The 57,671-nt window shown below is 71.1% G+C and carries 42 protein-coding genes, 1 tRNA gene and 1 pseudogene (2 of these 44 only partly in view); 26 read left to right on the plus strand and 18 right to left on the minus strand.

Features of this window, described 5'->3' with window-relative positions; translation table 11 throughout:
* The 9 genes from DVK44_RS09360 to DVK44_RS09400 form a co-directional block, all read left to right on the plus strand.
* A protein-coding gene (locus DVK44_RS09360) for a 6-phospho-beta-glucosidase (protein ID WP_114659239.1) crosses the window boundary here: on the plus strand, nt 1–1,111 show its 3' portion. It extends 155 nt beyond the left edge of the window; only the last 1,111 of its 1,266 coding nucleotides appear in the window; its start codon lies off the left edge, out of view; the stop codon is at nt 1,109–1,111.
* A complete protein-coding gene (locus DVK44_RS09365; RefSeq protein ID WP_228447059.1) occupies nt 1,102–2,172 on the plus strand; it encodes an N-acetylglucosamine kinase in 1,071 nt (356 codons plus the stop codon). The genes DVK44_RS09360 and DVK44_RS09365 overlap by 10 nt, the downstream gene beginning before the upstream one ends.
* A 238-nt stretch (nt 2,173–2,410) precedes the next feature.
* Nucleotides 2,411–3,823 carry a hypothetical protein gene (locus DVK44_RS09370; protein ID WP_408055302.1) on the plus strand — a complete coding sequence of 471 codons (1,413 nt, stop codon included), beginning with the start codon at nt 2,411–2,413 and terminating at the stop codon, nt 3,821–3,823.
* An 80-nt stretch (nt 3,824–3,903) separates the two neighbouring features.
* Nucleotides 3,904–4,905, plus strand: a complete 1,002-nt coding sequence (locus DVK44_RS09375) for a glutamate ABC transporter substrate-binding protein (RefSeq protein ID WP_114665018.1) — start codon at nt 3,904–3,906, stop codon at nt 4,903–4,905.
* Nucleotides 4,906–4,983: 78 nt separating this feature from the next.
* Complete coding sequence (locus DVK44_RS09380) at nt 4,984–6,309, plus strand: coiled-coil domain-containing protein (RefSeq protein ID WP_181957437.1); 1,326 nt, start codon at nt 4,984–4,986, stop codon at nt 6,307–6,309.
* A gap of 61 nt (nt 6,310–6,370) precedes the next feature.
* Nucleotides 6,371–9,034 carry a serine/threonine-protein kinase gene (locus DVK44_RS09385; protein ID WP_114659240.1) on the plus strand — a complete coding sequence of 888 codons (2,664 nt, stop codon included), beginning with the start codon at nt 6,371–6,373 and terminating at the stop codon, nt 9,032–9,034.
* A 2-nt stretch (nt 9,035–9,036) separates the two neighbouring features.
* Nucleotides 9,037–10,455 (plus strand): PP2C family protein-serine/threonine phosphatase, encoded by a 1,419-nt coding sequence (locus DVK44_RS09390; RefSeq protein ID WP_114665020.1) that lies wholly within the window; start codon nt 9,037–9,039, stop codon nt 10,453–10,455.
* Between the two features lie 148 nt (nt 10,456–10,603).
* Nucleotides 10,604–11,965, plus strand: a complete 1,362-nt coding sequence (locus tag DVK44_RS09395) for a vWA domain-containing protein (protein WP_114659241.1) — start codon at nt 10,604–10,606, stop codon at nt 11,963–11,965.
* A gap of 82 nt (nt 11,966–12,047) precedes the next feature.
* Nucleotides 12,048–13,250 carry an FHA domain-containing protein gene (locus DVK44_RS09400; RefSeq protein ID WP_114659242.1) on the plus strand — a complete coding sequence of 401 codons (1,203 nt, stop codon included), beginning with the start codon at nt 12,048–12,050 and terminating at the stop codon, nt 13,248–13,250.
* A 15-nt stretch (nt 13,251–13,265) separates the two neighbouring features.
* Here DVK44_RS09400 and DVK44_RS09405 read toward each other — a convergent pair whose 3' ends face one another.
* Nucleotides 13,266–14,297, minus strand: coding sequence for a methyltransferase domain-containing protein (locus tag DVK44_RS09405; protein ID WP_114659243.1), 1,032 nt, complete (start codon nt 14,295–14,297; stop codon nt 13,266–13,268).
* 270 nt (nt 14,298–14,567) lie between these two features.
* Here DVK44_RS09405 and DVK44_RS09410 point away from each other — a divergent pair, with 270 nt between their 5' ends.
* Nucleotides 14,568–14,972: a globin gene (locus DVK44_RS09410; protein WP_114659244.1), complete on the plus strand. Its 405-nt coding sequence runs from the start codon at nt 14,568–14,570 to the stop codon at nt 14,970–14,972.
* 35 nt (nt 14,973–15,007) lie between these two features.
* Here the strand turns inward: DVK44_RS09410 and DVK44_RS09415 are convergent, their stop codons facing one another.
* The 3 genes from DVK44_RS09415 to ettA are packed head-to-tail and all read right to left on the minus strand — an operon-like array spanning nt 15,008 to nt 17,869.
* Nucleotides 15,008–15,724, minus strand: a complete 717-nt coding sequence (locus tag DVK44_RS09415) for a serine/threonine-protein kinase (protein ID WP_114659245.1) — start codon at nt 15,722–15,724, stop codon at nt 15,008–15,010.
* A complete protein-coding gene (locus DVK44_RS09420) occupies nt 15,721–16,194 on the minus strand; it encodes an acyl-CoA thioesterase (RefSeq protein ID WP_114659246.1) in 474 nt (157 codons plus the stop codon). Before DVK44_RS09420 ends, DVK44_RS09415 begins: the two co-directional genes overlap by 4 nt.
* Before the next feature lie 10 nt (nt 16,195–16,204).
* On the minus strand, nt 16,205–17,869 hold the full coding sequence (gene ettA / locus DVK44_RS09425; protein WP_114659247.1) for an energy-dependent translational throttle protein EttA: 1,665 nt from the start codon (nt 17,867–17,869) through the stop codon (nt 16,205–16,207).
* A 636-nt stretch (nt 17,870–18,505) separates the two neighbouring features.
* Here ettA and DVK44_RS09430 point away from each other — a divergent pair.
* The 3 genes from DVK44_RS09430 (at nt 18,506) to DVK44_RS09435 (ending at nt 20,881) form a co-directional block, all read left to right on the plus strand.
* Nucleotides 18,506–19,318, plus strand: a complete 813-nt coding sequence (locus DVK44_RS09430; RefSeq protein WP_114659248.1) for a ParB/RepB/Spo0J family partition protein — start codon at nt 18,506–18,508, stop codon at nt 19,316–19,318.
* A gap of 234 nt (nt 19,319–19,552) precedes the next feature.
* Entirely contained in the window at nt 19,553–19,879 is a 327-nt protein-coding gene (locus tag DVK44_RS36300) for a hypothetical protein (RefSeq protein WP_162793729.1), read from the plus strand.
* A 213-nt stretch (nt 19,880–20,092) separates the two neighbouring features.
* Nucleotides 20,093–20,881, plus strand: coding sequence for a GntR family transcriptional regulator (locus tag DVK44_RS09435; RefSeq protein WP_114659249.1), 789 nt, complete (start codon nt 20,093–20,095; stop codon nt 20,879–20,881).
* On the opposite strand, the pseudogene DVK44_RS09440 reads toward DVK44_RS09435, so the two are convergent.
* The 5 genes and pseudogenes from DVK44_RS09440 to DVK44_RS09460 form a co-directional block, all read right to left on the minus strand.
* Nucleotides 20,865–21,626: pseudogene (locus DVK44_RS09440) on the minus strand (XRE family transcriptional regulator); the annotation flags it as partial. The gene DVK44_RS09435 and the pseudogene DVK44_RS09440 sit on opposite strands and share 17 nt — an antisense overlap.
* Before the next feature lie 142 nt (nt 21,627–21,768).
* Nucleotides 21,769–23,271: an LAETG motif-containing sortase-dependent surface protein gene (locus DVK44_RS09445; protein WP_408055303.1), complete on the minus strand. Its 1,503-nt coding sequence runs from the start codon at nt 23,269–23,271 to the stop codon at nt 21,769–21,771.
* Nucleotides 23,272–23,516: 245 nt separating this feature from the next.
* On the minus strand, nt 23,517–24,017 hold the full coding sequence (locus DVK44_RS09450) for a single-stranded DNA-binding protein (RefSeq protein ID WP_114659251.1): 501 nt from the start codon (nt 24,015–24,017) through the stop codon (nt 23,517–23,519).
* A gap of 179 nt (nt 24,018–24,196) precedes the next feature.
* On the minus strand, nt 24,197–26,116 hold the full coding sequence (locus DVK44_RS09455) for a YfjP family GTPase (protein WP_114665021.1): 1,920 nt from the start codon (nt 26,114–26,116) through the stop codon (nt 24,197–24,199).
* Nucleotides 26,117–26,121: 5 nt separating this feature from the next.
* Nucleotides 26,122–27,792, minus strand: coding sequence for a dynamin family protein (locus tag DVK44_RS09460; RefSeq protein ID WP_114659252.1), 1,671 nt, complete (start codon nt 27,790–27,792; stop codon nt 26,122–26,124).
* 319 nt (nt 27,793–28,111) lie between these two features.
* Here DVK44_RS09460 and DVK44_RS09465 point away from each other — a divergent pair.
* A tRNA-Arg gene (locus DVK44_RS09465) sits at nt 28,112–28,184 on the plus strand.
* A gap of 889 nt (nt 28,185–29,073) precedes the next feature.
* Nucleotides 29,074–30,915 carry a helix-turn-helix domain-containing protein gene (locus DVK44_RS09470; protein WP_114659253.1) on the plus strand — a complete coding sequence of 614 codons (1,842 nt, stop codon included), beginning with the start codon at nt 29,074–29,076 and terminating at the stop codon, nt 30,913–30,915.
* Between the two features lie 12 nt (nt 30,916–30,927).
* On the opposite strand, the gene DVK44_RS09475 is transcribed toward DVK44_RS09470, so the two are convergent.
* The 6 genes from DVK44_RS09475 to DVK44_RS09500 all read right to left on the minus strand — a co-directional run bounded on the left by DVK44_RS09475 (nt 30,928) and on the right by DVK44_RS09500 (nt 37,800).
* Nucleotides 30,928–33,105, minus strand: a complete 2,178-nt coding sequence (locus DVK44_RS09475) for a tetratricopeptide repeat protein (RefSeq protein WP_114659254.1) — start codon at nt 33,103–33,105, stop codon at nt 30,928–30,930.
* Between the two features lie 107 nt (nt 33,106–33,212).
* On the minus strand, nt 33,213–33,743 hold the full coding sequence (locus DVK44_RS09480; RefSeq protein ID WP_114659255.1) for a hypothetical protein: 531 nt from the start codon (nt 33,741–33,743) through the stop codon (nt 33,213–33,215).
* A 559-nt stretch (nt 33,744–34,302) separates the two neighbouring features.
* Nucleotides 34,303–35,175, minus strand: coding sequence for a histidine kinase (locus DVK44_RS09485; RefSeq protein ID WP_114659256.1), 873 nt, complete (start codon nt 35,173–35,175; stop codon nt 34,303–34,305).
* A gap of 21 nt (nt 35,176–35,196) precedes the next feature.
* Nucleotides 35,197–35,808 (minus strand): hypothetical protein, encoded by a 612-nt coding sequence (locus tag DVK44_RS09490; protein ID WP_114659257.1) that lies wholly within the window; start codon nt 35,806–35,808, stop codon nt 35,197–35,199.
* A gap of 68 nt (nt 35,809–35,876) precedes the next feature.
* On the minus strand, nt 35,877–37,325 hold the full coding sequence (locus DVK44_RS09495; RefSeq protein ID WP_114659258.1) for a hypothetical protein: 1,449 nt from the start codon (nt 37,323–37,325) through the stop codon (nt 35,877–35,879).
* 64 nt (nt 37,326–37,389) lie between these two features.
* The gene (locus tag DVK44_RS09500) at nt 37,390–37,800 is read right to left on the minus strand and encodes a hypothetical protein (RefSeq protein ID WP_114659259.1); all 411 of its coding nucleotides are present in this window, start codon (nt 37,798–37,800) and stop codon (nt 37,390–37,392) included.
* 514 nt (nt 37,801–38,314) lie between these two features.
* Between DVK44_RS09500 and DVK44_RS09505 the strand changes: the two genes are divergently transcribed.
* From DVK44_RS09505 to DVK44_RS09535, 7 genes are all read left to right on the plus strand, one after another.
* The gene (locus tag DVK44_RS09505) at nt 38,315–38,860 is read left to right on the plus strand and encodes a hypothetical protein (RefSeq protein ID WP_114659260.1); all 546 of its coding nucleotides are present in this window, start codon (nt 38,315–38,317) and stop codon (nt 38,858–38,860) included.
* 440 nt (nt 38,861–39,300) lie between these two features.
* The gene (locus DVK44_RS09510) at nt 39,301–40,278 is read left to right on the plus strand and encodes a hypothetical protein (protein ID WP_114659261.1); all 978 of its coding nucleotides are present in this window, start codon (nt 39,301–39,303) and stop codon (nt 40,276–40,278) included.
* A gap of 279 nt (nt 40,279–40,557) precedes the next feature.
* Nucleotides 40,558–41,526: a sugar phosphate isomerase/epimerase family protein gene (locus DVK44_RS09515; protein WP_114659262.1), complete on the plus strand. Its 969-nt coding sequence runs from the start codon at nt 40,558–40,560 to the stop codon at nt 41,524–41,526.
* Between the two features lie 49 nt (nt 41,527–41,575).
* Nucleotides 41,576–44,872 (plus strand): PQQ-dependent sugar dehydrogenase, encoded by a 3,297-nt coding sequence (locus DVK44_RS09520; RefSeq protein ID WP_228447060.1) that lies wholly within the window; start codon nt 41,576–41,578, stop codon nt 44,870–44,872.
* 162 nt (nt 44,873–45,034) lie between these two features.
* Nucleotides 45,035–46,228, plus strand: coding sequence for an ROK family transcriptional regulator (locus tag DVK44_RS09525; RefSeq protein WP_228447061.1), 1,194 nt, complete (start codon nt 45,035–45,037; stop codon nt 46,226–46,228).
* Between the two features lie 133 nt (nt 46,229–46,361).
* On the plus strand, nt 46,362–47,120 hold the full coding sequence (locus DVK44_RS09530; RefSeq protein WP_228447062.1) for a fasciclin domain-containing protein: 759 nt from the start codon (nt 46,362–46,364) through the stop codon (nt 47,118–47,120).
* Between the two features lie 101 nt (nt 47,121–47,221).
* On the plus strand, nt 47,222–48,058 hold the full coding sequence (locus tag DVK44_RS09535; RefSeq protein ID WP_114659263.1) for a helix-turn-helix transcriptional regulator: 837 nt from the start codon (nt 47,222–47,224) through the stop codon (nt 48,056–48,058).
* A gap of 18 nt (nt 48,059–48,076) precedes the next feature.
* Here the strand turns inward: DVK44_RS09535 and DVK44_RS09540 are convergent, their stop codons facing one another.
* The 3 genes from DVK44_RS09540 to DVK44_RS09550 form a co-directional block, all read right to left on the minus strand.
* A complete protein-coding gene (locus DVK44_RS09540) occupies nt 48,077–48,934 on the minus strand; it encodes an ABC transporter permease (protein ID WP_114659264.1) in 858 nt (285 codons plus the stop codon).
* Complete coding sequence (locus DVK44_RS09545) at nt 48,931–51,576, minus strand: alpha/beta fold hydrolase (protein ID WP_114659265.1); 2,646 nt, start codon at nt 51,574–51,576, stop codon at nt 48,931–48,933. The genes DVK44_RS09540 and DVK44_RS09545 overlap by 4 nt, the downstream gene beginning before the upstream one ends.
* Before the next feature lie 143 nt (nt 51,577–51,719).
* Nucleotides 51,720–52,952: an ROK family transcriptional regulator gene (locus tag DVK44_RS09550; RefSeq protein WP_114659266.1), complete on the minus strand. Its 1,233-nt coding sequence runs from the start codon at nt 52,950–52,952 to the stop codon at nt 51,720–51,722.
* A gap of 268 nt (nt 52,953–53,220) precedes the next feature.
* Here DVK44_RS09550 and DVK44_RS09555 point away from each other — a divergent pair, with 268 nt between their 5' ends.
* The 4 genes from DVK44_RS09555 to DVK44_RS09570 form a co-directional block, all read left to right on the plus strand.
* Complete coding sequence (locus DVK44_RS09555; RefSeq protein WP_114659267.1) at nt 53,221–54,600, plus strand: extracellular solute-binding protein; 1,380 nt, start codon at nt 53,221–53,223, stop codon at nt 54,598–54,600.
* Nucleotides 54,601–54,773: 173 nt separating this feature from the next.
* Nucleotides 54,774–55,610, plus strand: a complete 837-nt coding sequence (locus tag DVK44_RS09560) for a carbohydrate ABC transporter permease (RefSeq protein WP_114665025.1) — start codon at nt 54,774–54,776, stop codon at nt 55,608–55,610.
* Complete coding sequence (locus DVK44_RS09565) at nt 55,610–56,527, plus strand: carbohydrate ABC transporter permease (RefSeq protein WP_114659268.1); 918 nt, start codon at nt 55,610–55,612, stop codon at nt 56,525–56,527. The genes DVK44_RS09560 and DVK44_RS09565 overlap by 1 nt, the downstream gene beginning before the upstream one ends.
* A gap of 128 nt (nt 56,528–56,655) precedes the next feature.
* Nucleotides 56,656–57,671 carry the 5' portion of an alpha-mannosidase gene (locus tag DVK44_RS09570; RefSeq protein WP_114659269.1) on the plus strand. The gene runs 2,053 nt beyond the window's last position, so 1,016 of the gene's 3,069 nt are visible here — the first part of the coding sequence; its start codon is at nt 56,656–56,658; the stop codon falls past the right edge of the window.

Raw genomic sequence — 57,671 nt, forward strand, 5'->3', positions numbered from 1 at the left:
CTTCGCACGGCAGGGCCATCCCGGCCGTATCACCACCACCTCGGACCTCGACGCGGGCGTCGCCGACGCGGACGCGGTCCTGCTCCAGCTGCGCGTCGGCGGCCAGGAGGCCAGGCTCCAGGACGAGACTTGGCCGCTGGAGTGCGGCTGTGTGGGCCAGGAGACGACCGGCGCGGGCGGGCTCGCCAAGGCGCTGCGCACGGTCCCGGTCGTTCTCGACATCGCGGAGCGGGTCCGGCGCGCCAGTCCGGACGCGTGGATCATCGACTTCACCAATCCGGTGGGCATCGTGACCCGGGCGCTGCTGGGCGCGGGGCACCGGGCGGTCGGGCTGTGCAATGTGGCGATCGGCTTCCAGCGCCTGTTCGCGCGGCTACTGGACGTCGCGCCCGGCGAGGTCCATCTGGAGCATGTCGGGCTGAACCATCTGTCCTGGGAGCGCGGCGTACGGATCGGCGGCCCGGACGGCCCCGATGTGCTGCCCGCGCTGCTGGCGGAGCACGGCGGCGCGCTCGCGGAGCGGCTGCGGCTGCCGCGCGCGGTGCTGGACCGGCTCGGGGTGGTGCCCTCCTACTATCTGCGTTACTTCTACGCGCACGACGAAGTCGTGCGCGAGCTGGGGACCAAGCCGTCCCGGGCCGCCGAGGTGGCCGCCATGGAGAAGCGGCTGCTGGAGATGTACCGCGATCCGGCGCTGGACGAGAAGCCGGCGCTGCTGGCGGAGCGCGGCGGGGCGTTCTACTCGGAGGCGGCGGTCGATCTGGCGGCGGCGCTGCTGCGCGGCGGCGGCAGTCCCGTCCAGGTGGTGAACACGTACAACAACGGCACGCTCCCCTTCCTGCCGGACGACGCGGTCGTCGAGGTGCCGGCGCGGGTGGGCCCGGCCGGGGCGGTGCCGCTCGCGGTGTCCCCGGTCGAGCCGCTGTACGCGGGGCTGATCGCGCAGGTCTCGGCGTACGAGGAACTGGCGCTGGACGCGGCGCTGCGCGGTGGCCGGGACCGGGTCTTCAAGGCGCTGCTGGCCCATCCCCTGATCGGCCAGATCGCGTACGCCGAGGCGCTCACGGACAGGCTGATCGCGCACAACCGGGAGCATCTCGCGTGGGCGTGAACGGAGTTACGGGCGGAGACGCGGGCGGAGTTACGGGCGGAGCGGACGGGATCCTGGCCGTGGACGCCGGGAACAGCAAGACGGACGTGGCCGTGATCGGCGCCGACGGTACGGTGCTGGGCACGGCGCGCGGGGGCGGTTTCCGGCCGCCGGCGGTGGGTGTCGAGGCGGCGGTCGACGCGCTGGAGACGGTGGTCGCCGAGGCCGCCTCGGCCGCCGGGCGGCCGGTGCGGGGCGCGGTGGAGCATGTGTCGGCGTGTCTGGCCAACGCCGATCTGCCGGTGGAGGAGCGGGAGTTGGCGGACGCGCTGCGGGCGCGCGGCTGGGGCCGTACCACCGAGGTGCGCAACGATACGTTCGCGGTGCTGCGGGCCGGGCTGCCGGACGGCGCGCCGGTGCGGGGCGTGGCGGTGGTCTGCGGGGCGGGCATCAACTGCGTGGGGATGCTGCCGGACGGCCGGACGGCGCGCTTCCCGGCGCTCGGGCGCGTCTCGGGCGACTGGGGCGGCGGCGCGGGACTGGCCGAGGAGGCGCTCTGGTACGCGGCGCGCGCGGCGGACGGCCGGGGCGCGCCGACGGAGCTGGCGCGGGCGCTGCCGGGGCACTTCGGCCTGGCGTCGATGGACGAGCTGATCGAGGCGCTGCACCGGGGCCGTATCCCGGGCGCGCGCCGGCACGAGCTGCCGCCGGTGCTGTTCGCGACGGCGGCGGCGGGTGACGCGGTGGCCGCGGCGGTGGTCGGCAGGCTGGCCGAGGAGATCGTGCTGCTGGTGACGGTCGCGCTGGACAGGCTCGGGCTGCTCGACAAGGCCGCGCAGGAACCGGAACCGGAACCGGAGCCGGTGCCGGTGCTGCTGGGCGGCGGGGTGCTGGCGGCCCGCCACCCCCTCCTCAACGGCCGGATCGCGGAGTTGCTGGCGGTCGCGGCGCCGGGGGCGGTGCCCGCGGTGGTGACGGCGCCACCGGTGCTGGGCGCGGGTCTGCTCGGGCTGGACCGGCTGGGGGCGGAGGCGCCCGCCCATACCCGGCTGGCGCGGTATTACGCGGAAATCAGGGGGTAATCCGGGTCGTCGGCGGGGAAGTTCATTCGAACGCGTAGGAACGACCGCGTGGGGGAACCGATCATGAGGGCCGGGGCGTATTCATGGTGGGGAGACCAGAAGCCACGCCCGTGTGCTCCGTACAAGATCCAGTCAAGCCTGATGTGGTTGACGGTCCTTGCGGTCATACTGCTGGCCAGGAGTTCTCCCCGGACCCGCGGGAGGCGGGCCGTCGTCGAACGACCGAGGGGGAGGCCACGTGACATACCCGCCGAATGTGCGCACCGCGCCACCGCCGGCTCCGACGCATGCGCCCACCCCTGCCGTCACTCCGCCCGCCGGTCCGCCCGCGGAACCGCCCGCGCGGGCCGCCGCGTGGACGGAGACCAGGGACCGGCTGCGCGCGGCGGCGACGACGGAGCCGGGCCGGCTGAGAATCATCGGCGCGGCCCTGGCCCTGCTGGTCGTGGCGTTCGGCGCGGTCACGGCCTGGGAGGTCTCCGACCGCTTCGCCGCCGCGGACAACGTGGTGAACCGCAGTCAGACGCTGAGCGTGGACGCGGCGGACATCTACAGCTCGCTGGCCGACGCCGACACGGCCGCGGCGAGCGCCTTCCTGTCCGGCGCCCCGGAGCCCGCCGAGTTCCGCGACCGGTACGCGGAGGACATCCAGCGGGCGTCCCGGCTGCTGATCGAGGCGGCCACACACACGGACAGCGCCAGCACCTCGGGCCGGCAGATCACCACGCTCAACGAGGGACTGCCCGTCTACACGGGGCTGATCGAGCAGGCCCGCGCCTACAACCGGCAGGGCCTGCCGCTGGGCGGCGGCTATCTGCGGTACGCGAACGAACGCATGACCAACGAGCTGCTGCCCGCGGCCGAGAAGCTGTACGCGGCGGAGACGGCCCGGCTCGCGGCGGACAGCGACGACGCACGGCGGTGGCCGTTCGTCTCGCTGGCGCTGGGGGTGCTGGTGCTCGCCGCGCTCCTCTGGGCGCAGCGGCGCAACTACCGCCGGACGAACAGGGTGTTCAACCAGGGACTGGTGGCGGCGACGGCCGCGTCCCTGGTGCTGCTGGTGTGGCTGGCGGCCGGGCAGACCTTCGCGCGGGTGGATCTCAAGAGCGCGCAGACACACGGTCAGGCGTCCCTGAAGGTCCTCAACGACGCGCGGATCGAATCGCTCAAGGCGCGCGCCAATGAGAACCTGACCATGGTCGCCCTGGGTTCGGTCCTCACCCCGGACCGCAAGCACGACAAGTACGAGATGGACTACCGGACGGCGATGGCACGACTCAGCACCGCGCTCGACAGCGCCCGGCGGCTCGCCGACAACGGCGCGGAGGGCGAGCGGGTGGACGCGGCGCGCGCCTCGGTCGCGCAGTGGACGGCGCGCCACAAGGAGGCCCGTACGGCGGACGCGGCCGGGGAGTACGGCACGGCGGTGGCGAAGGTCATCGGCGGCGCGGACTCCACGCGCGAGTCGTTCGACGCCGTGGTGAGCGCGCTGGATGTCTCGCTCGGCAAGAAGCAGGCGGAGTTCAGCGCGTTCGCCTCGGACGGCCGGCGGGCGCTGAACGGGCTGGCGATCGGGGCCGGCGCGCTGGCCCTGGTGGCGGCGGCGGGGGCCGTCCTGGGTATCGGCCGCAGGCTTTCGGAGTACCGGTGAGAGGGGGAGGGATGACCTTCAAGGACAGGCTCCGCCGTTTCCGCGGGCGCCGTCCGTCCAGCACGTTCCGCCCGTCCGGCATGTCCGGCCCGTCCGGCACGTTCCGTACGTCCGGCAGGTTCCGCGGCTGGGGCGGGGTCTCGGCGATGGTGGCCGCCTGTGTGCTGACCGGGACGCTGACCCTGCTGCCGCTGTCCTCCGTCGCGGACGGGGAGGACTACGCCCCGGAGCGGATCTCCACGGCGGTGCCGGCCGCGGCGGACGACTGCGAGCCGCAGGCCAGCCGGGTCGGGCCGTCGACCGAGGACGGCGACGCCATAAAGGCGATCAAGGCCCGCAAGGTCCCCAAGCTGATCGTCGGCATCGACCAGAGCAGCTACCGCTGGGGCTACCGCAATCCGCTCAGCAAAGAGCTGGAGGGCTTCGACATCGATCTCGCCCACGCGATCGCCGAGGAGATACTCGGCGACCGGGACGCCATCACGTTCCGGGCGATCACCACGGGCGAGCGGGTCGCCGCGCTGGAGGACGGCACCGTCGACCTCGTCGTCAGGACGATGTCGATCAACTGCGAGCGGATGAAGGAAGTCGCCTTCTCGACGGCCTACTTCGCGACGGGGCTGCAACTGCTCGCCCCGGCCGGCTCGGACATCACGGGCTACGACGACTCGCTCAAGGACAAGCGCGTGTGTTCCGCGCAGGGTTCGACGGCGTACAACAAGCTCCAGGCCGATCCGCAGGGCACGGCGGCCGACGACCTGACGGTGCCCAATCAGCTGGACTGCCTGGTGCGGCTCCAGCTGGGCGACGCCGACGCGATACTGACGGACAACTCCCTGGCCGCCGGGCTGATGGCACAGGACCCGGCGATCGAGCGGGTGGGCGAGCAGTTCCAGATGGAGTACTACGGAGTCGCCGCCAAGCTCACCAACACGGACCTGGTGGCCCGGGTGAACCAGGCCCTGGAGGACTACCGGGCGGGCGGGGCCAACAGCCCCTGGATGGTGTCGTACCGCAAGTGGCTGGCGGCGGGGCTGCCGGGGCTCACGGCACCGCCCAAGGCGCTCTACAAGGCCGGCTGACCGGGGAGGGCGCCGACGGAGGCTCGCGGGGACCGGTGGACGGCCGGATCGGTGGACAGCAGAGCGGAGAGGTGATCGATGGGCGGCACGGGCTCCTTCCCCGACGCGACGGCGAGACCGCCCGGACCGGTGATGGACCGGGACGAGGCGGACCGGGCTCTGGCGCGCCTGGAAGCGGAGCACGAGGCCATCGAGACCTCGCTGCTCGCCCTCCAGGACCACGCGGGCCGCAGGCTCCTCGAAGGCGCCGAGCTGACCGGCACCACCAAGGACCGCTGGACGGTGGCCGAGCGGTCGATCGCCCTGCTGTGGACGTACTTCGACAGCTATACGGCCGCGCTGCACGGTGCCAGGGAGACCCGGGCGCGGCGGCGCTGGCCGAGCCGGGACGATCTCGTGGAGCTGACGGAGACCCTGCGCGGACGCGGGGTGACGGTGGCGGGCGCGGCGGGGCCCGCGGCCCCCGGCAGCCCGGCCCTGCTCTCCGAGCACCTCACCCTCGCCGAGCTGGTCGCCCGGATGAACGAGCTGTACGCGTCCTCGCTGGACATGGTCGTGACGGCGGACGCGGTGTGGTCGGCGCTGCCCGCGCGGATCGACCTGCTCGCGGCGGAGCTGCGGCGCACCCTGTCGCTGGCCCACTCCGTGGGGGTACGGCCCGGGGAGCATCCGGCGGGCGACGATCTGGAGTCGATCACGCACGAGCTGGCCACCCTGCGCGCGCAGGTGGTCTCCGACCCGCTGGCGTTCTGGCGTCCCGCCGCCGGGAGTTCGGCCCCGGGCGGCGGCCGGCCCGACACCGAGCGCTACGACCGGGCGGCGCTCGCCCTGGAGGAGGTGCGGCGCGAGATCGAGGCCGTGCTGTACGTACGCCAGGACTCGGAGCAGCGGCTGCTGCGGCTGCGCGACGTGCTGTCGCGCGCGGACCGTACGCTCACCGAGGCCCGGTCGGCGCGCGGCGAGGTGCTGGCGAAGATCGCGGCGTCCGAGGTGCCCGCCGTCAGCGGTCCGCTGACGGCCCTCCAGGAGCGGCTGTCGACCGCCGCCGAGTACCGCAGACACGCCCAGTGGCACCGGCTGTCGCCGCTGCTGGAGTCGCTGGAGCGGGACGCGGAGGACGAGCTGCTGCGGGCCCGCGAGTCCCTGACGGCGGTCACGGCGCCGCTCGCGGTCCGCGCGGAGCTGCGCGGCCGGCTGGACGCGTACAAGGCGAAGGTCGCGCGGCACGGCATGGCCGAGGATCCGGTGCTGATCGAGCGGTACGACACGGCGCGCCGGATGCTGTGGAGCGCGCCGTGCGATCTGCGCGTCGCGGAGGAGGCGGTGCTGCGCTATCAGCGCGCGGCGGCGGAGATCCTGGTCCCGCGCGGGCCCGGCCCCGCCGACAGGGGGGCCGGCGCGTGAACGCGGCCCGGAGACCGGCCAGGAGACCGGCCGGGAGAACAGAGAGTGAGCGGGGGGACGGATGAGCGGGACGAACACATGTCAGCGCCCCGGCTGCGAGGGCTCGTACGAGGACATGGGCGGCGGTGAGCTGTACTGCGACACCTGCGGGCTGGCTCCCGTGGTCGCGCCCGACGGAAGGCTGTCCTCGCCGCCCACCGGCCTGACGAGCGGCGGGCACGGCGGCGCGAACAGCGGCGGCGACGAAGGCCGTTCGGGCCGGGCGAGCGGCCGGGGCTCGGGGAGCGGGGATTCCTCGCGGTCCTCGTCCCGCGCCTCGTCGCGCGCCTCCTCCCGGGCGTCCTCGCGCTCGTCCACGTCCCGGCGTTCGGTCTCGGGGCGGCTGTCGCGCACGCTGGCCGGGGAGCTGTCGACGCGGTCGGTGTCGGTCCGCAGCTCCGGTTCGTCGCGGGGCTCCTCGGCGCGCAACCGGCTGGGCGCGGGTCTGGTCACCGTGCCGGACGTGCCGCGTCCCGACCCGCGCGGCGCCGTCATGACGAACCCGGAGGTGCCGGAGCGCAAGCGGTACTGCTCGCGCTCGGACTGCGGGGCGCCGGTGGGCCGTTCGCGCGGGGACCGCCCCGGCCGTACGGAAGGGTTCTGCACCAAGTGCGGGCACCCGTACTCGTTCGTGCCGAAGCTGTACGAGGGCGATGTGGTGCACGGCCAGTACGAGGTGCTGGGGTGTCTGGCCCACGGCGGTCTCGGCTGGGTGTATCTGGCGATGGACCGGGCCGTCTCGGACCGCTGGGTGGTCCTCAAGGGCCTGCTCGACACGGGCGACCAGGACGCCATGGAGGCGGCCATCTCCGAGCGCCGCTTCCTCGCCGAGATCGAGCACTCCAACATCGTCCGCATCTACAACTTCGTGGAACACCTCGACCAGCGGACCGGCTCGCTCGACGGCTACATCGTCATGGAGTACGTCGGCGGCAAGTCGCTCAAGGAGATCGCCAACGAGCGGCGCACCCCCTCCGGGCGGCGCGATCCGCTGCCGGTCGAGCAGGCGTGCGCGTACGGTATCGAGGCGCTGGAGGCGCTCGGCCATCTGCACAGCAGGAACCTGCTGTACTGCGACTTCAAGGTCGACAACGCGATCCAGACCGAGGGCCAGCTCAAGCTCATCGACATGGGCGCGGTCTGCCGGATGGGCGACGACGAGGCGGCGATATACGGCACGGTCGGCTATCAGGCGCCCGAGGTCGCCGAGGTCGGCCCGTCGGTGGCCTCCGACCTGTACACGGTCGCGCGCACCCTCGCGGTCATGACGTTCGACTTCCAGGGCTATACGAACGTGTACGTGGACTCGCTGCCCGACCCGGCGAACATCGAGGTCTTCCACCGGTACGAGTCGTTCTACCGGCTGCTGGTGCGGGCGACGGACCCCGACCCGGCGCGGCGGTTCTCCTCGGCGCAGGAGATGGCCGAGCAGCTGACGGGGGTGCTGCGGGAGGTCGTGGCGCTCCAGTCGGGTCTGCCGCGGCCCGCGCTGTCGACGCTGTTCGGTCCGGAGCTGCGGGTGACGGACAGCGAGCTGTTCGCGGAGCTGACGGAGGATGTCTCACGGCTGGGCGGCCGGGCGGCGGCCCCGGCCGGCCGGATCGGCGTCGGCAGGAGCGGTGGACAGCCGAAGGCGCTCACCACGGGCGCTCTTGAGCGTTCAGCCACGGGTACGGGTACGGCGGCGGAGTCGGCGGAGCCCCTCGCGGACGGGCCCCGGCTCGCGGCGCTCGACGCGCGGGCGACCTCGCTGGCCCTGCCCGTACCGCTGGTGGATCCGACCGATCCGAACGCCGGTTTCCTGGCCGGGCTGATGGCCTCCGCGCCCGCCGATCTGCTCGCCGCGCTGGCCTCGGCGCCCGCCGACTCGGTGGAGCGCGGGCTGCGCGAGCTGCGCGCCCGGCTGGAGATGGGCGACCCCGGCTCCGCCGCCGAGGTGCTGCACTCGCTGGAGGAGGAGCGCTCCGACGACTGGCGGATCGTCTGGTACCGGGCGGTGCTCTCGCTGGCGACGGGCGATCACGAGACGGCGGCGCTCTCCTTCGACGCGGTCTACGACGCGTTCCCCGGTGAGCCCGCCCCGAAGCTGGCGCTGGGGGTGTGCGCCGAGGTGCTCGGGCAGCTCGACAACGCCGCCGAGTACTACCGCCTCGTCTGGACGACCGACCCGAGCTATGTCAGCGCCGCGTTCGGGCTCGCCCGGGTGCAGCTCGCCGCCGGTGACCGGGTCGGTGCCGTACGGTCGCTGGAGTCGGTGCCCGAGTCGTCGATCCACTACACGGCGGCGCGGGTCGCCGCCGTACGGGCGCGGCTGCGGCAGCGCGGCCTCCAGCAGGCCGTTCCGGCGCCGCGCGCTCCCGGCGCCGTTCCCGAGCCCGCGCTGATAGACGATCTGACGGCGGCGGCCCAGCAGGTCTCCGCGCTCGGCCAGTTCGGTCTGGACGCGGTGCGGCGCGAGCAGCTGTCGACGGAGGTACTGGGCACGGCGCTGGACTGGGTACTCTCCGGTAGTCCCGGGGTACGGCCCGCGCAGGCGCTGCTGCTCGGCAGTGAACTGGACGAGCGCGGCCTGCGTTTCGGACTGGAACGCTCGTACCGGGTGCTTGCCCGGCTCGCTCAGCGCGGCGAGGAGAGGATCGAACTGGTGGAGCGGGCCAACCGCTTCCGCCCCCGGACGTGGGTGTGATGATGTCCCAGAAGAACCGGTCGGCAGCGAAGCCGACCTGCCCCGGCTGCACGGAGCCGCTGGAATCCGGCGACCGGTTCTGCGGGGTGTGCGGCTACGACCTGTCGGCCGTCGCACCGCGTCCCGGGGAGCAGCCCACCCTGGTCATGAAGAGCCCGGAGCCGACGATTCCGCCGCCGCCCGAGGCTCCGCCCGCTCCCCCGGCGGCTCCCACCGCGCCGGGCGCTCCGGTTGCCGGGGTGCGGTGGCCGACGGCCACGGGCGTGGACGGCTCGGGCGCGCCCGTACCCGTCCATCTGCCCGACGAGGTGCCGGGGCTCGACTCGAACGGCACCCGGATCCCGTCCCACACGGGTGACTTCGAACTGCCCGCACCGGCACCGGCCCCCGCGCCCCCGGCAGCAGCCCCGGCGGCAGCGGCACCCGTACCGGCGGCGGCACCGGCCGATCCGCGGACCACCGTCCTCGACCCGGTGCCCGCGGCCAACACCAAGCTCTGTGTCGCCTGCCGCGCCGGCCGGGTCGACACGGACGGCTACTGCGAGAACTGCGGACACGCGCAGCCCCGCGAGCGCGACCACATCGAGCAGGAGCTGAGCACGGTGGCCGCGGTCAGCGACCGGGGCCTGCGCCACCACCGCAACGAGGACGCGTTCGCCGTGTCGACCGCCGCGCTGCCGGACGGCTCGCCCGCCGTGGTCGCGGTGGTCTGCGACGGGGTCTCGTCCGCGACCCGCCCGGACGAGGCGTCGGCCGCCGCCGCCGCGACGGCGAACGAGTGTCTGCTCGCCGCCCTGGAGCACGGTACGCACCCCCAGCAGGCCATGCACGAGGCGATCGTCGCCGCCGCGGAGTCGGTCAACTCCCTGGCCGAGGCGGTCCCCGGCACGCCGGAGCACGATCCGCACCACCACCGCAACGCCCCGGCGTGCACGATCGTCAGCGCGGTCGTGGCGAACGGGCTGCTGGTGATCGGCTGGATCGGCGACAGCCGGGCGTACTGGGTGCCGGACGACCGTACGTGCCAGTCGGCCCGGCTCACCGAGGACGACTCGTGGGCCGCGCAGATGGTCGCCGCGGGCCTGATGAACGAGGCGGAGGCGTACGCGGACGCGCGCGCCCACGCCATCACGGGCTGGCTCGGCGCCGACGCGTACGAACTGGATCCGCACACGGCGTCGTTCAAGCCGGACCGCCCCGGATGCGTGGTGGTCTGCACGGACGGGCTGTGGAACTACGCGGAGGGCGAGGAGGAGATGGCCAGGGCGCTGCCCTCCGACGCCTCGCTCCGGCCGCTGCACGCGGCCCAGGTTCTGGTGGGGCACGCGCTCGACGGAGGTGGCCACGACAACGTAACGGTGGCCGTACTCCCGTTCGCGCTGCCACCGCGAGGGGCAGGATCCGGCTGCGTCACCCTGTAACGACCCGGCCGTGAGCACCGCACGGCCCGCCGTCGCCCCGGGTCACCGGCGCGCGGCGGCACGGGCCCCGGGGCGCGGCGCCGGGGCCCGTCCCGCTGATTTTCCGCTACGTTTCTCCGCCGCGCGGAGCGTCAAGGAGCCGATACAGATGGCGAACTTCTCCAAGTCGAGCGTGCCGCGGTTCTCCGTGGACGTGTACCAGAACGCGTATCTGCCCGAGGGCGGGCGCGAGGTCAACGCGATCGTCACGGTCACCTCCACCGGTGGCGGCACCACGGGCGGGGTGCCGCTGGCGCGGTCCGCCACCGGTGCCACGCCGTCCGGCCCCGGACAGCGCGCCGACGCCGCCGTGGTGATCATGGTCGACTGTTCGGGCTCGATGGACTATCCGCCGACGAAGATGCGCAACGCGCGCGACGCCACGGCCGCCGCCGTCGACACCCTGCGCGACGGGGTCTCCTTCGCGATCGTGGACGGTACGCATGTGGCGCGTGAGGTCTATCCGGGCGGTGGCCGGCTGGCGGTCGCCGACCCGCAGACCAGGGAGCAGGCGAAGCGGGCCCTGCGCGCGCTGAGCGCGGGCGGCGGGACGGCGATCGGCACCTGGCTGCGGCTGGCCGACCGGCTGCTGGCCTCGGCCGATGTCACCATCCGGCACGGGATCCTGCTGACCGACGGCCGCAACGAGCATGAGTCGGCGGCGGATCTGAAGGCGACGCTGGACGCCTGCGCGGGCCGGTTCACCTGCGACGCCCGGGGCGTCGGCACGGACTGGGAGGTCAAGGAGGTCACCGGGATCGCCTCCGCGCTGCTCGGCACCGCCGACATCGTGGCGGATCCGGCGGGCCTGGCCGAGGACTTCACGCGCATGATGGAGAACGCGATGGGCAAGGAGGTCGCGGATGTGGCGCTGCGGATGTGGACCCCGGTCGGGGTGGAGATCGGCTTCGTCAAGCAGGTCGCGCCCACCGTCGAGGACCTGACGCCCCGGCGTACGGAGGCGGGACCGCGCGCCGGTGACTATCCGACCGGCTCGTGGGGGGACGAGTCCCGCGACTACCACGTCTGCGTACGGGTCCCGGAAGCCGGTATCGGCCAGGAGATGCTGGCCGCGCGGATCTCGCTGATCCTGCCGGCGCCGGGCGGCGGCACCCCGGAGGTGCTGTCCCAGGGACTGGTACGCGCGGTGTGGACGGACGACCTGTCGGCGTCCACCTCCATCAACCCCCAGGTCGCGCACTACACGGGCCAGGCGGAGCTGGCTCTTGTCATCCAAGAGGGGCTGAATGCCCGCAAGTCGGGTGATTTCGACAGTGCGACGGCGAAGCTGGGGCGCGCCGTGCAGCTCGCGGCCTCGTCGGGGAACGCGGATACCGCGAAATTGCTTTCGAAGGTGGTGGACGTGGTCGACGCGGCGACCGGTACTGTGCGACTGAAGGCGAAAGTCGCGGATGCGGACGAGATGACCCTCGAAACGCGCTCCACCAAGACCGTTCGCGTCAAGAAGTAGACACGGTCAGCATTCGTCAAGAAGCAGACATCACGGAGAACATCGGCCTGCGGGCCGGACGAGGAGAGGGGGAAGCGCCGACATGCCGACCTGCCCGAACGGACACCAGTCGGGTTCCGAAGACTGGTGCGAGGTCTGTGGCCATCGCATGGCCGGCCCTGGCGCTCCGGCGGGCGCCGTGCCGCCGCCTCCCCCGCCGCCGCCCGCGTCGGGTTACGGCTACCCGGCCACGCCCGGGTTCGGGCCTCCGCCCGGCGCCGGTCCCGGAGCCGGTCCGGGTGCCACGATGCAGGCCCAGCTCTGCCCGCAGTGCCGTACGCCACGCGAGTCGATGGCGCCGTTCTGCGAGGAGTGCCGCTGGAACTTCCTCACGAACACGGCGACCTCGTACACACCGCTGGCACCCCAGCACCCGATGCCCGGCGGCCCGGGCGGCCCCGGCGGTCCCGGTGCCGGGGGGCCGCCCGTACCGCCTCCCCCGGGGCTGAATCTGCCGCCCGGGTTCCAGTCGCAGCAGCCGCCCCGGCCGCCGGACCCGTTCGATTACCAGAGTTCGAGCCCTTCCCGGCTGAACCGCCCCGCCGAGCCGCTGTCCGCCGATCCGCACGCGGAGCGGCAGGGCCCGCCGCCCCCGCCGCCGTACCAGCAGCAGGGCGGTCCGCCGCCGCCGTCCTTCCCGCAGCAGTCCGCCGCGTCGTCCCCGCCGCTGGCCCCGCCGCAGCGGACGGGCGACGACGACTGGATGCTGCCGCCGCCCGGCTCCGGCCAGGTCCCGCCGCCGTACCAGTCGCAGCAGGGCTCGCCGCAGGGCATGCAGCAGTCCGAGCCGATGCGGCAGTACCAGCCACCGCCGCCCCTGGGGTCCGCGCCGGCCGGGCCCTCGACCTGGACGGCGGTCATCGGTCCCGACCGCGAGTACTTCATGGCGATGATGCAGCGCAGCGGCCCGGAGGCCACCGGGCTGAATCTGCCCGCGTACTCCCCCGAGCAGCGCCTCCAGCTCTCCGGGAACCAGATCGCCATCGGCCGCCGCCGGCACTCCACCGGCGAGTCCCCGGAGATCGACCTCTCCGTACCGCCGGAGGACCCGGGCGTCTCGCACCAGCACGCGGTGCTGGTGCACCAGCCGGACGGCAGCTGGGCCGTCGTCGACCAGAACTCCACCAACGGCACCACGCTCAACGGCGCCGAGGACCCGATACAGCCCTACGTCCCCATCCCGCTCAAGGACGGCGACCGGGTGCATGTCGGCGCCTGGACGACGATCACCATCCGCCGGGACTGAACGAAGCCTCCGGGGCTACCGCCGTCCCAGCGGCCAGGTGTACGGGCCCGCCGGGTCGTCCAGCCATGCCCACTGCCGGTCCCCGGCGACCGTGACGCCGAACCGCTCGCGCTCGGGGTGCCGCTCGCGCTCCCAGAGGGCGAGCGCCTCGCGCGGTTCGAGGCTGCCGGCGGTCAGCGTCAGCAGGAAGCGGAAGAGTTCGTTCCCGCTCGCGCCCCTCGGCATCCGGCCGAGGGGCGGCCGGGCTCCGTAGCCGCCCCCGGGTACACCCCGCAGCGGGACGAAGTAGGCGGCGGTGTGCAGGAAGCGCCCCTCCGCGTACGGCGCCCCGCCCTCCCCGCCCTCGCTCTCGCCCTCGCCGCCGACCCGCAGCGCGATCAGCCCGGTGGCGAGCGGCGCCAGGATCCTGGCGCCGGGCCGGCACTGCGCCGGCCACCCGGCCGGCACCGACGGCAGGGTGCAGGTCGCGATGATCCGGTCGAAGGGGGCGCGCTCGGGGCAGCCGCGCGCGCCGTCCCCGGCGACGACGGCGGGCCGGTAGCCGGCCGTGGCCAGATGGGTCCGGGCGGACTCCGCGATCTCCGGGTCCAGCTCGACGGTGGTGACCAGGTCGTCGCCGAGCCGGCGGGCGAGCAGCGCCGCGTTGTAGCCGCTGCCCGCGCCGATCTCCAGGACCCGGTCCCCGTCCCGTACGTCCAGCGCCGCCAGCATGCCCGCCATCAGCGAGGGCTGGCTGCTGGACGAGATCAGCTCACCGTCGCGCACCCGGATCGCGAGCGGGCCGTCCGAGTACGCCCCGCGCAGCCAGCGCGCCCGCCGCGCGGGGTCCGGATCGCCGCTCCAGAGCCGCTCCCAGCCGCCGGGCCGGCTGACGAAGTAGTACGGCACGAACACATGGCGCGGCACCGCCTCGAACGCCGCCCGCCAGGCCGGATCGTCCAGGGCGCCGGTCGCCTCGATCTCCGCGACCAGCGCGGCGCGCTCCTCGACGGCGATCGAGCCTTCAGAGCCATCGAAGCCGTATGGATCATTCCGGTCTGCGCCCATATGTCCACTGTCCCGGGTCAGCGCCCGGGAGGCGAGCTTTCGGGGGGCCGCCCGGGACAGGGACCTAGGGTCTTTCGTTTGGATCAGGCCGGATCAGGGAGCGGGGTCCGGTGCCGTGGATCGCAAGGCGGAGGAGGGAGGCGACGCGGAGCGTCGCCGACTGACGACAACGCGGCGAGGCGCGGTGCCGGGGCCCGCGAGCCCGGCCTGATCCAAACGAGAGGCCCTAGGACCGGAGACCTCCGCCGGTGCGTCTGAGAGCATGGACGGGTGAACGAGATTCCGCGCGGCACGCTTCAGGAGCAGACCTTCTACGAGCAGGTCGGCGGCGAGGAGACCTTCCGGCGCCTGGTCCACCGCTTCTACCAGGGGGTGGCCGAGGACCCGCTGCTGCGGCCGATGTACCCCGAGGAGGACCTCGGCCCGGCCGAGGAGCGCTTCGCGCTCTTCCTGATGCAGTACTGGGGAGGCCCGCGCACCTACAGCGAGAACCGCGGTCACCCCCGGCTGCGGATGCGGCACGCTCCGTTCGCGGTGGACGGGGCGGCGCACGACGCGTGGCTCGGGCACATGCGGGTGGCGGTGGACGAGCTGGGGCTCTCCGAGGAGCACCGGACCCGGCTGTGGGAGTACCTGACGTACGCCGCGGCCTCCATGGTCAACACGGCGGGCTGACGGCGCGCCCCGCGCGCGCTCGCGCGGCTCCGCGCTCAGGCCGGGGTGACGGAGAGCCCGCCGCCGAGCCCCGCGCGCCGTACCGCGATCGAGCCGTACGGGGTGCGCAGCCGGAGCCAGCCGCCGGACGCGAGGAGCGCCCACGGCTGCTCGGGCGCGCCGCCGGGGGCCGGCACCGTGGCCCGTACCGGCCGCAGGAAGCCGAGCGACTGGGCCGCGTGCACGGCGCGCAGCGGGAGTCCGGTGTCGCCGAGGGTCCGCGACCAGATCTCCCGGCCGATCCGGTCCCGTTCGGCACGCGTTCTGGTGTCGGGCGTCAACTGCTCGTCGCGGGACCGGAATTCGGCGACGGACAGGGCCAGTGCCCGCCGGATCTCCGGCTCGCCGGGCAGCCCCGGCACCTGCCGCCAGCCGCCGCGCGGCGGCAGCACACCGGCCCAGGGCGGCCCGGTGACGGCCGTGGGGACGGTCGCGGTGCCCGCGGTCTCGTCGAGGGATTCGAGGAGTTCCCCGGCGGAGACGGTGACATCGAGGACACCGGGGCCGTACGGCGCGGCGAGCCGGGCCGTACGGATGGCCAGTACCTCGAAGGACGCGGGCCGCCCGAACACGGCGACCGCGCCACCGCCGCCCCCGGCCTGGAGCCGGACGGCCGCGGCGCGGTCGTAGTGGATCAGCCGGGCGAGGAAGGCGCCGAGGTCGGCGGCCTCCCTCGCGTCGGCGAACTCCAGTCGTCGCACAGGCACGGTCATGCCGCGAGAGCACCCTTTTCACCGGCGGCGGTCGCGCCGCCGCCGTCGTCGTCCAGGAACTGCTGGAGGTGCGCCTTCTCGTACGCGGTGATCCGGCGCGGCCGGCCGGCCGCCAGGTCGTACGGGACGACGACGGTCGAGGCCCTGACGTACACCTGGGCCTCCCGCTCCTCGGTCTCCGGGTCCTTGACCTCGTACGCGATCGTCAGCGACGCGGCGTTTATCTTCGTCACCCAGGACTCGATGGTCACCGGCTCGTGCCGGTGGACCAGCGGGCGCTTGTAGTCGATCTCGTGCCGCGCGACCACGGAGCCGCCGGCGAAGGACGGCGAGCCGTCGCCCGGCGCCAGCCGGAACATGAAGTCGATACGGGCCTCCTCCAGATACGTGAGGAAGACCACGTTGTTGACATGCCCGAAGGCGTCCATGTCCGACCAGCGCAGGGGGCAGCTGTAGATATGACGGGCCATCTGCTGCGCCTCAGCCCCGGGTGAGCTTCTTGTAGGTGGCACGGTGCGGGCGGGCGGCGTCGGCGCCGAGCCGCTCGATCTTGTTCTTCTCGTACGACTCGTAGTTGCCCTCGAACCAGAACCACTTGGATTCGCCCTCGTACGCCAGGATGTGCGTGGCGACGCGGTCGAGGAACCACCGGTCGTGGGAGACGACCACGGCCGCGCCCGGGAACTCCAGCAGCGCGTTCTCCAGCGACGACAGGGTCTCGACGTCGAGGTCGTTGGTGGGCTCGTCGAGGAGCAGCAGGTTGCCGCCCTGCTTGAGGGTGAGCGCCAGGTTGAGGCGGTTGCGCTCACCGCCGGAGAGGACGCCGGCCGGCTTCTGCTGGTCCGGGCCCTTGAAGCCGAACGCGGAGACATAGGCGCGCGAGGGCATCTCGACATTGCCGACGTTGATGTAGTCCAGCTCGTCGGAGACGACGGCCCACAGCGACTTCTTCGGGTCGATGTTGCCGCGGCCCTGGTCGACGTAGCTGATCTTGACGGTGTCGCCGACCTTGATGGAGCCGGAGTCCGGCTCCTCGAAGCCCTGGATCATCTTGAACAGGGTGGTCTTGCCGGCGCCGTTCGGGCCGATGACACCGACGATGCCGTTGCGCGGGAGGGAGAACGACAGGTCGTCGATGAGGACCTTGTCCCCGAACGACTTGGAGAGGTGCTCGACCTCGACCACGATGCTGCCGAGCCGGGGGCCCGGCGGGATCTGGATCTCCTCGAAGTCCAGCTTCCGCATCTTGTCCGCCTCGGCGGCCATCTCCTCGTAACGGGCGAGCCTGGCCTTGGACTTGGCCTGGCGCCCCTTCGCGTTGGAGCGGACCCACTCCAGCTCGTCCTTGAGCCGCTTGGCGCGCTTGGCGTCCTTCTGGCCCTCGACCTTGAGGCGGGACTGCTTGGTCTCCAGGTACTTGGAGTAGTTGCCCTCGTAGCCGTGCAGACGGCCGCGGTCGACCTCGCAGATCCACCCGGCGACATTGTCGAGGAAGTACCGGTCGTGGGTGACGGCGACGATGGTGCCGGGGTACTTGGCGAGGTGCTGCTCCAGCCACTGGACGGACTCGGCGTCCAGGTGGTTGGTGGGCTCGTCGAGGAGGAGCAGATCGGGGGCTTCGAGCAGCAGCTTGCAGAGCGCGACGCGGCGGCGCTCACCACCGGAGAGGTTGGTGACGGGCCAGTCGCCGGGCGGGCAGCCGAGCGCGTCCATGGCCTGTTCCAGCTGGGTGTCCAGGTCCCACGCGTTGGCGTGGTCCAGCTCCTCCTGGAGCTTGCCCATCTCGTCCAGCAGCGCGTCGGAGTAGTCCGTCGCCATCAGCTCGGCCACTTCGTTGAAGCGGTGGAGCTTGCCCATGATCTCGGCGGCGCCGTCCTGGACGTTCTGGAGCACGGTCTTGGACTCGTCCAGCTCCGGCTCCTGGAGCAGCATGCCGACTGTGTAGCCCGGGGACAGGAACGCGTCACCGTTGGACGGCTGCTCCAGACCGGCCATGATCTTCAGAATGGTGGACTTTCCCGCGCCGTTGGGTCCCACCACACCGATCTTCGCGCCCGGCAAGAAGCTCTGCGTCACGTCATCGAGGATGACCTTGTCGCCGTGCGCCTTACGCGTCTTGCGCATCGTGTAGATGTACTCAGCCAAGAGAAACCGTCCGGCAATCGAGAAGGGCCAATGTGCGGCTCCGCCGCGTGAGGGCAGATACACCCCATCTTGCCTGAGGTCCACCCCCCAACGGAAACGAGCACCTCACAGGCTCGTGAACTGGGCCGCACCCCGAAACTTCACCCGACCGGATGGTCGTCATTGGTCGTCTTTGGTCGACGTCGGCCCCCCTCGGACGGCCCACAGGCGGCCCGAGGGGCGGCCCCGCCGCTAGGCGCCGCCGACCTTAAGCAGCTGGTCAGGCAGGGGGAAGAACGTCCTGTTGCGCGCCGGGGGGCCACTCGAACGACGATGTGGTGGGGCTCGCAGTACACGCACGCTTGAGCCCAGCCACTCGTAGCGGCAGTCTACCGCGACCGAGACCGAGACCACGAAGAGTCGGGTTTGCCCGCCTGACGACCCAGCACTCGACGGTACAAACCTCAGGCCGCAGACGCTGTAGCCCGAACTCGAAACCTACGCGTTACAAGGTGTTGAACCACCAGAGGCCCCTGGCCCACGAGGAAACACTCTTGCCTACAAGCGTGTCCGCATGGTTGGGTTGTCGCCGCGCCGTATCCCAAGATCCCGGCTTTGCCGAACACTCCCCCTAACGCGGCGCTGAAGGGCACAGCTATGCCTAAGGCGAAGTACACCTTCGATCTACCCGAGCATCAAGTGGACTACGGGATTGAAGTCTCGATCAAAGACCTCAATATCGACCCACAGGCTCAGCGAACTCTTAACGAGCGACGCGCGCAGAACATCGCGAACAACATAGTTAGCGAGGCTCTCGGCTCGGTAATTATATCGAAGCGGCCCGATGGTGACCTATACATCGTTGACGGGCAACACCGGTGGCGAGCATGCGCACTGGCTGGTATCCCCACCATCAGGGCAGAGATTCACTACGGCCTAACACAGGCCCAGGAAGCGATCCTCTTCCTGATCAAGAACCGTGAATCCCACAAGCCTCGCCCTATCGACGAGTACCACGTGGGCCTCACGGGGGGCGTACCTCTCTTTGTCGACACAGACAGGATTCTGGACAAACACGGGCTGACCCTTGGATCCACGTCCACCAATGGCGTGGGCGCCGTCTCTGGAGTACTCCAGATCGTTGATCGCTACGGAGCCTCAATTTTCGACCGCACCCTTACGGTCGCGGAAGAAGCTTGGGACCGCTCGACCGAAACCTGGGACGGAATGCTCCTCGGTGGCATTGGAGCGTTCCTCGGCCGTTGGGGCGATCTCGTTGACGACAAGGAACTTGCCAAGAAGATCCTGGCCATGGGAACGGCTGCCAAGTGGCGCTCCGAAATCCTCAGCCAGTCATCCCGTGGCGGTTTCAACAACAGCGGCACTGGCTCTCGCGTGGCCACCGCCTATCGCCTCGTTGTCGTCGCCTGGAACAAGGGACGCAAGGCGGAGAATCGGATTGAACCGTAACTCGACAATAAGCCGGCGCCTTCCTCCCATATCGGGAAGGCGATAGCCACCGGCTGGACCCGGGCGGCGTTGCTCTACGGTAAACGCATTCCGTTACAGCGCCGTGCGGAGCACGGGCATCCCCGCGCCATTAACATGGCCGCCAATGCATCCGTTTCTTGCAGGCGTCGCACCGTCGCGTGCTATAGACGCTGCCCGCGTCTTGCCGACCGCAGCGAAAAGGGTCAGCAAACCGTGTTCTTCCAACTTCTCGACGGCGTGCCCGTGGGGGCCATCGCCCCCGCCGCCGCTATCGCGATACTCGCCTTGGCCCGGGTAGTCAAGAACCTACCCGGGGACACGCTCAACAAGTTCATTGAGCACCGAACCACCAGATACCAAATAATCGCCAGCGATTCAAAAGGTCGCGTGGCAGAAATACAAAAACAACGCTTTATGTTTTTGGGCTTCATCTTCCTGTGTATCGTAGTGATCGCACTTGCCTTCATCTACTCCGCAAATAGAGAAGTCCAAGTGCCGACATATAGCCAACCCTCGGGAGTTACAGGCTCCAGCGGGTAGCGTCACCGCGATGGCGCGGCAGGCTGCTGCCGCGCCATCGCGCTTGTCGCCCTACTAGGTAGGCCAGAGAAGTTGGCCGTTGTGGCGAGAGGGTCAGCTGAGGTGGGCGCCACTACTACTGCTCATGGTTTGGCGGGATCGGGAATGTATGGCAGCGGCAATACATTGAATAGGCTGGTGCACACCACCTACCGATCGGAGCGTGTTCCTCAGATGGGGCCGAAGACGACGAAGGTCTACGAGACGATCCGGGATTGGCTCGCCTCAGGGGAGCTTGCCCCGGGCGACAAGCTTCCGTCTGAACGGACCCTGGTGGAACGGCTGGGCATCGGGCGTACCGCGCTGCGGCAGGTGCTCGCGCGGCTGGTCTCGGAAGGCGCCTTGGAAGTCCGGGGACGCAGTTCCTACCGGGTTCCCGGCGGGGTGAGTGTCGAGACTCCGACCGGGCTGGAGCCGTGGAAGATTCACGGCGAGCGGACCGTCTACGACAACCGTTGGGTGAAGCTCGATCTGTGGGACGTAGAGCCTCCCGGGATGGAACGCTTCGAGCATCACGTGGTCAAGCTCCAGCGCGTGGCGATCTCTGCCGTGCTGGACGACCAGGACCGCGTACTCATGCTGTGGCGGTATCGCTTCGTACCCCAGCAGTGGGGTTGGGAGCTTCCGGGCGGCATCGTGGACGCCGGGGAAGATGCAAGGGCCACGGCGTACCGGGAAGTCGAGGAAGAGACCGGGTGGCGCCCCACCTCGCTGGACCACGTCGTGACGTATCAGCCGATGGTCGGGATGGTCGACTCTCCGCACGAGATCTTCGTGGGCCGTGGTGCCGAGCGAGTAGGCGAGCCCACCGATCTCGAAGAGGCCGGCCATGTCGAGTGGGTGCCGCTGTCGGACGTGCCGGGCCTGATGGCCAAGGGTGACCTAATGGGGTCCGGCACGCTCGTTGCGCTGCTCCACGTACTGGCCAACCGTGGCACTCCGGGTGCTACAGCCGCGCGCTGAGGAGATCGATCCGGCGACGCTGCCGTACGGAGCCCGTACGGTTCGCGAGCAATCGCGCTTGCCTTAGGTGCGTGTTGGCCTGGTCGTACTCGCCGCGCGCGAGGTGGGCATGGGCCAAGTCGCAGCGGAGCCCCGCCTGTGCGCGCACGAAGGAAGGGTCCAGCACTTCGAGCGCGCCGTAGAGACTGCCCACGGCGTCGTCATCACCGAGCATCGCGAGCACGTTACCGTTCCAGCGTGCGAGGTGGGCATCGTTGAGGAAGATGCTCAGCATGTCCGGGTCCCGGTCTTCGGCCCCGGCGGGGATGCTGTCGGCCGCCGCTTCGAGGGCGCGGCGGCAGTCGTCCGGCATTCCGGCCTGCGCGCACAACTCCGCCTCAGCGGCGTACAGCCATGCCCGGAGTCGCGGGGACGCCTTCCCTGCCACGGTCCGTTGCGCGTCCCGTACGAGGGAGACACCGAGCGCCGGGCGGCCCGCCTCGCACAGCACGTACGCCTGTTCCGCCATGGCATGAGCGAGGTACATGGGCGTGTCCGCGTCCTGCGCTGCTCTCTTCGCGAGTTCGTAGTGGCGCCAAGCCCGTTCGACCGCTCCCGTGTCGAGCGCCTGCCACGCCGCGAGCGTGGACGCGCCGGCGAGCGCGAGTGCCACGGGCCGCCGTGTCTCCGGGAGAACGGCGAAGTTGAGCGCGTCTTCGAGGGCGGCTAGGTGCCCGCTCATCTGGTCGATAAGGCCGGACGCGCCCATCTTGCCTGAGGTCCACCCCCCGATGGAAACCAGATCCGGCGCCCCGGCCGCCGCCGGCGCGCCGGGGGAACGGCGGGGCCCCCGGTGCGCTGTCGCGTCCCGGGGGCCCCGCCTGCGGTGTATCGCTCAGCGCGATCGGTCACTCACCGTCGGTCGGTGTTCCGGTCTGCGTTCCTGCTGATTCCTTCTTCTTCCGTAGGAAGAAGACCGCGCCGCCGCCGAGGACGACGAGGGCGATCGCGACGCCCGCGATGACCGGGGTGGCGCTGGAGGAGCCCGTCTCGGCGAGGTCGCCGGAGAGGGCGCCGCCGCCGGTGCCGGCGCCCGTGACGATGCCCGCGCCTGCCGTGCCGCCCGTGGAGGAGCCGCCGGCCGAGGCCGGGAGGGGCTGCGAGGACGCCTGCTTGGTCTCGGGCTCGTTCGCGGGCTCCGGGGCGCCGGCGGTCAGGCAGTCCAGTACGCCGGTGAAGGTACGGGAGAAGCCGCCGGTGCCGGTGACGGTGATCTCGTACGCCTCGTCCTCGACGACCGGGACCGTGACGGTCGTGCTCTCACCGGGCGCGACGGTGTGCTCCGCCCCGGCGAGTTCGAAGGTGAACGGCGCGTCGCCCTGGTTGGCCGCCGTGACGTCGACGCCGCCCTCGGCGCAGTTCTTCTCGGCGGTGACGGCGGGTATCGCGCCCTCCGCGGCCCAGTTGGCGGTCGCCGTCGCGGAGACGGTCGAGTCGCTGGAGCCGGCGAGGATCTGTGTCTGGCTCTTGGTCGCCCCGGCGAAGACGCGGCCGACCGGCACCGAGGTGGTGGCCTCCACGCCGAACGCGGCGCTGCCGTCCGCGCTGTCCGTCGGCACGTCGAAGTACAGCTCCGTGCCGTCGACGGCGGTGGTGACCGGGGCGCCGTCCTTGTCGGTGATCCGGATACCGCTGGCGGCGGCGTCGGCGGGCGGCGTCACCGTGACGCCCGTGGCGTCCGTACGGACCGTGACGGGCCCGATCGGCTCGCCGGCCCTGCCGGAGACCGCGCTGGGCTCCAGGGTGAGGGACGCCTTGGGCTCGGCGGAGTCCTTGGCGCTCTTCTCCAGCCAGTCGGCGAGCTTCCCGGCCGCCGCGTCGGCCGCGTCGACGTCCGCGCCGTCCGAGTACCGCCAGATGGCCACCTGGGTGCCGGCCGCGGCGGTCTTCTCGGTGAGCGGCCCGCTGCCCGCGCTCTTGGCGAGCGCCGCGAGGTCGTCGATCCGCGGGTAGGAGTGATCGAGGATCCAGCGGATCCGGCCGGCGTTCTTGTTGGCGCCCAGCGAGGTCTGGTCCCAGGGGGTCTCCAGGTAGGTGGCCTGGTCCTGTGTCGGGTTGTGGATGTCGACGCAGTACGTCTTGAGTCTGCCCCCGCCGTCGACGGTCATCTCGAACAGCCCGGCGGGCAGCCGCTGGTCCTCGCCGTTCACACGCAGGACCGCGGTGTCGTAGGTCTTCAGTCCGTCGAGGGTCGCGACGGCACCGCCCCGGTGCCTCGGCGCCTCGTCGGCCGCGGCGGATCCGGCGCCGGACAGCGAGAGCGCCGCCACCAGACCCGGGACAAGAACCGCGGCGGCGAGCCGGGCGGCGCCACGCATCCGTACGGATGACGCGGATATCGAAGAAAACACAGAATTCCCCTTCGGGCGAGGTCGCTCGCGTGCGAACGCGTGGGGGGTGTGCCTCGCCTGCAGACTCAAGTGCCCCGTGAGTACTCGCGAGTGGCCCGTGAGTACTCGCGAATCCTATGGACGGAAAGAAGCGCGGATCGCCGACCGTATGCCTTGACAACCGTTCCGAATCGGAATCGTTATCGATCACCCCGCACACCCATGCAGGAGCCACCTCAATATCGACAAGTCTCCACAACTCCCGCTCAGGGAGCGGCTGTCGGGGCCGTGTCACGGGGTGTCCCGAGCGCCTCACCGAGGGTCCCGCTCCCGGCGATCACCGTCGCCGCCCGGGCCTCCGGCTGGCCCTGTGTCGTACCTCCGTGACCCTCCGTCAGAACCGGTGCCTTCCAGGTCAGCCGTCTGAACGCGGCGGTCCCCCGGGTCAGATCGTGACCGGCCGCGACCGCGTCGATCTCCGCCGAGGTCCACCGCCGGCCGTCCTTCTCCTCCTCCCGGACCCGCAGCCGCCCCCGCACCACCAGCGGCTCGCCGACCGCGACCGAGGCCGCCAGATTCGCCCCCAGCGCCCGCCGCGCCCACACCGTGTAGAAGCTCGTCGGGCCGTCGACCCAGCCGCCACCGCGCCGGTCCCAGCGGCGCGCCGGCACCGCGAATCGGAATCGCGCCACTCCGCCCGCCGCCGACTCCCGGAATTCCACCCCTGTAGCGACATTCCCCACCACCGTCACCATGGTGTCGTTCATTTCCGTGCCTCCCGTCCCACCGCATTGGCCGATCCCCGACCATGCTGGACCGGACGGAAAGAATGTGCCGGCGCCTGTGGATTTCCCGCCGGTTGTGGATATCCCGCTCACCCGATCGCGCGCGACGCCGTTACGTACGGCACCGTCACGTACGGGACACCATCACGTACCGGACACCATCACGTACGGGACACCGTCACGTACTGCTCGCGCACCTCCCGGTAGCGCATCAGCTCCGCCGAGATCGGATCCAGCACCCGCGCCCGGCCGCAGCCCGCCGCCGCCTCGCGCAGCCGGCGCTCGGCGTCCTGCCCGTACCGCCGCGCGGGCCCCCGGGCGGCGGCCCCGCAGGCCCACTCCACGAACGGACCGCCCACGATCCCCGCCACCATCACCAGCACCGGCGGCAGCAGCCGCGGCTCCACCACACCCACGATCTGGCCCACCAGCCACAGCGCGCCGAAGATCTGGAGGAGCGTCATGGACGCCTGCGCCAGTACGGCCGCGGGCCACCAGGCCGGGCGCGGCGGCCGGCCGCTGGGCGCCGCCGCCACCGCGAGCTCGTCGAGCGCCTCGGGCAGCCCCGCCGCGCCCTTCACGGCGGCCTCGCGCACGGAGTGCGCCCACGGCGCGGGCAGCCCGGCAGACGCCTCCTCCACCACCGTCCGTACGGCCTGCTCGACGCGCTGGCGCGCCGTCAGCTCCTCCTCGACGACGGCCGGGAGCCGCGGCGGCTCGCAGCCGGGGACGCGCTTGCTCTCGTACCAGCGCCACAGCCGCAGCCACGGCGTCCCGCACGCGCGCCCGGCGTTCCTGCGCCACTCGCGCTCCGCCGCCTCACCGGCGGCCACCGCGCCGACCGCCCAGGCCAGCCGGTCCGCGAAGCGGTCACGCGCGCGTTCGCCGAGTCCGGCGCGCCCCTCGGCGACATACGCGGACCGCAGCCGCCGGGCCGCTCCGTCCACATCGGCCGAGAGCCGCCGGGCCGCCGCGTCGCGGCCCTGTACGAAGCGGCCGAGCAGTTCGCGCAGCTCGCCCACGCCCTGGCCGGTGAGCGCGGAGAGCCCCAGGACCGTGGCGCCGGGCTCACCGTGTTCGCCGAGGGCCATCCCGTCGTCGTCCAGCAGCCGGCGCAGATCGTCCAGCACCAGGTCGGCGGCCTCGCCGGGCAGCCGGTCGATCTGGTTGAGCACGACGAACGTGACCTCCGCGTGCCCGGCCAGCGGGCGCAGATAGCGCTCGTGCAGCGCGGCGTCCGCGTACTTCTCCGGGTCGACGACCCAGATGACGGCGTCCACCAGCGCGAGCACCCGGTCCACCTGCTCGCGGTGGCGGACGACTGCCGAGTCGTGGTCGGGGAGGTCCACCAGGACGAGCCCCGCCAGCTCCTCGTCGCCGTCCCCGCCCGCCAGCGGCCGGCGCCGCAGCCGCCCGGGGATCGCGAGCCGGTCGAGCAGTCCGGCCGCGCCGTCCGACCACATGCAGGCGATGGGGGCGGAGGTGGTGGGCCGGCGCAGGCCCGTCTCCGAGATCGGCACCTCGGCGAGGGCGTTGAAGAGCGTGGACTTGCCGCTGCCCGTCGCGCCCGCGATGGCGACGACGGTGTGCCGCGCGGAGAGCCGCTGCCGGGCGGACGCCTCGTCCAGCACCCGTCCCGCCTCGGCGAGCACGGCGGCGTCGACGCGGGTACGGGAGAGCCCCACCAGCTCGCCGAGCGCGTCGAGCCGGATCCGCAGCCGGCCTCCGTACGCGCCGCCGATGGGGGTGTGCGCGCCGCTCTCCCCGTCGGGGACGTCCGCCGGGGCGGCGGCCGGCCCCTCCAGGGTCTCCAGGGCCTCCAGGGCGTCCAAGGTCGCCAGGGCGGCCTTCTCGGCGGCCTTGTCGGTGGCGCGGCGGGCGATGAAGCCGTCGTCCCAGCCGTCGGGCCGCTTGGCCGCGCCGGCCGCCTCCGCGCCCTTGACGGCCCCAGCGGCTCCAGCAGCTCCAGCAGCTCCAGCGGCTTTAACTGCTTCAGCGGCTTCAGGAGCTTCAAGGGCTTCGGTTTCAGCGGTTTCAGCGGTTTCAGCGGCGTCGGTCGGCGATTCAGCCGTATCGGCCATCTCGGTCACCTCTCCTTCTGCAACAGGGACAGCGCCGCGATCAACTCGGCCTGCGGTTCCGGGCTCACCTCAAGGGCGTCCAGGGGAGCCAGGCGCCGGTCGCGCTCCCCGTGCAGGACGCGGTCGATGTATGTCGTCACCAGCTCGCCGCCCCGGTCGCGCAGCCGCAGCGCGCTCTGCGCCCCGACCCGCTCCGCGAGCCGCTCGCCCGCCTCGCGCGCCCGCCGGCCGCCGAGCAGGGCAGCGGCGAGCAGCGCGGCCACCGTCTCGGCGTCGGGGGCGGCGCCGCGTTCGAGCTGCCGGACCTCCTCCTCGGCCAGCTCCTCCAGGACACGGCGCCAGCGGCGTACGGCCATCCCGACCCGCTCCGCCGCCTCCCCGTCCGGAGCCGGTACGGGCAGCGCCCCGGCGGCCGGTTCGCGCCGCCACGCCTCCTCGACCCGCTCGTCGGCGGCGGCCACCGCGCACTGGAGCAGCGCGCCGAAGCTCTCCGCCAGCGAGTCGAGCAGCTCGCGCGCGGTGCTGTCCCGGGGGTGGCCGCGCCATCTGGTCCGCGCGTCCCCGGCGAGCACCGCGCCGCGCCGGAGCTGGCCGCGTACCCGCTCGCCCTCGGCCGTGTACGCGTCCTCCACCGCGCCGGTCAGCCGTACGGCGGCGGCGTACTGGGCGGCGACCGCGCCGGCCAGTTCCGGCATCCGTACGTTCAGCGAGTCGACCACCCCCGCCGCCGTGCGCACCAGGGCCTGCTGACGGGCCGCCGGATCCCGTACCCGGTGGGCGAGCCAGGCGAGCAGCGGCGCGATGGCGGTGGTGGGCAGCAGCCCGCGCCCGGCGCCCGCCGATTCGGGCAGCTCGGGGATGGTGAAGCGGGGTACGTCGCCGAGTCCGGCCCGGGTGAGCAGCGCCGCGTACTGCCGCGAGACCTCTTCGAGCACCTGGTGGGGCACCCGGTCGAGGACGGTCACCAGGGACGCGTCGTACTCCTTGGCGGTACGGAGCAGATGCCACGGCACGGCGTCGGCGTAGCGCGAGGCGGTCGTGACCATCACCCATACGTCCGCCGCGCAGATCAACTCGGCGGCGAGCAGCCGGTTGTCCACGACGAGCGAGTCGATGTCCGGCGCGTCGAGGAGCGCGAGGCCCCGGGGCAGGGTCGCGGCGGTCTCGATCCGGAGGGTGTTCCGCTCCGGCGGCGCCCCCTCGCCGCCCGCCTCCTCGTCGTCGGCCTCGTCGTCGTCCGCGCCGTAGCCGGCCCCGCCGTAGCCGCCCGTACCGCGGTCGACGGCCCCGCGGTCCTCCTCCTGGTGCGGCAGCCAGACGCGGGTGAGGTCCGGCAGGACGCGCATGCCGGCGAACCAGTGGTGGTCGTCGGGGTGGCAGACCAGTACCGGGGTGCGGGTGGTGGGGCGCAGCACCCCCGCCTCACTGACCCGCCGTCCCACAAGGGAGTTGACCAGCGTGGACTTACCGGCGCCGGTGGAACCGCCCACCACGACGAGCAGCGGTGCCTCGGGGTCGCGGAGCCGGGGCAGCAGATAGTCGTCCAGCTGCGCCAGCAGTTCGGCCCGGGTCTGCCGGGCCCGCGGCGCACCCGCGAGCGGCAGGGGAAGACGCACGGCGGCGACACGGTCGCGCAGTGCGGAGAGTGCGTCGATCAGCTGGGGCCGTACATCCAAGGTCACCACATGCGAAGAATGCCCAATTTTGGCGCCTTTTTGAAGCGTATAGCCCTCTCTGCGCGCCGGTCACGCTTCGGGACAGACGGGACGAGTGGGGCGCAGGCATAACGAGTGCACAACACCCGGGGCGTGCGAGGCGAAAAGCGATGCGCAATCCGCACCTACCTGCGACTATCGGTTCGCTTCACTGAACCTCCACAACGTGCCACGCACGCGAAGCAGCCGGGGCAGGGTGATCGGAGCCCTATCCTTGACCCGGCAAAGGTCACGGAGTCCAGCGTCGCGCTCCGCGCCACCGAGGTCGTCACACACACCGGCCCCCGTAGCTCAGTGGATAGAGCAGGTGCCTTCTAAGCACTTGGCCGCAGGTTCGAGTCCTGCCGGGGGCGCTTTTCTACGCGCGTGCACGGGCCCTCCCGAAGGGAGGGCGACTGTCACAGGTCACGGACCTTAGCGCGCCGGACGTAGCGATCGCGTAAGCACCCGCCCGGCCGCGCACCCATCTCCGCCATGGGGCCCGCCGCCGGCCGGCCGCCGGACCCGCCACCGGTCCGCCCGGCACCCGTACGACAACATGATCGGTCATGCCTCGGAGCGGTACGGGCACGGGGGACGACCGTGACGAGGCAGGCATTTGAGCAGCGTGAGCACTCGTGCGACGATGTGAGCGGATAGCTAACGAACTTATGAGCACTGATTAGTTTCCGGGCACACTGTTGACCGACCGGGCACCAAAAGGCGTCCGACGCCGCGCCTACGGGCGAAGAAGCCACCGGGAAACGGGCCAGGCGGGTTGACATCCGCACCGGCACACAGGAGCCCCCTCCCCGGGGCGTCGCGTTACATGTTCACGTCTCACCCCGGAAAGGGGGGTTGGTGGGCAACAAACCACGAGGCCGGGAAGCCGGAGATCAAGGCCCAGGAGATATCAAATCTCCGCCGAAGCCAGAAAACCCGAGCAAGCCGACCAAACCGCCCAAATAGGCACGAACATGCTGGAAAAACAGCTGTTCCCGCCCACCCCGTTATCCCCCCGTCCAGCCAGGCCACAGGGATACCGGAACCCAACCCCACAGAGCGAGCACCGTGCCGGATTGGCCTCCGGCCCGGTGTTGCTCAGTGGGACATTCAACTATCCACCTCTCAAGGGCGGTTGAGCATACGACTCCGCCCCTTAAATCGAGATGTGCTCGACTTTCCGAGGGACTCGCGGGCTCCGCACGGCACCTTCCGTACGTCCGCGTGCCCCTAAAACGGACCATGGCGATCGGGGGAGCGATGCCAAGGGGCTTGGCGGTGAATTTTTCCGGCCGGAAACTCGCCCGCGCACGCACGGCCAACGGTCCCGGAGACCGGGGCTTGAGCACCGCGGAACTCGCGCGCCGGGTGGGGACCAGCAGCGAGCAGATCGACGCGTACGAACAGGGCCGCGTACGTCCGGAGCCCGGGCGCATCCGCGCGCTGGCGGACGCGCTCGGCGTCGATCCGCTGGAGCTGTCCGATCTCGACGACAGAAGCAGGTGGCCCCTCGCCGAGTTACGCCGGGCCAAGGGGCTGCGCGCGAGCGACGTCGGCGCCACGCTCGGCATGTCGTCCAGGAGCTACCGCCGGATGGAGAACGAGGGCATCATCCCCGCCCGGGATCCCGGACTCCCGGCCCGCGTGGCGGCGGCGCTGGACATCTCCGTCGCCGATCTGGAGCATCACCTGCGCAGAGCGCCGGGTCTGGCCACACGGCTCCAAGGCGCCCGAGAACCCCTCCGGAGCCTGGTCGAGGAGTATGTGCGCCCCGGATGTCCCGACCTTCCCGGGCAGGACGACCGCGCCGTGCGCGCCCTCGCGGTCGTCCATCACCGGCCGGCCGGGACCGTGGCACGTGTCATCGGCCATGAACTCGTCCGGATCCGGGCGATGCGCCGGCGGCTGGCCGGTTTCCGCGCGAGCGCCGACTTCGGTTCCTCCGCCGACGAGCAGACGGCCGGCCGCGGCGCGGCGGAGGCGGAGGAGCGGCGCATCGAACGGATCGTCACCGCACTGCCGCACCGCATGGACGCCTTCTTCCGCTGCGCACTGCCCGGCGAACTCTGGTTCACGCTCGCGCTGCTGGACCGGCTTCCCCCCTCGCGGCCGTGGCTGCCCGCCGAGCACCTCCCTTCGACGAGAGACCAGCCGGGGGACCAGCCGGAGGACCAGCCGTACGACATGCCGGCCCATCTCGTGTCGAGGCGTACGGCCCCGGACAACCGGGACGCGCTTGAGTTCCGTATCTCCGAGGAGGGCGCCAAGCACTGCGCCCTGTACCGCCCTTGGTACGACGCCGTGTATCCGGAGGCACGGCCCTATCTCCGCGTGCGCGAGGCGGAGGTGGCCGGGCACACGCGCGGCACCGACCTCGAAGACCTCTTCGCGGACGCGGACGCGCTGCTGCTGAGCTTCGACGGCTTGCTCTGCCGGGTTTTCGGGCGGAATCCCGGGCCCGTATCACAGCATCTGATCCAGTTCGCCCGGTCCCGGCAGCTCTCCCTGGAGCACCAGATCCCCAGCGATCCGGTGAAACTCCTGCGGATCCTGGGGCGTCAGGGATCCTCCGATCCGATCCGCCATCTCGACCGGTTACTCGCCGGATACGAGACGGAGGCCGCGAGGAGCGCGGAACCCCTGCCCGGAATAAGCCAGTTGCTGCATACCCTCGTGGCGGGCAACTGGCGGCTGGCGGTGGTCACCGACCATGCCTCGACCGCCGTCGAAGCCTTCCTGGAGCGGCTCGACCCCCTGCTCGGGTCGCATATCGCGGTGTTCGGCAGGCCGGGCGATCCCCGCCTGATGAAGCCCCACCCCCACGGACTGACACTGGCCGCGGAAGCGTTGCGAAGCGACCGCTCCAAGGTGGTGCTCCTGGGCGAGTCGGTCGCGGACGCGCAGGCCGCCCAGTCGGCCGGGATCCCGTTCGTGGGGGTGGCCGCCACCTCGCGCCAGGCCCGGATGCTGCGGGAGGCCGGCGCGACCCGTACGGTCAGTACCGTACGCATCCTCGCCGCGGCTGCCCGGCACACCGTACGGACATCCGCCGCGTCCACCACGGACACCGCGGACACCGCCCCGGCCGATCAGGCACCCTGACCGGCGGCGCCGTCAGCCCTCGCGCCCCGCGGCGCGGCCCACCTGCTCAAGGGCTCCGGCATAGCGCAGGCTGTCCGGATGACCGGCGCCGAGCAGCTGACAGCTGCGGTCGCGCACGTCCCGTAACAGGCTCACGGCCTCGTCCACCCGGTTCAGCGCGTACAGGATCAGCGCCAGCAGATGGGCCGTGGCCAGCGTCCGCGGATGGCCGGGGCCGTACAGCGCGCGCCGGGCTTCGAGCACCTCCTGGCACTCGGGGAGCGCCTCCTCCATATCGCCCATGTCGTACAGGAGGCAGGCATGGTTCTGGCGTACCTGGACGGTCCGCTGGTCGGCGTCGCCCACCAGCCTGCGGTAGATCTCCATCAGCGCCTCGTACTCCTGACGGGCCTGGTCCAGCTCACCTCGCCCCTGGTGCACCCGGGCCAGCAGGTGCCGGGTCGCCAGTGCCTCCAGATCCTCCGCGCCGTCGGGGCCGTGCGCCGCCAGCACCGCGCCGAGATGCTCCTCGGCCTCGTCGGGCCGGCCGCCCTCGAAGAGGAGCCGGCCCAGTTCGTGCCGGACCGTCAGGGCGTACGGATGTGTCTCGTCCCGGGCCTCGCGCCAGGATTCCCACGCCCGCCGGTACAGGGCCTCCGCGGCGCTCTCCTCACCCAGGTCGTAGAGAGCGGTGGCGAGGTTGTGCATGGTGTTGACGGTGTCCCGGTGGTTGGCGCCCAGCAGCTCCGTCCGGACGGCCAGCACCCGTTCCAGCTCCTGCCGGGCCCGGCCGAAGTGGCCTTGGGCCTGGAGATAGCGCGCGGCCAGCTCCGCGGCGTCCACGCACACCGTCTGCTGTCCCACGTCCAGGTCCAGTCCCCCCGGGCCGGCGTGCCGCAGCAGATCGAGGGCGTGCGGCGCGAGGGCCTGCCAGGTGGGCCAGGAGCGCGGATTCTCCGGTGGTACGCGCACCTCGTCCAGCGTCAGCGCCTGTTCCATCAGCGCGACCGCCGTACCGTCCTCGATTCCGGCCCGGGCGATATCCCGGATGAGCGGATGAAGGCTCACGCAGGGCACCCCCGTGTGGTCGTCGGACTCTTCAAGGACATCCACCATTCCCAGCGCTTTGAGCGCGCGCAACGTCTGCCAGAGCGTCGTCCCGTCGACATCCTCGAACGCGGGGACGGCCGACGACAGCACCGACGGGCGCAGCAGCAACGTATACGGGATCGGCGCGTCGACCAGGGTCGACATCGTGTTGAGCAATCCGGCGGCATGGGCGAAACCCGCTTGGCTCAGATGATTCACCGATATCCGCCACGGACCCACCACATCCTTCAGATGATTCATATCCGCGGCGCGGGTATTCAATGCCTGCCGGTACGAGGAGAAGTCGGACGGCCTGCTCGCGTCCCTGAGCGCGCCCGGGGTCCCGGCCACCTCCGCGAGCAGACTGCCCGCCATCCGCAGCGCCAGGGGGTGTCCGCCGAGCCGCTCGGAGAGCGATCGGGCCTCCTCCCGGGAACCCGCCCGATCGCCGGTGTAGTCCAGGAGCACCTGGGCGCCGTCGTCGGCGGGGACCCGGCCCACCGCGTGCAGGACCGCCACCGCGCCCCACTGCTGCTCCATCCCGTGGCAGGTGGTCACCACCACGAGGCCGCGGCGGCTGGTGTGCGGACGGATCCACCCCGTTCCGGAGACCAGCCGGCCGGGACCGTCGAGCAGCGCGAGGTCCTCCGCCTTGTCGACGACCAGCAGCCAGTCGTACGTCGCCCGGTCGAGCCGCTCCCACAGCATGTCCGCGGCGCCGTCGCTCGTGACCTCGCCCCGCTTCAGCCCCATTCGCCGCGCGAGGGTCCGCATTCCCGCTTCGAAGGCGGCGACGTGCTGGCCTTCCACCCACCAGATCTGCGGTGCGGGCCGCCGCCCGGTCCGCGACTTCAGCCGTCCGGCGAGTTCCAGGGCGATCTGGGTCTTGCCGCAGCCGCTCATGCCGTGCAGGACATGCACACGTCCGTCGCCGCGCTTCCGGCGCCGCGGCATCAGGGTGCGGATCAGATCGTCCCGTCCACGGAGTGGACGGGCGGGATCGCGCTTCCCGAACGGCGGTGCCAGGCCGACCATCCACGCGTCGCCGGGCGGCATCACGCCCGGGACCGGCTGCCACAGATGCAGCTCGCCGGCCGCTATCGAACCGTCCCGCGCGATCACTTGCGCCGGAACCGACGGAGTGGGGCGCGGGCCCGGCGGGCCGGTGGCCGACGCCGGTCCGGAGGAAGGCAACGGGGAAGGTACCGGGGAGAGTCCCGTCGAAGCTCTCAGGGTTGATCTCGCGAGGTGTCCCCTGTGCGGCTCCCCGGAAAAGGGGCCGCAAGATGGACACCTCCTTCCACCCGTACGACACCTCCGGCCACGGATCCGCCCTCGGCCTCAACGGACAGGTCTCCGCCCACGACCAGGCCGCCCGCCCCCGCCGTCTGCGTCCGCCCGGCGGGCACCGCCGACCGTACGAGGCCGACCACCGCCTCCAGTTCCGCCGCGGCGCGGTGCCGGTCGTCCTGGGCGAGCGCCTCCAGCAGCAGCTCCAGGCGCGTCTGCCACACGCTTTCCCAGCGCACCCGGCGGTGCTCGGCCTCCGCGTCCGCCTCGGGGTCCCTGCCGGGGAGCGCGCTCAGGTCGGCGGAGGTCTGGTCGAGCCGGGTCAGCTCCGCCCGCTGCCGCTCGGCGTCACCGCGCCCGACCAGGCGCGCGATCCGCTCCCGTACGGTCGCCCACGCGTCCGTACCGGCCGCCTGGACGATCGCTCCGCCCCCGGCCGCCGCTAACGCCATCATCGACTCAGCCAGCACATTCGCCCCCGTGAGACCGTGAGAATTGTGTGTACATGCTCCTCCGCATCATTCCGTACCCCCATCCCCTTCATCCACGAATGACAAATTCCGATCGAATTACGTCCAACAATGATCCGCGATTACCGATCGAAGGGGACTTCACATACGCATCACCCGACTTCGGGCCGCCGGGGATGATCCCCGCACCCCCGACGCCCCGCCACGGCCCACAGGGCCACCGGCCCTTCGCCCCCTCGGCCCGCAGGGCGAAGCCCTCCAGCTCGATCAAATGGGCAACTGGAAATGGACCGGAAGCGTGGAAATGCAGCAGCAACCATACGGCAACAGCGTTACCTCGGATCGGCCGTCTTCTTCCCAATGGAGAGCGACGCAACGCCGGTGAATTCAGGATTCACCGACGCGCCGCTTGACGATCATCATCGAGGTGACCAAGTGAGGCTCCGACCCGGTAAACGCGTCTACACGAGCCGCATGGGGGAACGCCCGGTTCACCAAGTAGGACACCACCGGTCTCCCCGCTCACCGCCGAACCGGCGTACCGTTCACGAAAGACGAGTCAGCGCGCCGCAGCCGCCCGAAGCTCACCGTCGTCCGGCAGAAGTTCCGTGATCCGCGTCCAGATGGTCTTGGCGTCCACGCGGACGAGCCGGAAAGCGCTCGCCGGGGCGATGCGCTCCGCGGGTACCGGTTCGGTGGGCAGTTCCCGCAGCCAGTAGCCGAGGGAACCGCAGTCCCAGACGGCGAAGCCGCGCGTCTCGGCGCCGTCCCGGCCCTCGTACCCGGTCTGCCAGGCGGACGTCAGGCGCCAGCTCGACAGCAGCCCGGAGATCAGCCCGGCGAGGAGCTCCAGTTCCGCTTCGCCGGGGCCGCCGGCCGCCGCGAGGGCCCGGTGGATCGCCTCGCGCTCCTCGGCGGCGGAGCGTACGAGCCACTCGCCCTCCAGGGCCGCGAGCCCCGCCTCGGCCGTGCGGACGGTCGTCTCGACGACGGTGAGATCCGTGGCCCGCCCGTCCGGGAAACGCCCCGCCGTCGGCCGCCCGGCCGAGGACCGCTGGAGGTTCACCATGTCGGCGAGCTTCCAGACCAGCATCTTCGGCTCGACACAGGAGTACTCGGCCTCGGTCTCGCCCGGCCACGCCTCGTGGGCGACGACGTGTTCCTCACCGATGAGCATCCCGTGCCGCAGCGCGCCCTGCCGGCCGGCGACCTCCAGCGAGATGACCACCCCCGGGGTGAGGACCGTCTTCATCACCGGCAGCAGCAGAGCGGACAGCTTTCCGTCCGCGTCGATCAGACCGCAGTCCGCCAGCTCCCTCCGGGCCGCCGTGAACTCGTCGGGCGCCTCGCCCCCTGTCGCCAGCTCGGAGAGCACGATCAGATGCTCGTCGGCCAGCCGGAAACGGGACCGGGAAATATCAAACGAAGGCATACACACTCACCTGGTAGTCGCTCAGGACTGGGTCTCGGCCCAGAAGTTGAAGATCCTCGAAAACCCCGCCCGTACGGCGCCGCGCCGCGTGAGGACGGAGCGGTCGACCCCGGAGAAGAGAGCCGCGAGAGAGATATCGGCGGGCAGGGCCCTGCCCGCCGCCTGGACGGTCACCTTCCGGCCGCTGCCGCGGCCCGACTGGCGCACCGTGATGACGACTCCGGGGTCCTCGCCGTCGGGCTGCCGGGACAGCTTGTAGGCCCGGCGGTTGATCGCGGTGAGCCGATAGGCGTCGCCCAGATACGTCAGGCGCAGGGAGCGCCCCCGGTGTGTCAGCGCCCACCGGTTCCGGCTCATCCGTACGTGCCCGCCGTCCACCCGCAGGGTCGAGCCGTTCAGCGTCGGCATCACCACGACGTCCTTGTGCACGCCACGCGTCTCGAACACAGCCGTGGGGATCCGGCCACCGCGCACCTCCGTGGCGACGGCGCTCGACGCGCCCCGGCCGGTCGGGTACGCCACCCGGATGTCCCCGAACTCCGGGGAAGTGCCCTGCCGGCCGAACACCGGCCGCCCGGAAGGCTGTTTCTCCTTCGTGAACGCGAGTGTGAACGGGCTGATGGTGGTGTGCATGTCGTCTCTCCCTCACTGGCCGAACGGTCTCACTGGCGACCTGACTGGCAGCCTCGCCGACGGCCTCACTAGTCGAACGGGTTGAGAGCGCTGCCCAGCTTCTTCGCCCCGCTCGCGATACCGTCCCCGATATCCGAGGCCGTGTCCCCCACCCACTCCCCGGCCTTCTCGATCCCGTCACCGATGGCCTCGTGGTTGTCCCAGATCAGACAGCCCGCGTACACCACCCCCGTGCCGATCGCCAGGCCGGCCGTGACCGGATTGGGCGCCACGGCCATCGCGGTCATCGACGCGCTGAACGCCGTCCCGCTCAGCTCGCTGGCGAACTTCGACGGATTGGCCTTGATCATGTCCGTGTCGTACGTGGCCAGGTTCGCCACGCCGTAGGCGGTCGCCGCGACACCGCCGACGACCCCCGCGCCCCGCATCCAGCCGGCGGCCTTGGCGGCGTTCGCGAGACCGCCGTTCTGCGCGACCTTGACGAGGTTGGCCTCCGTCGCCGACGGCATGAAGAAGGCGCCGTTGCGCATGTACCCACCGAACATGGCCGCTTCGTCCGACCCGGAGAGGGCGCCGACCAGACCGGGTGGCACCCTGGCCAGCAGCGATCCGGGCGCGGCCGTGCCCATACGGGTGTTGACGAAGTTGGCGAGGAAGGTACCGGGCGCGGTCATGTCCTTGCCCTTGAGGTACTTGAACAGTTTGAATCCACTGCCCGCGGTCCCGCCGAGCGCGGCGGAGAAGGCGGCGGCGGTCATCGTGCCCTTCTGGACCTGGGCGAAAAGCTCCGCGAGCCGCTGGCTGCCGGTTATCTTCTCCACGCCCTCCTTCTGGAGGCGCGCCACATACTCGTTCAGGGTCTCGTTGTCCCGCATCGCCAGCGCGGACAGCTCCGTGCGCTCCTGCTTCCGCTGGTCGTCCGCCTTCACGACACTGTCGGCGTTGCCGTTGAAGCCGCCCGCCGTGGCGTCGTCCTTGGCTCCGCCGCTGTCCTTGACGACAGCGGCGAGGTCCTTCTGGAGATCGGCGTCGGCGTCGTCGACAGCCTTGACGCAGGAGGTGATGTAGTCGGTCCAGGACTGCTCACTCTCCCGGACGCTCCTGGCGTAGTCCGGGTCGTGGCGGACGGCGTTCCGCGTGCCCTCGTCGGCCTTCTCGAAGTCGAAGGCGACATGGCCCTGTTCGGAGACCCGCATGCCCGCCTTGATCGCGTCGGCGCGCGCGGTCTCCAACTGGCTCTTCAATGCGACGAACTGGGCGTGCGCGTTCTCCAGCAGTGTCGCCGTGGCTTCGGCCTGGGTCTGGGCGGCCTGGTACTCGTACCTGGTGGCGGCGAATTTCATGCTGGCCGCGTTCCAGCTCTCACCCTGCCAGCTGTCACCGAGCGTTATTTTCTGGACGCTGTCCCGGTAACGCTTCTCCACCTTCGCGAATTCGGCCACCATCGACTTCCATTTGTCGGCGGCGGTGGACAGCTTCCCGAAATCGGCCGTCATCACGTCGTGATACGTCAGCATGCTCTTTTCCCCCGGGCTTTTCGGTGTCGTGCGGTGTCGTGCTCGTGCGGTGGCCTGCCGAGGCTCACCGGTAGCTGTCGAACACCGAGGGGGTCTTGATGCCGTTGATGACGTCACGGCGGCCCGTGTCGACTCCCGACAGGATGGTGACGGTGTTCCGCAGACCGTCGCGCTCCGCTCCCAGGCGCCCCAGGAGCATCTTCACCTGCCCGTCCCAGGTGGTCAGCGTCTTCTTCAGCGCGGTCGCGGTCACCCATCCGCTGAGCGAACCGGCGGCGGCGGTGGTGGCCTCGTCCGCGTGGTCGCCCGCCTTCTTGGTGCTGGGCAGCAGGTCGCTCTCGATGACTCCGGCCGCGGCGTTCTTCTCGGCCGGAGTCGACGCGAGCTTCGGCCCGCCGCCGGGTCCAGCGCTCGGTGCCTGCCCCGGGGACGGAGACGGAACCGGGCCGTCCTCGGCCAGCCGGTTCAGCCTCATGGAACCGGAACTCCGCTCGGCCGCCGCGGTATGCAGTCCGGCCCATTCCTCATCGAATCCCACTGGTACAACCCCCGTTGTCGGTCGTGGCAGTGCCCGCATCGTATAACCGGCTCCTTTGCGCGCTCACTGCGCGCTGACACCTTCGTCGGGGCCGGGAACGGACCGGGCCCCGGGAAGTCCGGCACCTTCCCCAACCGACGTCCTGATTCACGCCATGCTCACGGGAGTTGTTCGCCTGAGCAACCAACTGCGTTGAGGGGCCTCCCCGCTGGGGCGCCGCCCTATGCGGGTGGGAACAGGTGAGGTGTGTGCGGACAGTGGGGTTGGAGAGGCAGGCGGTTCACTCTTTCGTGGCGGCTGAATTCCTCCTTTTTCCGGATGTAGCCGTCCGACACGATGGAGATCCGCACCTGAGGACGGTCCGCCATCGACCAGCGGTCCGGCCCCGCGGACGGCGCGAAATGAGCGCTGGTGAACGGGAAGCACACAGCAAAGAGCAGGGGGAACAACCATGTCATTCCGCAAACTTCTGGCGGTACTGACCGCGGCCGCGGCGCTTGTCGCCGTTCCGGTGGTCACCACCAGCGCCTCGGCGGCGTCCTCGGCCGGGCAGGCCGGGTACGCGGCGCAGGCGCTTGACGCCGGCCTGAGTGGGCAGCAGTCGGCGCGGCTCCAGGCGGACGTCGACGCGACGCTGGCGCGGCAGGCGGGCGCGCGGCAGGTGTCGGCCAACAGGATCGCGTTCGACGGGGGCAGTGCGACGTTCGCGGTTCCGGGGCAGGACCAGGCCCGTGACCTCGCGGCTCCCGAGGCGGCGCCGTCCTGTGCCAGCGGCTATCTGTGCATCATCGACGGCCGCGGCACCCGGTACGAGTACTACACCTGTGGCTACTACAGCTTCAGCGGTATCGGCGACGGCACCTTCAACAACAACCAGACCAGCGGCACCGTGGCGCGCTTCTACAACTCCGACGGCAGCCAGCGCTGGACGAGCACCGCGAAGGCCACCGGCACGGCGTCCTGGACGCCCGTCTACTACATCCGGCCCTGCGGCTGATCCGACCGCGTAACCGTCCCTCCCCGGCGGGTGCCCCGGCTGCGCGACAGCCGGGGCACCCGTCGTTTTCGCGCGCCCGATGCCCCGCGTACCGGCTTTTGAGTCATGTCACTCATCTTTTGACGGATCATGAGAAAGTTCCGGAGATTCGTTCCGAACCTCTGGACAGGCCCCACGCGGCCCCCTAGTGTCTCGGCCAACCAGCAGAGTGTTTCGGCGCGGTAACACCTACCGGCACAACCGGCCCACCAGGCCCAGCAGGCCCGACGCGCACGTTCCACACGCCAGACACACGCCAGACACGTCAGACACGTCTTTGTACGTCTCCCCCCACGGTCGGGCGGTCTCCGTCCCTGCCCGTTCCAGGCGTTGCGCGTTTTCATCCGGACCGACGACCGCGTATCCCGCGCGGTCGTGACCGCAGCAGGAAGGGAAGCGTTATGAAGATCCGTACCTTCATCGCCACCACGTCCATGGCGACCCTCGTCGCCTCCGGCGGGCTCGTCGCCCTCGCCGGGTCCGCCCAGGCCGCGCTCTACACCGTCTGCGTGGGAGAGGGCGGCGCCGTCACCGTCAACGGCGATCTCGTCATACCGGCCGGCAAGTCCTGCACGCTGACCGGCACCAAGGTCAAGGGCAGCGTCACCGTCGAGGCGGGCGCCGACCTCGTCGCCGCCGGCGCGACGTTCAACAGCTCGGTCGAGGTCGCGTCGAACGCCTACCTCGACCTCACCGACACCACCGTCAAGGGCACGCTCACCACCAAGTCCGCCTTCGGCGCGCACCTGGAGGACTCCACCGTCAAGGGCGCCGTCCTCACCCAGAAGGGCTTCATCTACGCCGTCGACTCGGCGCTCGGCAGCTCGGTCAAGGCCGAGGCGGGCGAGCTGTATGTCTCCGGAAGCACCGTCAGCGGGGCGCTCACCGGCGAGAAGACCCAGTACACCGACGTCTACGACACCACCATCAAGGGCGCGCTGACCGTCAGCGACAGCACCCTCGGCGGTGTGCTGTGCGAGAGCGAGGTGCAGGGGAGCACCGTATACAAGAACAACGCGGACACCCTCCAGCTCGGCGGCACCGGACTGCTCGGCACCTGCCGCGGCGCCACGTACCTGGGCGGCGACCTCACCGTCACCGGCAACACCGCCAACACCGTCCTGGACAACACCATCGTCCGCGGCAACCTCACCGCCACCGGCAACACCCCCACGCTGAAGATCGGCGACCTCGCCCGGGTGCGCGGTACGACGACCAACACGGCCGCCGCCGCCTCCAAGTTCTCGATCGCGGCCCAGCCCCGTACCACCAAGACCGCCGCCCGCGACAACGCGAGCAAGCTGGAGGCCAAGGCCGCGAAGCGCACCGCCGAGGCCCGTGCCGACGCGCGCGCCGCCGGCAAGTCCAAGCTCAACTGAGCCTGAGCACAGCCGAGTCCGGGGTCGAACGAATCCCGGCTCAACCGGAGCCGCGCGCAGCCGAGTTCCGCACCCGGCCGCGTCCCGGCCCGCCCAGTGCCCTGCGCACTGGCCCTCTCCCAGGCCCCGCCCCCCGTCGCCGGGAGAGTCCCGCACCGCCGTGCCCGCGGCCCTTCGCGCCGCCGCGCCGGCTCGCCCTTCGCCCCACCCCAGCCCGTATCAGGGCCGCCTCCCCCACCGCCCCCGCATGTCTTCGTACCGCATTCCTCAGGAGTGACCGTGGGCCATCTGCACAAGTCCTTCGACCGCAGGGACTTCCTCCGCGCCACCGCCGGCACGACCGTGGCGCTCGCCGCCGCCTCCGTCACCGGAGTCGCCGCCGCCACCTCCGCCTCCGCCGCCAGCGGTGTCCCCATCCCCAAGGACCGCCTCGGCATCCAGCTCTACAGCATCCGCGACAAGGTCAGCGCGCTCGGCTTCGGCGTCGTCCTGCCCGAGCTGGCCCGGATCGGCTACCGGGAGATCGAGTTCGCCGGCTACACCCAGAGCACCTCCATCCTGGGCCGGCAGATCACCCTCCCCGAGATCAAGAAGCTCCTCGACGACAACGGGCTGCGCGCCGTCGGCAGCCATGTCGGCATCGGCAATCTGCGCACCAACCTCCAGGCGGAGCTGGACGCCGCCCAGATCCTGGGCATGCCGCACATCGGCACCGCCAACGCGCCCTCCAACGTCAACACCGTCGCGGGCTACCGCGCCGCCGCCGACGAGTTCAACGTCTGGGGCGCGGCGGCCACCGCGCGCGGGCTCAAGCTCTACCAGCACAACCACGCGGGCGAGTTCGCCTTCGCCCAGGACCAGCCGTCCGTACGGCTCTACGACGTCTTCCTCAAGAACACCGACCCCCGCCATGTCTATCTCGAACTGGACGTGTACTGGGCCTTCGTCGGCAAGCACCTCTACCCCGGCTTCGAACCGGCCACGTACGTACGCAACCAGCCCTACCGCTACCCGCTGTTCCACATGAAGAACGGGGCGTCCAACCCGGCGAACTCGAACGGCTACGACATCGTCGAGTTCGGCGCCGGCAATCTGCCGTACGAGCGGTTCATCCGGGACATCGGCCCGCGCGTGGAGCACATCGGCATCTGGGAGCAGGACACCGCGCCCAACGCGCTGCCCAACCCGCCGGGTTCGCTCGGTGCCGCCGAGCGCAGCTACGGGGCGCTGAAGACTCTGCTCGCCTGACCGCGCGACGAAGGAGACGCATTCCGTGAACGTGAACGTGAATCCATCCGTGAGAAGCAGACTCAGACGGCTGGTGGCCGGTGTCGTTCTCACCGCACTGCCCGCCCTCGGCCTGACCACGCTCGCCCCCGTCGCGCAGGCCCACCCGAACCATGAACACGCCCTGGACTGGGCGAACTACGAGAAGGTCACCCTCACCAAGGACACCGGCGAGCCCATCGACCTCGCCGTGCTGCCCGACAGCCGGGTGCTGCACACCGCGCGCAACGGGGATCTGCGGCTGACCGACCCGGGCACCGGCGTCACGAAGATCATCAACACCATCGACGTGTACGCGAACTCGGAGAACGGGCTCCAGACCGTCACCCTGGACCCGGACTTCGAGACCAACAAGTGGGTCTATCTCTACTACTCGCCGAAGCTCGACACCCCGGCCGGATCGGCCCCGCTCCAGCTGCCCGCCGGCGAGACCGACGCGTACTGGAAGCGCTGGGAGGGGTACGACCTGCTCGCCCGCTTCAAGTGGACCGGCGACAAGCTGGACCTGTCCACGAAGCAGGAGATCATCCGGATCGACGCCAACCGCGGCCAGTGCTGCCATGTCGCCGGTGACGTCGACTTCGACGCCGACGGGAACCTGTACCTCTCCACCGGCGGCAACACCCCCGCCTCGGGCCCCAACGTCAACGGCTACACACCGATCAACGACGCGCCCACCTACAACCCGGGCCTCGACGAGCGGCGCGGCGCCGGCAACACCAACGACCTGCGCGGCAAGATCCTCCGGATCAACGTCAAGGAGGACGGCAGCTACACCGTCCCGGAGGGCAACCTCTTCGAGGCCGGTACGCCGAAGACCCGGCCCGAGATCTTCGTGATGGGCCTGCGCAACCCGTTCCGGATGACCGTCGACCGGGAGACCGGCGCGGTGATGTGGGGGGACTACGGTCCCGACGCGGGTACGGCAGACCCGAACCGCGGCCCCATGGGGTACGTGGAGTGGCAGACCACCACGAAGCCCATCAACGGCGGCTGGCCGTACTGCGCCGGCGACAACAGCCACCCCTACCGGGACTTCGACTTCGCGACGCTCACCCCCGGGCCTGCCTTCGACTGCGACGCGCCCGTCAACGACTCGCGCTGGAACACCGGGCTGACCGTCCTGCCGCCGTCCACCCCGGCCACCCTCTGGTACGGCGACCGCGACACCGACCAGCCGTGGCCCGAGCTGACCGCCTTCCGCGGTCCGGGCGGACCCGGCGGCCAGGCCCCGATGGCGGGGCCGGTCTACCACTACGACCCGGACAACCCGTCGCCGGGCAAGTTCCCCGCGTACTGGGACAAGAAGGCGTTCTTCGGCGAGTTCTCGCAGGACTACGTGGCCGCCTTCACGCTCGAAGGCCCCGACGGGCCGGTCACCAAGCTGGAGAACTTCCTCCCCAACAGCGAGCGCGCCCAGAACGGCATCCCGCCCTGGGACAACCCGATGGACCTGGAGTTCGGCCCCGACGGCTCGCTCTACGTCCTCGACTACGGCGACGGCTTCTTCCGGCAGAACCCGGACGCGGGCCTCTACCGGATCGACTACGCCGAGGGCAACAAGGCGCCCACCGCGCTGATCAAGGCCGATGTGACCTCCGGACAGGCGCCGCTGACGGTGTCGTTCGACGGCACCGGGTCCTCCGACCCGGAGGGCGGCGAACTCACCTATCAGTGGGATCTCGACGGGGACGGCGTCTTCGACGCGACCGGTCCGCGGGTCACCCGTACCTACCCGGACAACGGCCAGTTCCAGGCGCGCCTGAAGGTCACCGACCCGCAGGGCAAGACGGGACTGTCGAGCCGGCAGATCACGGTGGGCAACACCGCGCCGGTCGTGGAGATCACCTCACCGCCCAACGGCGGGTTCTTCAACTGGGGTGACGCGGTCGCCTACGGAGTCGACATCGAGGATGTCGAGGACGGCAGGAACGTCGACTGCGCCAAGGTCGCCTGGACCTTCGGGCTCGGGCACAACGAGCACGCCCACCCGGTCAACAGCGGGACCGGCTGCTCGGGCGGGATCGTGACCCCGCCGGACGCCGGACACGGCGAGACGGAGAACGTCTTCGGCGTCCTCGGTATCGCGTACACCGACCGGGGCGCGAACGGGGTGCCGCCGGCCACCGGTGACGCCCAGGTGCTGCTGAACCCGGCGCTCATGGAGGCCGAGCACTACGACTCGGCGCGCGGGGTGACCATCGCGGACGACTCCACGGCCTCCGGGCAGCGGAAGCTGACGTCCTTCGACGCCGGGGACTGGATCGCGTACGACCCGGTCTCGTTCAGCGGTATCACCGGGGTGAAGACCCGCGCGAGCGGCGCCGGCACACTGGCGCTGCGCTGGAACGCGGCGGACGCCGAGCCGTTCGCCACCGTCTCCGTACCGGCCGGTGCGGGCTGGCAGACCGTCACCACGCCGCTGACCAACGCGCCTTCGGGCACCGGTGAGCTGTTCGTGACGACCTCCGGCGGGATCGACGTCGACTCCCTGACCTTCCAGGGTCCGGGGATCGCGGACAAGACACCGCCGAAGGTGAGCGCCACGCTCAACCCGCCGCGGCCCAACGGTGACAACGGCTGGTACACCAGCAATGTGTCGCTGAGCGTCACCGCGACCGACAACGGTACGGTCGCCAGCCGCCAGTACTCGGTCAACGGCGGTACGACCTGGCTGTCGGCCACCAGCGCCGTCACCCTCTCCGCGGAGGGCGCCACCACGGTCCTCTACCGGGCGACGGACAACGGCGGCAATGTCTCCGAGACGGGGACGCTGACCGTACGGATCGACAAGAGCGGCCCCGCCGTGACGGTCACCGGAGTCGACGCGGACGCCACGTACGGCGACTCGAAGCGGCTCACGCCGGTGGTCACGGCCACCGACGCGGTCAGCGGAGGCGCCACCGCGAGCGTCACCCTGGACGGGGCGGCGATCACCTCCGGGCAGGCCCTGGAGCTGTGGAAGCTGCCGCTGGGCGGCCATGACCTCACGGTCACGGCCCGCGACCGGGCCGGGAACACCACGGTGAAGACCGTACGGTTCACCACCCGCGCCTCCTTCGACGACATCGAGGCGCTGCTGCCGAAGCTGCGCGCGGACAATCTGGTGTCGGCGCAGGGCCTCCAGCGGCTGACCGTACGGCTCGGCCAGGCACGGGCCCACGCCGAGGCCGGACGGATCAGTCAGGCCAAGGCGGTGCTGGATTCGTTCGCCGAGTACGCGGGCGATCCGGCGCTGGTGCCGGACCGGACGGCGGGCACCGCGCTGGCGCGCGACGCCCGGGCCGTGAAGGCGGCACTGTCCTGATCTGTACTGGCTAGTAGGCGCTGTCCCGGCCACTGTGGTGGCCGGGACAGCGCTTACCGGACTTTCACCGCGAGACTTTTGCAAGAGAGAACGAAAGTTGCGTACGGTCGCACCATAAGGGCCTGTCACCGAGCGGGCGTTCCAGGAGCGAGGAGTGAGCCCGTGAGTGATCCCGTGCGTGAGCCCGAGAGCGTTCCGTACCGTGTCCTGAGCCTCCTGCGGGACAACGGCCCGCTGTCCCGCGCCCAGCTGTCGGACCGGCTGGAGATCCCGCGCCCCCGGCTGCTGGCCGAACTCGACCGGATGGTCGCCGCCGGCAAGGTCCTGGAGGCGGGTCCGGCGGCCTCGCGCGGCGGGCGCCGCTCCACGCTCGTACAGCTGGATCCCGGACTGCGGTTCGCCGCCGTCGATCTCGGCGCCAGCTCGCTGGACATCGAGATCACCGACGGCGGCCTGGAGCCCGTGGCGGCCTACTCCGAGGCCGCCGACATCCGCTCGGGCCCGGTCGCCGTGCTCGGCCGGGTCAGCGAGATCCTCCACAAACTGGCCGCGCAGGGCCACTACACGCGCCTGGACGCGATCGGCATCGGACTGCCGGGGCCGGTGAGCTTCCGCGACGGGGTGCCCGTGTCGCCGCCCATCATGGTCGGCTGGAACCGCTATCCGGTACGGGACACCCTCGCCCGGGAGCACGGCTGTCCGGTGGTCGTTGACAACGACGTCAACGTGATGGCGCTCGGCGAGCGGCACAGCGGGGTCGCCCGGACCGTCGACCATCTCCTCTTCGTCAAGATCGGCAGCGGGATCGGCTCCGGGATGCAGCACCACGGCCGTATCTACCGGGGCGCGGAGGGCTGCGCGGGCGATATCGGCCATATTCAAGTCGAGTCCGACGGACCGCTCTGCACCTGCGGCAACACCGGCTGTCTGGAGGCGTACTTCGGCGGGGCCGCGCTGGCGCGGGACGCCACGGCCGCCGCCCGCTCCGGGGAGTCGGCCGCGCTGGCCGTACGGCTGGCCGAGCGGGGCGTGCTGACCGCCGAGGATGTCGCCGAGTGCGCCACCGGCGGGGACACGGCCTCGATCGCGCTCATCCGCAACGGCGGCCACCGGGTGGGACAGGTGCTCGCCACCCTGGTCAGCTTTATGAATCCGTCGATGATCGTGATCGGCGGCGGGCTGGCCGGGCTGGGGTTCGTCCTGCTCTCGGAGATCCGGAGCGTGGTCTACAAACGGTCGCTGCCGCTGGCGACCGGCAACCTCCCGATCGTGATGTCGGAACTCGGGCCGCGGGCGGGCGTCGTGGGGGCGGCGCTGCTGGCGAGCGAGCTGTGTTACGGCGACCGGCCGGCGTAAGGCACGAAGAGGCGCCCTTCGCAACATAACGCCTCCAGATGCCCGAACCGGACCCCTCTGGCTAACCTTTATGCGGTGGCTTGACCAGAAAAAGCCCCTCCTCCCACCGGCACCACAGGAAGAGGAACAGCGCATGATGAAGCCCACCCGCTCCCCCAGCCCCACCCGTATCCGCAGCACGCTCACGGCCGCCGCCGTGGCGGTGGCGCTCCCGGTCACCCTGGGGGTCATGGGACCCCAGGCGCTCGCGGTCACCCCGGGCCCGACGCCGCCCCCCGCCCCGAGCGCGAGCGCGCCGACCTCGCCGGGCACCTCACCGAGTACGTCGCCGAGCACGTCGGCCAGCACCTCGCCGAGCCCGTCGACCTCGCCCAGCACGTCCCCGAGCACGTCGACCAGCCCGCCCCCGGGCATCACCGCCCCCTTCGGCCCGGAGTGCTCCTCCGTACCGAAGACGGGCAGCGGCAGCTTCGCGGACATGGCCCAGCAGCCGGTGGCCACCGCGGCCTCGCACAACCCGGAGCTGACGGCGCTGGTCGCCGCCGTCAAGAAGGCGGGACTGACCGACTCGCTCAACTCCTCGACCCGGCTCACCCTCTTCGCGCCGACCGACAAGGCGTTCGCGAAGCTGCCCAAGGCCGAACTCACCAGGCTGCTCAACGACAAGGCGCTCCTCAGCAAGGTACTCACGTACCACGTGGTGGACGGCCGCCGGATCTTCCCCGACCAGCTCCCGAACGGCACCTTCCGGACCCTGGAGGGCGGCGATCTCACCACCAACGGCTCCGGTGCGGAGTTCATGGTGAACGGCACCGCGCGGATCCTCTGCGGCAACATCAAGGTCGCCAACGGCACGGTGTATCTGATCGACACCGTCCTCATGCCGAAGTGACGAAATCACGGAACCCCTGAACTGCACTTGTCACGGTGAGCAATGATGTGCGTACATTGAGTGGCGTACGGCTCCAACGGGGATGGCGGGGGAGGTCAGCCGTGGCGGATGTGTCGGGTTCCGTACTCAACAGGGCGACGCTGTCGGTGGGCGGGCCGCGGGAGGAGGCGGTGGACACGCCGCCCCACCCGCCGGGCCGGCCGATCCAGGGTGTGCGGGAGGTGACCTCGACCCTGACGGCGCTGGTCCGGTCCGCCCGCCGGGAGCTGCTGATCTTCGACGACCCCGGCAGCTGTCTGGGGCAGTGCGTCCCCGACGAGTTCCTGGAGTTCGCCGCCGCGTGCGTGGCCGCGGCCGGCGACCGGGACCACGACTGGACGGGGACCGGCCCGCAGAGCGGGGAGAGTACGCCGAGTGCGCGGCCGGGCGGGGAGGTCCCGCGCAAGCGGCGCCGGCGCCGCTCCCCGGCGGTCGGGGTGCGCCGGATCGTGCCGCGGCACGGGCTGGCGGGGCTGCCGTATCCGCTCCCCCGTCAACTGCCGGGCCGGGCGCGGCAGACGGAGTCCATTCCGTTCAAGATGATCCTGGTGGACCGCTCGGTCGCCGCCGTCCCCCTCGATCTCCAGCTCCACTACCACGGGCTGCTGCTGATCCGTGATCCCGTGGTGGTGCAGGCCCTGGCCCGTACGCACGAGACCTGGTGGGAGACGGGCGAGGAGCTGCCGAGCGCCCGCTCCCCCGTCCCCGGGGTGCTGCCGGGGACGTTACGGCCCGTGCTGGAGGCCCTGTTGGCCGGGCTCACCGACGAGGCGGCGGCGACCCGGCTCGGTATGTCGGGCCGTACGTACAGCCGCCGGGTGGGCGAGCTGATGGCGGCCCTCGGCACGACGAGCCGCTTCCGCGCGGGTGCGGAAGCGGCTCGCAGAGGCTGGATCTAGGACTCCGGGGCGATATCGCTACGAGACGATGTCCTTGCGCGCGAAGCCCCGGAAGGCGAGGGCGAACAGCACCACGGCGAAGGTCACCGAGACCGACGCGCCCTTCAGCATCCCGCCCCACTCCAGCTGCGGCTGGAGCGCGTCCGCCCAGGCGAACTGCCAGTGCGCGGGCAGGAATTCGCGCCAGGAGCCGAGCGCCGTCACCGCGTCCAGCACATTGCCGATGATCGTCAGCCCGACCGCCCCGCCGACCGCGCCCAGCGGGGCGTCGGTCTTGGTCGACAGCCAGAACGCCAGCCCGGCGGTGACGAGTTGGGAGACGAAGATGTACGCGACGATCAGCGCCAGCCGGGGCACGGTGTCGGCGGCGGCCAGGGAGCCGCCCGTCGGCAGCTCCAGCGGCCCCCAGCCGTACGCCACCGTGCCCGCCGCCAGCGCGACCAGCGGCAGCAGCACCATCGCCGCCGCGCTCATGCCGAGCGCGACCGTCAGCTTGCTCCACAGCAGCCGGCCCCGGGGCACCGGCGCGGCCAGCAGATAGCGCAGCGAGGACCAGCTCGCCTCGGAGGCCACCGTGTCCCCGCAGAACAGCGCGACCGGCACGACCAGCAGAAAGCCGGCCGAGACAAAGAGGGCGGTGGCCGCGAAGTTGGCGCCGGAGGCCGTGGCGGTGTCCATCAGGGACACCCGGCCGTCCCGTCCGCCGTCCGGGGTGCCGCCGATGGCGAACGCCACGATCAGGACGAAGGGCAGGGCCGCCAGCATGATGCCCATGGCCAGCGTCCGCCGGCGGCGCAGCTGGCGCAGCGCCTCGATCCGCAGCGGCAGGGTGCCCCGGGCCCGGTAGCCGGGGGCCGATTCGATCAGCGCGCTCATGCGGAGCCTCCGGAGATCAGGGTGAGGAACGCGTCCTCCAGGCGGCGGTGCGGTCCGACGCCGGTCAGCGGGACGTCCAGCCGGATCAGCTCGGTGACCAGGGTGGCGGTGCTCGCGCCGTCGAGCCGTACGAGCAGTCCGGGACCGGCGCCGGCCGCCGCGCGTTCGGCCGAGCCGACGCCGGGCAGCGCGGCGACCTTCTCGATCACCGGCTCCGGGATGTCCTCGGCGGTGGTGATGAGCAGGGTGTCGCCGGATCCGGTGATCTCGTCGACCGGGCCCGCCTGGATGAGCTGTCCCCGGTGCATGACCACGAGATGGGTGCAGGACTGCTCGACCTCGGAGAGGAGGTGGCTGGAGACGATGACCGTGCGCCCGGCCTCCGCGTACCGGATCATCACATCGCGCATCTCGCGGATCTGGGGCGGGTCGAGTCCGTTGGTCGGCTCGTCCAGGATCAGCAGGTCGGGCAGGCCGAGCATCGCCTGGGCGATGGCGAGCCGCTGCCGCATTCCCTGCGAGTACGTACGGACGGCGCGGGCGAGCGCGTCGCCGAGCCCGGCGATCTCCAGCGCCTCGTCGAGGTGGGAGTCCTCGGCGGGCCGGCCGGTGGCCGCCCAGTACAGCTCCAGGTTGGCGCGGCCGGACAGATGCGGCAGGAAGCCGGCGCCCTCGACGAACGCGCCGACCCGGGAGAGCACCGGGGCGCCGGGCCGGATCGCCTGCCCGAAGACCCGGATCTCGCCGGCGTCCGGGCTGATCAGGCCCATCAGCATGCGCAGGGTGGTGGTCTTGCCGGCGCCGTTGGGGCCGAGCAGCCCGAGCACCTGGCCCTTGCCGACCTCGAAGGAGAGGTCCCGTACGGCGTACCGGTCGGCGGACTTGGCGTACCGCTTCGTCAGCCCCTCGATGCGCAGCGGTACGTCCGCCAGCGCGGGGTCGGGCGCGGGGGCGCCGGTGCGCCGCCGGGCGGTGAGCAGCAGGACGGCCGCGATCAGTACGCCTGCGGCCGGCAGCCCCCAGACCCACGCGGGCAGCGTGGTGGCGGCGGTGGTGAGCGCGGGGACGGTGGGGACGGTCAGCGGGCCGTCGAGGGTGACCCGGTAGGTGGCGGGGGCGGCCGGTGAGGCGTAGCCGAGGTCGGTGGCGGCGAGGACGAGGCGCAGCCGGTGGCCGGGCTCGATCCGGTGGTCCACGGCGGGCAGGGTCAGCTCGACGGCCTTGCCCTTCTCGGCGTTCTCGACGCGGACGGGCGCGACGAGCTGCGCGGGCAGCACCTGCTGCGTACCGCCGGGGCCGACGTCGTACACCTTGGCGAAGAGCACGGCGTCGCCGGTGCTGGAGGCGACGGTGGCACGGATGGTCGGTGACCCGGTGATGTGCAGCGCGTCGGTGACGGGCGCGGAGTCGAACCGGGCGTGCTGGCCGGGGAAGTCGAGGGAGAGGCCGACGCCGAGGGAGGAGAGCTGGGAGAGGCCGCCGCCGATGCCCGGGACGGCGGAGATGGCGGGCGGGGTGGCGCCGGCCGGGTTCTCGAAGGTCTTCGTGCCGCCGCTGAGCGTGATGGCGGTCGTACCGTTCTCCAGTCCGGGGTAGCGGTCGCTGCTCGCGCCCCGCAGCTGGGCGCGGCCGTCGGTGGAGTCGACGCCGCCGGTCCGGCTGACCCGGAAGGCGGGTCCGGTGTCGGCGCTCTTGTCGTCCTTCAGGTAGCAGTCGAACCAGGAGGTGATCCGGCTCTGGACCCGGCCGCTCTCCGGATCGCCGCCGTCGTGTCCGCCGGCGATCCAGTCGACGTCGACGGGGGCGCCGTTGGCCTTGATCGCCTTGGCCATGGCGTCGGCCTGGCCGAGCGGGAAGAGCGAGTCGGTCTGGCCCTGGACGATCAGCGCGGGAACGTCGATCCGGTCCGCCACGGCGGACGGGCTGCGCTCCGCGAGCAGTTCGCGGGCAGCCGGGTCGGGGGTGCCGGAGACGGCGACGCGCTCGTACATGGAGCAGAGCACGGGCTGGAAGGTGTCGCAGCCGCCGCCGGTGGAGAAGAAGATCCCGGCCCAGAGCTTCTTGAAGACGCCGTCGGGGAAGAGCGAGTCGGCCAGGTTCCAGTAGGTGATCTGGGGGGCGATCGCGTCGACGCGCTGGTCGTACCCGGCGGCGAGCAGCGAGATCGCCCCGCCGTAGGAGGCGCCCGTGACACCGACACGGGGGTCGCCCTTGGCGTCGAGCTTCACCTCGGGCCGGGCGGCGAGCCAGTCGATGAGCCGGGAGACGTCCTTGACCTCGTGCTCCGGGTCGTTGAGCCCGATCTCGCCGGTGGACTCACCGAAACCGCGGGCCGACCAGGTCAGCACGGCGTAGCCGTCACGGGCGAGCTGCTCGGCCTGGGCCCGTACGTCGTCCTTGCTGCCGCCGAATCCGTGCCCGATCAGCACGGCGGGCCGGCGCCCGCTGTCGCCTGCGGTGAAGTACGAGGTGTCGATCCGGGCGCCCGGCATCCGCATCACCTGGTCCTCGCGGTGCACGGTGGGCGCACGGTCCGAGGCGGCGGCGGTCCAGGTGCCGGCACCCACCAGCACGGCGAGCGCGGCAAGGCCCGCCGCCCATCGTGCGCGCGGCCAGGCCCGGCGGGGGGTTGGGGTCTCCATCCTTGAACCCTAAACGGCCCCCGGACCCCCAGGTCCGGCCACCGGTCGGAACTCCTCGGCATCCTTGAGACGTACGGCCCGCCATACGCATACCGCAGGCGCGGTACGCGGCGCACCCGCCCCGGCCGGGCAGGCCGCCCGGCTCAGTCGACCAGCATTCCCCAGCCCGGCGCGTAATTGCCGTGCAGGATGAGTGAGGCGGCGCCGACCGCGCCGACCGTGTCGCCGATCACGCTGCGTTCTATGGTGATGTCGCGGGTGCCGCGGCCGACGGAGGTGCTGTTGACCGCCGCGTCGATCTCCTCGCTGAGGATGGTCTCGATGCCGCGCAGGCCCTCGCCGCCGAGGACCACGCAGCCCACGTCGAGCAGGCTGACCGCGCCCCGGGTGGCCTGGCCGAGCCGGCGGGCCGCGCGGCGTACGACGTCGACGGCGGCGGGGGTGCCGTCGCGGGCGGCGCGGCGCAGGAGTTTCCAGTCGCGGTGCAGGTCGCCGGGGGTGCCGGTGAGGCCGAGGGCCTCGGCGGTGGCCGGGCCGTGCAGGGTCAGGAGGTCGTCGATGATCGCGGCCGGGTTGACGTACGGGCCGAGGCAGCCGGTGCTGCCGCAGTGGCAGACGCGGTCGCCGGGCTCGACGGCCATATGGCCGAACTCGCCGGCGTTGCCGGAGTCGCCGTGCAGCACGGTGTTGTTGAGGACGACTCCGGAGCCGATACCGGTGCCCATGTAGATGAAGAAGAAGCTGCCGGCCCGGCGCTTGCCGCCGATCCAGCGCTCGCCTATCGCGGCGGCCGTGGCGTCGTTGTCCATCGCCACGGGCATGCCGGTGGCCTTGCCGAACATCTCCAGCAGCGGGACGTACTCCCAGCCGGGCAGGTTGGGCGGTGCGATCACCGCGCCCGCGCGGCCGTCGAGCGGGCCGGGGGCGGCGATGCCGGTGCCGAGGAGGCGGGCGGGGTCGATCTCGGCGCGGGCGGTGAGGCGGCGGGCCGCCCGTACCGACTGTTCGACCACGCTCTGGGGGTCGCGCGGATCGGTGAGGCGGACGCGGCGGCCGGTCAGCACCTCGCCGACCAGGTCGACCACGACGACCACGGCGGACTCGGGGTCCAGATGGATACCCACGGCGTAGGCGCCGTCGGCGCGCGGGGACAGCAGGGTGCGGCGCTTGCCGCCGCTGGAGGGGGCGTGGCCGGATTCGGACACGAGACCGGCGTCGAGCAGCCGGCGGACCACATTGGAGACGGTCTGTGCGGTAAGGCCCGTGAGTGGGGCCAGTTCTACCCGGCTCACCGGGCCTCTGGTGCGGATGGCGTCCAGGACGACCGCCTGGTTGTAATCCCCTACTCGCGGGAGGTTGGTCCCGCCCGAAGTCACCTCGCGTCGCCTCCTTTGCCCAGGTCGGAGGGGTTATACCACCGGCGCGGGCTCAAAAATCCCGGGCCACGTCCGGGGCCCGGCGATCCGGAATCGTGACGGAAGTTTACATGGCCGAAGCGTTGACTTAATCCATCCATTGGATTTAGCTGTCGGTCAGCAGGGCAGGGCAAAAGCGCCCGGATAGGCAACCGTATCCGTTTTGAACGGATTGGTCGATTGCCTATCTTTTCGGGCTTCGATCGGGTTCTTCGTCGGAGGATCTTCTGTGCGTACCAGACTTCTCGCCGCCGTCAGCGTCACGGCCGCGCTCGCCATCACGGCGACAGCCTGTGGAGGGTCCTCCTCCGGCAGTGGCAGTTCGAGCAAGACGATCAAGGTCGTCTATCAGCAGCAGCTGAACAACAGCAACAAGGTCCAGGCGAACTTCCTGGCCCCGATGGTCAAGCAGTTCGAGAAGGACAACCCGGGCACGAAGGTCCAGCTCGTGCCGGTCACCGCCTCCTCGAACGACTACTACACCAAGCTCCAGCTGATGATGCGGTCCCCGTCGACCGCCCCCGACCTCGTCTACGAGGACACCGCGACGATCAACTCCGACATCGCCAGCGGCTACCTCAAGCCCCTCGACGACTACATCGCGAAGTGGTCGGACTGGTCGCAGTTCGCCGACGCCTCCAAGGCGGCCGTGAAGTCCGGCACCGACGGCAAGACGTACGGCGTTCCGGACAACACGGACACCCGCGGTATCTGGTACAACAAGAAGATCTTCGCCAAGGCCGGTATCGCCGTGCCGTGGCAGCCCAAGACCTGGGCCGATGTCCTCGCCGCCGCCAAGAAGATCAAGGCCGCCGACCCCTCGATCACCCCGTTCAACATCTACACGGGCACCGCGGGCGGCGAGCAGTCCACCATGCAGGGCTTCGAGATGCTGCTCTACGGCACAAAGGCCGGCGGCAACTCGCTGTACGACAGCGACCAGAAGAAGTGGGTCGTCGGCAGCCAGGGCTTCAAGGACGCGCTGGAGTTCATCCGGACCGTCTACAGCGAGAAGCTGGGCCCGCCGGTCGAGCAGGCGCTCGGCGCGAACATCGGCGCCGCCGTCGGTACGGAGATGATCCCGGCCGGCAAGCTCGCCATGGACATCGACGGCTCCTGGATGCCCAACAACTGGATCCGCAACGGCAGCAAACCGTGGGCCGAGTGGGAGTCCACCATGGCCACCGCCGCCATGCCGACCCAGAACGGACAGGCCCCCGGCAGGGTGAGCATGTCCGGCGGCTGGGCCTGGTCGGTTCCCGCCAAGGCGGGCAACCCGGACCTCGCGTTCAAGTTCATCGAGTTCCTGGAGACGAAGGAAGCCTCCGCCAAGTGGAACGCGGAGAACGCGACGATCGCCGTCCGCAAGGACGTGGCGACCGACCCGGCGTACCTGAAGGCGCTGCCCACCAACAAGTTCTTCACCGAACTCGTCGCCGACACCCACTACCGGCCCGCGCTGCCCGCCTACACGCAGGTCTCCACCGCCATCCAGAAGGCCATGGAGTCGGTGACCACCGGTCAGGCGAGCGTGGACAAGGCCGCTTCGACATACGACAACGATGTCAAGACGGCTGTCGGCGCCGACAACACGGTCAAGGGTTCCTAGTGGCAGGCATCGTCACCACTCCCGACGGCGACACCAAGTCGCCCGGCGGCCCGTCCGGTTCCGGCGGCACCAGCGGTACGGGCGGCTCCGGCCGCCGGTCCGCCGGTCCCGCCGGGGCCGGCGGGCCTCGCCGCCGTACCGTATCCCCGGCCGTCCAGGGCCTGTTGCGCGGCATGCCGCTGCTGCCCTCCGCCGTACTGCTCGCGGTCTTCCTGGCCGGGCCCATCGGGTACTGCGTCTACTACGCGTTCACGAACATGCAGCTGACGGGGTCGGCGACCACCGACTTCGTCGGCTTCGACAACTTCACCCGCGCGTTCGGCGACCCCGACTTCCTCAACGCGGTCTGGCTGACGCTGGTCTTCGTCGTCGGCTCGGCCATCATCGGGCAGAACACCCTCGGGCTGGCGCTGGCCGTCATGATGGAGAAGGCGTCCAAGCCGGTCAAGGCGATCACCAACGCGGTGGTCATCGCGGCCTGGGTGCTCCCCGAGGTCGTCGCCGGTTATCTGATGTACGCGTTCTTCTTCCAGCAGGGCTCGCTCAACGCGATCCTGGACTCGCTGCATCTGCCGCAGCAGAACTGGCTCTACACCCTGCCGATCCTGGCGGCCTGCCTCGCCAACGTCTGGCGCGGTACGGCGTTCTCGATGATGGTCTACTCGGCGGCGCTCAACGACGTACCGCAGGAGCTGATCGAGGCGGCCGAGATGGACGGCGCCGGGCCCTGGCAGCGGCTGTGGCGGGTCACCCTGCCGGTCATCCGCCGCTCCATCATGACCAACCTGATGCTGGTCACGCTCCAGACCCTCTCGGTCTTCGGGCTGATCTACGCCATGACCCGGGGCGGCCCGGGCAACAAGAGCCAGACCCTGCCGATCTTCATGTACCAGCAGGCATTCCAGAACAGCCTGATCGGCTACGGCACGGCCATCGCGCTGGTGCTGCTGCTGGTGGGCGCGCTGTTCTCCACCGTCTACATCCGGCTGCTGAAACTGGAGGAGGACTGATGGCAGCGACCACCACCCCGCCCGCCACCGCCTCGACCGCCACCAAGGGCGCGCGGAGCGCCAAGGGCGCACCGTCCGCGCGCGGTTCCCGCGCCGGTCGCGTCCGGTCGAGCAAGCTGGCCGTCAACGTCGTCCTGCTGCTGATCTCGGTGCTGTACATCGTGCCGCTGCTCTGGATGCTGCTGGCCTCCGTCAACGCGCACGCCAGCTTCCGGCTGTCGCTGCCCGATCCGTTCACGCTGGACAACTTCGGCAAGGTCCTCAACGTCGACACGACGTACCGGCCGATGCTGAACGGGCTGATCCTGTGCGGCGGCGCGACGTTCCTGTGCGTGGTGCTGTCGATCCTGGCGGCCTACCCGCTCTCGCGCTACCGCTCGCGGCTGCGCAAGCCGTTCCTCTACACGATCCTGTTCTCGACGGGTCTGCCGATCACGGCGGTCATGATCCCCGTCTACAGCATGTTCGTGCAGGTCAACCTGATCGACTCGATGACCGGTACGACGCTCTTCCTGGCCGCGTCCTCCCTCCCGTTCGGCATCTGGCTGATGAAGAACTTCATGGACGGGGTGCCGATCGTGCTGGAGGAGGCCGCCCGGATCGACGGCGCCGGCTCCATGCAGGTGCTGTGGCGCGTGGTCCTGCCGCTGATGTGGCCGGGCGTGACCGTGGTGACGATCTTCACCTTCATCGGGATGTGGGGCAACTTCTTCGTCCCCTTCATCCTGCTGCTCGACCCGGCGAAGCTGCCCGCCTCGGTGAGTGTCTTCAACTTCCTCAGCGCGCACGACCAGACGCAGTACGGACAGCTGTCGGCGTTCTCGATCATCTACTCGATCCCCGTCGTGGTGCTCTACCTGCTGCTGGCGCGCAAGCTCGGCGGCGGATTCGCGCTGGGCGGCGCGCTGAAGGGCTGACGCTCAAGGGCTGACGCTCGCGAGCGAGCGATGCCCTCACGGACTGACTGCACGGCCTCCCCCACCCGGTACGCACCACTCCCGTACCGCCCCGCACCACCCTGACTTCCCGTTACGGAGAACCACCCATGCACAACGACCGCGAAGTGATCGAGCAGCGGCTCGACCGCGTGCTGAACCAGCGCATACGGCCCGCCGTCCACGCCCGGTCCATTCCGCTCCAGGTCGAGATCTGGAACGTACCCGGCGAGCCCGTCCCGGTCGCCGAGGGCCTGGCCGCCGCGTACCGCCCGGTCGCGGTCGGTGACCTCTGGGGGCCCGCGTGGTCGACCAGCTGGTTCCGGATCTCCGGTACGGTGCCGGCCGAGTGGGCCGGGCTGCCGGTGGAGGCCGTACTCGACCTCGGGTTCGGCACGACGGAGCCGGGCTTCTCCACCGAGGGTCTGGTGTACCGGGCCGACGGGACCGCCGTGAAGGCGCTCAACCCCCGTAACGCCTGGCTGCCGGTGAGCGAGAGCGCCGAAGGCGGCGAGGAGTTCGTCCGCTTCATCGAGGCCGCCGCCAACCCGGTGGTCATGCACACCGGCCCCGGCCAGCTCTCCTTCGGCCCGACCCCGGTCGGCGGCCGGGCGGCCTGGTTCGGCGACGAGCACGGCTCGACCCCGGCGGGCGAGCCGCTGTACCGGCTGCGCCGGATGGACCTCGCGGTCTTCGACGCCACGGTCTTCGAACTCGTCCAGGACCTCGATGTCCTCGGCCAGCTGATGCACGAGCTGCCCACGGACACCCCGCGCCGCTGGCAGCTCGCCAAGGCCGTCGAGCGCGCGCTGGACGCCATCGACCTCCAGGACATCAGCGGTACGGCCGCCGCCGCGCGCGAGGCACTCGCCCCGGCGCTGGCCGCCCCGGCCGTCGCGAGCGCGCACCGTATCTCCGCCGTCGGCCACGCGCACATCGACACGGCGTGGCTGTGGCCGCTGCGCGAGACGGTCCGCAAGGTCGCCCGTACGGTCTCCAATGTCACGCAGCTGATGGACGACCACCCCGAGTTCAAGTTCGTGATGTCCCAGGCGCAGCAGCTCGCCTGGCTGAAGGAGCACCGCCCGGAGGTGTACGCGCGGGCCCAGGAGAAGGCGAAGACCGG

The sequence above is a fragment of the Streptomyces paludis genome (assembly GCF_003344965.1).
In the GTDB taxonomy this organism is placed as follows: domain Bacteria; phylum Actinomycetota; class Actinomycetes; order Streptomycetales; family Streptomycetaceae; genus Streptomyces; species Streptomyces paludis.

Bases quoted from the DNA above. Each gene is read 5' to 3' on its own strand.
- DVK44_RS09375 (WP_114665018.1), top strand. From the start codon at position 3,904: ATGTCCGGCCCGTCCGGCACGTTCCGTACGTCCGGCAGGTTCCGCGGC.
- DVK44_RS09380 (WP_181957437.1), top strand. From the start codon at position 4,984: ATGGGCGGCACGGGCTCCTTCCCCGACGCGACGGCGAGACCGCCCGGA.
- DVK44_RS09385 (WP_114659240.1), top strand. From the start codon at position 6,371: ATGAGCGGGACGAACACATGTCAGCGCCCCGGCTGCGAGGGCTCGTAC.
- DVK44_RS09390 (WP_114665020.1), top strand. From the start codon at position 9,037: ATGTCCCAGAAGAACCGGTCGGCAGCGAAGCCGACCTGCCCCGGCTGC.
- DVK44_RS09395 (WP_114659241.1), top strand. From the start codon at position 10,604: ATGGCGAACTTCTCCAAGTCGAGCGTGCCGCGGTTCTCCGTGGACGTG.
- DVK44_RS09400 (WP_114659242.1), top strand. From the start codon at position 12,048: ATGCCGACCTGCCCGAACGGACACCAGTCGGGTTCCGAAGACTGGTGC.
- DVK44_RS09405 (WP_114659243.1), bottom strand. From the start codon at position 14,297: ATGGGCGCAGACCGGAATGATCCATACGGCTTCGATGGCTCTGAAGGC.
- DVK44_RS09415 (WP_114659245.1), bottom strand. From the start codon at position 15,724: ATGACCGTGCCTGTGCGACGACTGGAGTTCGCCGACGCGAGGGAGGCC.
- DVK44_RS09420 (WP_114659246.1), bottom strand. From the start codon at position 16,194: ATGGCCCGTCATATCTACAGCTGCCCCCTGCGCTGGTCGGACATGGAC.
- DVK44_RS09430 (WP_114659248.1), top strand. From the start codon at position 18,506: ATGCCTAAGGCGAAGTACACCTTCGATCTACCCGAGCATCAAGTGGAC.
- DVK44_RS09435 (WP_114659249.1), top strand. From the start codon at position 20,093: ATGGGGCCGAAGACGACGAAGGTCTACGAGACGATCCGGGATTGGCTC.
- DVK44_RS09450 (WP_114659251.1), bottom strand. From the start codon at position 24,017: ATGAACGACACCATGGTGACGGTGGTGGGGAATGTCGCTACAGGGGTG.
- DVK44_RS09455 (WP_114665021.1), bottom strand. From the start codon at position 26,116: ATGGCCGATACGGCTGAATCGCCGACCGACGCCGCTGAAACCGCTGAA.
- DVK44_RS09470 (WP_114659253.1), top strand. From the start codon at position 29,074: ATGCCAAGGGGCTTGGCGGTGAATTTTTCCGGCCGGAAACTCGCCCGC.
- DVK44_RS09485 (WP_114659256.1), bottom strand. From the start codon at position 35,175: ATGCCTTCGTTTGATATTTCCCGGTCCCGTTTCCGGCTGGCCGACGAG.
- DVK44_RS09490 (WP_114659257.1), bottom strand. From the start codon at position 35,808: ATGCACACCACCATCAGCCCGTTCACACTCGCGTTCACGAAGGAGAAA.
- DVK44_RS09495 (WP_114659258.1), bottom strand. From the start codon at position 37,325: ATGCTGACGTATCACGACGTGATGACGGCCGATTTCGGGAAGCTGTCC.
- DVK44_RS09500 (WP_114659259.1), bottom strand. From the start codon at position 37,800: ATGAGGCTGAACCGGCTGGCCGAGGACGGCCCGGTTCCGTCTCCGTCC.
- DVK44_RS09505 (WP_114659260.1), top strand. From the start codon at position 38,315: ATGTCATTCCGCAAACTTCTGGCGGTACTGACCGCGGCCGCGGCGCTT.
- DVK44_RS09510 (WP_114659261.1), top strand. From the start codon at position 39,301: ATGAAGATCCGTACCTTCATCGCCACCACGTCCATGGCGACCCTCGTC.
- DVK44_RS09530 (WP_228447062.1), top strand. From the start codon at position 46,362: ATGATGAAGCCCACCCGCTCCCCCAGCCCCACCCGTATCCGCAGCACG.
- DVK44_RS09540 (WP_114659264.1), bottom strand. From the start codon at position 48,934: ATGAGCGCGCTGATCGAATCGGCCCCCGGCTACCGGGCCCGGGGCACC.
- DVK44_RS09545 (WP_114659265.1), bottom strand. From the start codon at position 51,576: ATGGAGACCCCAACCCCCCGCCGGGCCTGGCCGCGCGCACGATGGGCG.
- DVK44_RS09560 (WP_114665025.1), top strand. From the start codon at position 54,774: ATGCCGCTGCTGCCCTCCGCCGTACTGCTCGCGGTCTTCCTGGCCGGG.
- DVK44_RS09565 (WP_114659268.1), top strand. From the start codon at position 55,610: ATGGCAGCGACCACCACCCCGCCCGCCACCGCCTCGACCGCCACCAAG.